This is a genomic window from Bradyrhizobium sp. SZCCHNR1051, assembly GCF_032489615.1.
Lineage (GTDB): Bacteria > Pseudomonadota > Alphaproteobacteria > Rhizobiales > Xanthobacteraceae > Bradyrhizobium.
In genome coordinates, this window is sequence record NZ_JAUEYJ010000005.1 from 1 (window position 1) to 57,120 (window position 57,120).

At 66.0% G+C, this 57,120-nt stretch carries 51 protein-coding genes, 1 tRNA gene and 1 pseudogene (1 of these 53 only partly in view); 20 read left to right on the forward strand and 33 right to left on the reverse strand.

Annotated elements, in window-relative coordinates; translation table 11 throughout:
- Nucleotides 1-392 precede the first annotated feature (392 nt).
- Nucleotides 393-2,126 (forward strand): ABC transporter permease subunit, encoded by a 1,734-nt coding sequence (locus QW868_RS06980; protein WP_316230209.1) that lies wholly within the window; start codon nt 393-395, stop codon nt 2,124-2,126.
- A gap of 15 nt (nt 2,127-2,141) precedes the next feature.
- Entirely contained in the window at nt 2,142-3,443 is a 1,302-nt protein-coding gene (locus QW868_RS06985) for a nitrate/sulfonate/bicarbonate ABC transporter ATP-binding protein (RefSeq protein ID WP_315775643.1), read from the forward strand.
- An 11-nt stretch (nt 3,444-3,454) separates the two neighbouring features.
- On the opposite strand, the gene QW868_RS06990 is transcribed toward QW868_RS06985, so the two are convergent.
- From QW868_RS06990 to QW868_RS07015, 6 genes are all read right to left on the reverse strand, one after another.
- Nucleotides 3,455-3,772, reverse strand: coding sequence for a cupredoxin family copper-binding protein (locus QW868_RS06990; protein WP_315783214.1), 318 nt, complete (start codon nt 3,770-3,772; stop codon nt 3,455-3,457).
- A gap of 9 nt (nt 3,773-3,781) precedes the next feature.
- Complete coding sequence (locus tag QW868_RS06995) at nt 3,782-4,303, reverse strand: DUF4142 domain-containing protein (RefSeq protein WP_316161118.1); 522 nt, start codon at nt 4,301-4,303, stop codon at nt 3,782-3,784.
- Nucleotides 4,304-4,399: 96 nt separating this feature from the next.
- Nucleotides 4,400-5,086 (reverse strand): RNA polymerase sigma factor, encoded by a 687-nt coding sequence (locus QW868_RS07000; protein ID WP_316230210.1) that lies wholly within the window; start codon nt 5,084-5,086, stop codon nt 4,400-4,402.
- 81 nt (nt 5,087-5,167) lie between these two features.
- Complete coding sequence (locus QW868_RS07005) at nt 5,168-6,793, reverse strand: FMN-binding glutamate synthase family protein (protein ID WP_315735062.1); 1,626 nt, start codon at nt 6,791-6,793, stop codon at nt 5,168-5,170.
- Nucleotides 6,794-7,009: 216 nt separating this feature from the next.
- On the reverse strand, nt 7,010-8,575 hold the full coding sequence (locus QW868_RS07010) for an acyl-CoA synthetase (RefSeq protein ID WP_316230211.1): 1,566 nt from the start codon (nt 8,573-8,575) through the stop codon (nt 7,010-7,012).
- A 210-nt stretch (nt 8,576-8,785) separates the two neighbouring features.
- On the reverse strand, nt 8,786-9,559 hold the full coding sequence (locus QW868_RS07015; RefSeq protein ID WP_315735067.1) for a ferredoxin--NADP reductase: 774 nt from the start codon (nt 9,557-9,559) through the stop codon (nt 8,786-8,788).
- Nucleotides 9,560-9,847: 288 nt separating this feature from the next.
- On the opposite strand from QW868_RS07015, the gene QW868_RS07020 reads away from it, so the two are divergent.
- From QW868_RS07020 to QW868_RS07030, 3 genes are all read left to right on the forward strand, one after another.
- Nucleotides 9,848-10,801, forward strand: coding sequence for a RimK-like protein (locus tag QW868_RS07020; protein ID WP_316161124.1), 954 nt, complete (start codon nt 9,848-9,850; stop codon nt 10,799-10,801).
- 112 nt (nt 10,802-10,913) lie between these two features.
- Entirely contained in the window at nt 10,914-12,053 is a 1,140-nt protein-coding gene (locus QW868_RS07025; protein ID WP_316230212.1) for an FAD-dependent monooxygenase, read from the forward strand.
- Nucleotides 12,050-13,663 carry a benzoate-CoA ligase family protein gene (locus QW868_RS07030; RefSeq protein ID WP_316230213.1) on the forward strand — a complete coding sequence of 538 codons (1,614 nt, stop codon included), beginning with the start codon at nt 12,050-12,052 and terminating at the stop codon, nt 13,661-13,663. Before QW868_RS07025 ends, QW868_RS07030 begins: the two co-directional genes overlap by 4 nt.
- A 38-nt stretch (nt 13,664-13,701) precedes the next feature.
- Here QW868_RS07030 and QW868_RS07035 read toward each other — a convergent pair whose 3' ends face one another.
- Nucleotides 13,702-14,211, reverse strand: a complete 510-nt coding sequence (locus QW868_RS07035) for a MarR family transcriptional regulator (protein WP_315735076.1) — start codon at nt 14,209-14,211, stop codon at nt 13,702-13,704.
- The gene (gene maiA / locus QW868_RS07040; RefSeq protein ID WP_315753993.1) at nt 14,201-14,833 is read right to left on the reverse strand and encodes a maleylacetoacetate isomerase; all 633 of its coding nucleotides are present in this window, start codon (nt 14,831-14,833) and stop codon (nt 14,201-14,203) included. Before maiA ends, QW868_RS07035 begins: the two co-directional genes overlap by 11 nt.
- Nucleotides 14,834-14,933: 100 nt before the next feature.
- On the opposite strand from maiA, the gene gtdA reads away from it, so the two are divergent.
- The gene (gene gtdA, locus QW868_RS07045; protein ID WP_315773209.1) at nt 14,934-15,971 is read left to right on the forward strand and encodes a gentisate 1,2-dioxygenase; all 1,038 of its coding nucleotides are present in this window, start codon (nt 14,934-14,936) and stop codon (nt 15,969-15,971) included.
- Between the two features lie 10 nt (nt 15,972-15,981).
- Here gtdA and QW868_RS07050 read toward each other — a convergent pair whose 3' ends face one another.
- The 10 genes from QW868_RS07050 to QW868_RS07095 all read right to left on the reverse strand — a co-directional run bounded on the left by QW868_RS07050 (nt 15,982) and on the right by QW868_RS07095 (nt 27,115).
- Nucleotides 15,982-16,809 carry an ABC transporter permease gene (locus QW868_RS07050; RefSeq protein WP_316230214.1) on the reverse strand — a complete coding sequence of 276 codons (828 nt, stop codon included), beginning with the start codon at nt 16,807-16,809 and terminating at the stop codon, nt 15,982-15,984.
- Entirely contained in the window at nt 16,802-17,575 is a 774-nt protein-coding gene (locus tag QW868_RS07055; protein WP_315797320.1) for an ABC transporter ATP-binding protein, read from the reverse strand. The genes QW868_RS07050 and QW868_RS07055 overlap by 8 nt, the downstream gene beginning before the upstream one ends.
- Nucleotides 17,576-17,617: 42 nt before the next feature.
- A complete protein-coding gene (locus tag QW868_RS07060; RefSeq protein ID WP_315812032.1) occupies nt 17,618-18,619 on the reverse strand; it encodes an ABC transporter substrate-binding protein in 1,002 nt (333 codons plus the stop codon).
- 107 nt (nt 18,620-18,726) lie between these two features.
- A complete protein-coding gene (locus QW868_RS07065; RefSeq protein ID WP_316230215.1) occupies nt 18,727-19,299 on the reverse strand; it encodes a hypothetical protein in 573 nt (190 codons plus the stop codon).
- Between the two features lie 88 nt (nt 19,300-19,387).
- Nucleotides 19,388-19,876 (reverse strand): hypothetical protein, encoded by a 489-nt coding sequence (locus QW868_RS07070; protein WP_316230216.1) that lies wholly within the window; start codon nt 19,874-19,876, stop codon nt 19,388-19,390.
- Between the two features lie 104 nt (nt 19,877-19,980).
- Entirely contained in the window at nt 19,981-20,673 is a 693-nt protein-coding gene (locus QW868_RS07075) for an alpha/beta family hydrolase (RefSeq protein WP_316230217.1), read from the reverse strand.
- Nucleotides 20,674-20,732: 59 nt separating this feature from the next.
- Entirely contained in the window at nt 20,733-22,748 is a 2,016-nt protein-coding gene (locus QW868_RS07080) for a HAMP domain-containing methyl-accepting chemotaxis protein (RefSeq protein WP_316230218.1), read from the reverse strand.
- 35 nt (nt 22,749-22,783) lie between these two features.
- Nucleotides 22,784-23,677 carry a TRAP transporter substrate-binding protein gene (locus tag QW868_RS07085; RefSeq protein ID WP_316230219.1) on the reverse strand — a complete coding sequence of 298 codons (894 nt, stop codon included), beginning with the start codon at nt 23,675-23,677 and terminating at the stop codon, nt 22,784-22,786.
- A gap of 331 nt (nt 23,678-24,008) precedes the next feature.
- Nucleotides 24,009-24,653 (reverse strand): NAD(P)H-binding protein, encoded by a 645-nt coding sequence (locus QW868_RS07090; RefSeq protein ID WP_316230220.1) that lies wholly within the window; start codon nt 24,651-24,653, stop codon nt 24,009-24,011.
- 149 nt (nt 24,654-24,802) lie between these two features.
- Nucleotides 24,803-27,115, reverse strand: coding sequence for a Tex family protein (locus QW868_RS07095; RefSeq protein WP_315773203.1), 2,313 nt, complete (start codon nt 27,113-27,115; stop codon nt 24,803-24,805).
- A gap of 196 nt (nt 27,116-27,311) precedes the next feature.
- Between QW868_RS07095 and QW868_RS07100 the strand changes: the two genes are divergently transcribed.
- Nucleotides 27,312-29,372 carry an ATP-dependent helicase gene (locus QW868_RS07100; protein WP_316230221.1) on the forward strand — a complete coding sequence of 687 codons (2,061 nt, stop codon included), beginning with the start codon at nt 27,312-27,314 and terminating at the stop codon, nt 29,370-29,372.
- Between the two features lie 129 nt (nt 29,373-29,501).
- Here QW868_RS07100 and QW868_RS07105 read toward each other — a convergent pair whose 3' ends face one another.
- Nucleotides 29,502-30,461, reverse strand: a complete 960-nt coding sequence (locus tag QW868_RS07105) for a fatty acid desaturase (RefSeq protein ID WP_316230222.1) — start codon at nt 30,459-30,461, stop codon at nt 29,502-29,504.
- Between the two features lie 14 nt (nt 30,462-30,475).
- A complete protein-coding gene (locus QW868_RS07110; RefSeq protein WP_316230223.1) occupies nt 30,476-31,507 on the reverse strand; it encodes an alpha/beta fold hydrolase in 1,032 nt (343 codons plus the stop codon).
- A gap of 882 nt (nt 31,508-32,389) precedes the next feature.
- On the opposite strand from QW868_RS07110, the gene QW868_RS07115 reads away from it, so the two are divergent.
- Nucleotides 32,390-33,427 carry an LLM class flavin-dependent oxidoreductase gene (locus QW868_RS07115; RefSeq protein ID WP_316230224.1) on the forward strand — a complete coding sequence of 346 codons (1,038 nt, stop codon included), beginning with the start codon at nt 32,390-32,392 and terminating at the stop codon, nt 33,425-33,427.
- A 157-nt stretch (nt 33,428-33,584) separates the two neighbouring features.
- A complete protein-coding gene (locus QW868_RS07120; protein WP_316230225.1) occupies nt 33,585-34,052 on the forward strand; it encodes a hypothetical protein in 468 nt (155 codons plus the stop codon).
- A 38-nt stretch (nt 34,053-34,090) separates the two neighbouring features.
- Here QW868_RS07120 and QW868_RS07125 read toward each other — a convergent pair whose 3' ends face one another.
- The 3 genes from QW868_RS07125 to QW868_RS07135 all read right to left on the reverse strand — a co-directional run bounded on the left by QW868_RS07125 (nt 34,091) and on the right by QW868_RS07135 (nt 37,235).
- The gene (locus tag QW868_RS07125) at nt 34,091-36,196 is read right to left on the reverse strand and encodes a tetratricopeptide repeat protein (protein WP_316230226.1); all 2,106 of its coding nucleotides are present in this window, start codon (nt 36,194-36,196) and stop codon (nt 34,091-34,093) included.
- An 82-nt stretch (nt 36,197-36,278) separates the two neighbouring features.
- Nucleotides 36,279-36,971 (reverse strand): flavin reductase family protein, encoded by a 693-nt coding sequence (locus tag QW868_RS07130; protein WP_316230227.1) that lies wholly within the window; start codon nt 36,969-36,971, stop codon nt 36,279-36,281.
- A gap of 187 nt (nt 36,972-37,158) precedes the next feature.
- Nucleotides 37,159-37,235, reverse strand: a tRNA-Arg gene (locus tag QW868_RS07135).
- Between the two features lie 389 nt (nt 37,236-37,624).
- Here QW868_RS07135 and QW868_RS07140 point away from each other — a divergent pair.
- Genes QW868_RS07140 through QW868_RS07150 form a run of 3 tightly spaced genes read left to right on the forward strand, consistent with a single transcriptional unit; the run spans nt 37,625 to nt 40,130 of the window.
- Nucleotides 37,625-38,548 carry a fused MFS/spermidine synthase gene (locus QW868_RS07140; protein ID WP_316230228.1) on the forward strand — a complete coding sequence of 308 codons (924 nt, stop codon included), beginning with the start codon at nt 37,625-37,627 and terminating at the stop codon, nt 38,546-38,548.
- Nucleotides 38,545-39,162 (forward strand): fused MFS/spermidine synthase, encoded by a 618-nt coding sequence (locus QW868_RS07145; RefSeq protein WP_316230229.1) that lies wholly within the window; start codon nt 38,545-38,547, stop codon nt 39,160-39,162. The genes QW868_RS07140 and QW868_RS07145 overlap by 4 nt, the downstream gene beginning before the upstream one ends.
- A gap of 23 nt (nt 39,163-39,185) precedes the next feature.
- Complete coding sequence (locus QW868_RS07150; protein ID WP_316230230.1) at nt 39,186-40,130, forward strand: M28 family peptidase; 945 nt, start codon at nt 39,186-39,188, stop codon at nt 40,128-40,130.
- Nucleotides 40,131-40,158: 28 nt separating this feature from the next.
- Here the strand turns inward: QW868_RS07150 and QW868_RS07155 are convergent, their stop codons facing one another.
- Complete coding sequence (locus QW868_RS07155; protein ID WP_316230231.1) at nt 40,159-42,285, reverse strand: FAD-dependent oxidoreductase; 2,127 nt, start codon at nt 42,283-42,285, stop codon at nt 40,159-40,161.
- 354 nt (nt 42,286-42,639) lie between these two features.
- On the opposite strand from QW868_RS07155, the gene QW868_RS07160 reads away from it, so the two are divergent.
- The 3 genes from QW868_RS07160 (at nt 42,640) to QW868_RS07170 (ending at nt 44,358) form a co-directional block, all read left to right on the forward strand.
- Entirely contained in the window at nt 42,640-43,356 is a 717-nt protein-coding gene (locus tag QW868_RS07160; RefSeq protein WP_315735127.1) for a hypothetical protein, read from the forward strand.
- Between the two features lie 104 nt (nt 43,357-43,460).
- Nucleotides 43,461-44,057: a YidB family protein gene (locus tag QW868_RS07165; protein WP_316177575.1), complete on the forward strand. Its 597-nt coding sequence runs from the start codon at nt 43,461-43,463 to the stop codon at nt 44,055-44,057.
- A 34-nt stretch (nt 44,058-44,091) separates the two neighbouring features.
- Nucleotides 44,092-44,358, forward strand: coding sequence for a GlsB/YeaQ/YmgE family stress response membrane protein (locus QW868_RS07170; protein ID WP_315735131.1), 267 nt, complete (start codon nt 44,092-44,094; stop codon nt 44,356-44,358).
- A 55-nt stretch (nt 44,359-44,413) separates the two neighbouring features.
- On the opposite strand, the gene QW868_RS07175 is transcribed toward QW868_RS07170, so the two are convergent.
- Nucleotides 44,414-45,193, reverse strand: coding sequence for an SDR family oxidoreductase (locus QW868_RS07175; RefSeq protein WP_316177578.1), 780 nt, complete (start codon nt 45,191-45,193; stop codon nt 44,414-44,416).
- 233 nt (nt 45,194-45,426) lie between these two features.
- Between QW868_RS07175 and QW868_RS07180 the strand changes: the two genes are divergently transcribed.
- From QW868_RS07180 to QW868_RS07190, 3 genes are all read left to right on the forward strand, one after another.
- Nucleotides 45,427-46,491 carry an acyl-CoA dehydrogenase family protein gene (locus tag QW868_RS07180; RefSeq protein WP_316230232.1) on the forward strand — a complete coding sequence of 355 codons (1,065 nt, stop codon included), beginning with the start codon at nt 45,427-45,429 and terminating at the stop codon, nt 46,489-46,491.
- A gap of 19 nt (nt 46,492-46,510) precedes the next feature.
- The gene (locus tag QW868_RS07185; RefSeq protein WP_316230233.1) at nt 46,511-47,668 is read left to right on the forward strand and encodes an acyl-CoA dehydrogenase family protein; all 1,158 of its coding nucleotides are present in this window, start codon (nt 46,511-46,513) and stop codon (nt 47,666-47,668) included.
- A gap of 77 nt (nt 47,669-47,745) precedes the next feature.
- Nucleotides 47,746-48,552: an enoyl-CoA hydratase/isomerase family protein gene (locus tag QW868_RS07190; RefSeq protein ID WP_316230234.1), complete on the forward strand. Its 807-nt coding sequence runs from the start codon at nt 47,746-47,748 to the stop codon at nt 48,550-48,552.
- 47 nt (nt 48,553-48,599) lie between these two features.
- On the opposite strand, the gene QW868_RS07195 is transcribed toward QW868_RS07190, so the two are convergent.
- The 4 genes from QW868_RS07195 to QW868_RS07210 all read right to left on the reverse strand — a co-directional run bounded on the left by QW868_RS07195 (nt 48,600) and on the right by QW868_RS07210 (nt 51,994).
- Entirely contained in the window at nt 48,600-49,373 is a 774-nt protein-coding gene (locus tag QW868_RS07195; protein WP_316230235.1) for a hypothetical protein, read from the reverse strand.
- 131 nt (nt 49,374-49,504) lie between these two features.
- A complete protein-coding gene (locus QW868_RS07200) occupies nt 49,505-50,299 on the reverse strand; it encodes an enoyl-CoA hydratase (protein WP_316230236.1) in 795 nt (264 codons plus the stop codon).
- A gap of 201 nt (nt 50,300-50,500) precedes the next feature.
- Complete coding sequence (locus QW868_RS07205; protein WP_316230324.1) at nt 50,501-51,685, reverse strand: ABC transporter substrate-binding protein; 1,185 nt, start codon at nt 51,683-51,685, stop codon at nt 50,501-50,503.
- A gap of 171 nt (nt 51,686-51,856) precedes the next feature.
- Nucleotides 51,857-51,994: a hypothetical protein gene (locus QW868_RS07210; protein WP_316230237.1), complete on the reverse strand. Its 138-nt coding sequence runs from the start codon at nt 51,992-51,994 to the stop codon at nt 51,857-51,859.
- On the opposite strand from QW868_RS07210, the gene QW868_RS07215 reads away from it, so the two are divergent.
- Both QW868_RS07215 and QW868_RS07220 read left to right on the forward strand, forming a co-directional pair.
- Nucleotides 51,993-52,685 carry a thermonuclease family protein gene (locus tag QW868_RS07215; protein ID WP_316230238.1) on the forward strand — a complete coding sequence of 231 codons (693 nt, stop codon included), beginning with the start codon at nt 51,993-51,995 and terminating at the stop codon, nt 52,683-52,685. The two genes, QW868_RS07210 and QW868_RS07215, sit on opposite strands and share 2 nt — an antisense overlap.
- Before the next feature lie 48 nt (nt 52,686-52,733).
- Nucleotides 52,734-54,200 carry a M48 family metalloprotease gene (locus tag QW868_RS07220; protein WP_315735734.1) on the forward strand — a complete coding sequence of 489 codons (1,467 nt, stop codon included), beginning with the start codon at nt 52,734-52,736 and terminating at the stop codon, nt 54,198-54,200.
- 401 nt (nt 54,201-54,601) lie between these two features.
- Here the strand turns inward: QW868_RS07220 and QW868_RS07225 are convergent, their stop codons facing one another.
- The 4 genes and pseudogenes from QW868_RS07225 to QW868_RS07240 all read right to left on the reverse strand — a co-directional run.
- Complete coding sequence (locus QW868_RS07225) at nt 54,602-55,432, reverse strand: CarD family transcriptional regulator (RefSeq protein ID WP_315715249.1); 831 nt, start codon at nt 55,430-55,432, stop codon at nt 54,602-54,604.
- A 501-nt stretch (nt 55,433-55,933) separates the two neighbouring features.
- On the reverse strand, nt 55,934-56,272 hold the full coding sequence (fdxA, locus tag QW868_RS07230; protein ID WP_315715248.1) for a ferredoxin FdxA: 339 nt from the start codon (nt 56,270-56,272) through the stop codon (nt 55,934-55,936).
- Nucleotides 56,273-56,386: 114 nt separating this feature from the next.
- Nucleotides 56,387-56,653, reverse strand: a pseudogene (locus tag QW868_RS07235) (RNA-binding S4 domain-containing protein); the annotation flags it as partial.
- A 61-nt stretch (nt 56,654-56,714) separates the two neighbouring features.
- On the reverse strand, nt 56,715-57,120 hold the end of the coding sequence (locus QW868_RS07240) for a helicase-related protein (protein ID WP_316230239.1). It continues 3,104 nt past the right edge of the window; only the last 406 of its 3,510 coding nucleotides appear in the window; its start codon lies beyond the right edge, outside the window — the gene reads right to left on this strand; it ends in the stop codon at nt 56,715-56,717.

The following is a 57,120-nucleotide window of genomic DNA, read 5'->3' on the forward strand; positions in this document are numbered from 1 at the left end:
GGATGGTTCGGAAATCCAATCCTAACCCTTCTTGACCACCCGCCGCCCCATAGGATCTGTGGTACCTGCCGCCTGCACTTTTTCCGCAGGCGGGCCACGGGCCTCAGTCGAGGTCCGGCCTTCCCTGCGCCCTCACGCTCAACGAGGGCCGACGGACCAGCACACCCCGGACAGCCGATGTCGCGGGAACGTGAAGGCGCGGCCTGCGTATCCTTTGATAGGCCGGACCAAGGGGCCGGATCCCGGCAGACGCCGCTTGAAATCAAACCATCACAGAGGGCACTTAGGGTGCGGATTTGGCCGGCAGCCCCGCCGGCGCGAACCAGCCCTCAGCGCCATGACAAGGAGACGTCCGGAGCCGTCGGCTGCGGACGACGAGACGAGACACGCGGATGATGCTTCAGGACCTCCGGACAACCGTGCTCCGCGACGCCGTGCGCCCCAACGTCTGGGACGTGGTCGCGCTGATCATCGTGGTCGGCGCCATGGTGCTGATCGTCTATGGCGGCGAGCAGACCACGCAGCCGCTGTCGGCGCTGGACGTGGTCCCGGTCTCGCTCGATCCGGCCAACCTGCCGCTCTACGCGCTGCGCACCACCTTGCGCATGCTGCTCGCGATCGTGTGCTCGCTCGTCTTCACCTTCGTCTATGCGGCGCTCGCCGCCAAGAGCCGGCGCGCCGAGATCGTGCTGATCCCGCTGCTCGACATCCTGCAGTCGGTGCCGATCCTGGGCTTCCTGACGTTCACCGTCGTGTTCTTCATGAACCTGTTCCCCGGCAAGGTGCTGGGCGCCGAGCTCGCCTGCGTGTTCGCGATCTTCACCAGCCAGGCCTGGAACATGACCTTCAGCATGTACCAGTCGATGCGCAACGTGCCGAAGGATCTGGAGGACGCGACGCGCAGCTTCCACCTCTCCGGCTGGCAGCGCTTCTGGCGGCTCGACGTGCCCTTCGCGATGCCCGGCCTGATCTGGAATGCGATGATGTCGATGTCCGGCGGCTGGTTCTTCGTCGTGGCGTCGGAGGCGATCACCGTCGGCAACACCACGGTTACCCTGCCGGGCATCGGCTCCTACGTCGCACTCGCAATCCAGCAGAAGGATCTCACGGCAATTGCCGCCGCGCTGCTGACGATGCTGCTGGTGATCACCGCCTATGACCAGCTGCTATTCCGTCCGATCGTGGCCTGGGCCGACAAGTTCCGCTTCGAGCAGACCGCCTCCGGCAATCCGCCGACCTCCTGGATGCTCGATCTGTTCCGGCGCACCCGCGCGCTGCGCTCGCTGTCGGTCCCGTTCGCAGCGGTCAACCGCACTTTCTCGAACCTGCGCCTCAACTGGCCCCGCGCGTGGAGCGGCCCCGTCCGCCACGCGCCGCCGTCGCAGCTCGTCGACGGCCTCTGGCTCGCCGTCGTCATCCTCGGCTGCGCCTATGCCGGTTGGAAGACCTATCTCTACCTCTCGGCAACGCTGGCGCTCGCCGATATCCTCTCTGCGATCGGCTACGGCCTGATCACGCTGGTGCGGGTGGTGGTGCTGATCGCGCTGGCGTCGCTGATCTGGGTCCCCGTCGGCGTCTGGATCGGGCTGCGGCCGAAGCTCGCCGAACGGATGCAGCCGCTGGCGCAATTCCTCGCCGCATTCCCGGCCAACCTCGCCTTCCCGGTGTTCGTCGTGCTGATCGTGCGCTACGGCCTCGACGCCAATGTCTGGCTGAGCCCGCTGATGATCCTGGGCACGCAGTGGTACATCCTGTTCAACGTCATCGCCGGCGCCAGCGCCTTCCCGACCGACCTGCGCGAGGCCGCCGCGAGCCTGCAGCTGACCGGCTGGCGCTGGTGGTTCAAGGTCGTGCTGCCCGGCGTCTTCCCCTACTACATCACCGGCGCCATCACCGCCTCCGGCGGCTCGTGGAACGCGGCGATTGTCGCCGAGGTCGCGAGTTGGGGCGATACCCATCTCACCGCGAGCGGCCTCGGCGCCTACATCGCCGCGGCCACGGAGCGTGGTGACTTCCCCCGCGTCGTGCTCGGCATTGCCGTGATGTGCATTCTCGTCACTCTGTTCAACCGGCTGCTGTGGCGGCCGCTCTACGCCTTCGGCGAACGCCGGCTGCGGCTCGGCTGACCGGGAGAATTTGTCATGCGCGACCAGGTCAAAGACACATCGCTGATCGAGATCAAGAGCGTGAGCCGGCTGTTTCCGAAGGGCAGCGGCGAGGATCTCGTGGTGCTCGAGAAGGTCGACCTCACGATCCGCGCCGGCGAGATCGTCGGCCTGCTCGGACGCTCCGGCTCCGGCAAATCGACCTTGCTGCGGATCATCGCCGGCCTGGTGTCGCCCTCCTCCGGCGAAGCGCGCTGCCGCGGCGAGATCATCGCCGGCCCCCCGCGCGGCGTCGCCATGGTGTTTCAGTCGTTCGCCCTGTTTCCCTGGCTCACCGTGCTGCAGAACGTCGAGCTCGGCCTGGAGGCGCTCGGCATCGAGGCCGCTGAGCGGCGCAAGCGCGCGCTCGCGGCGATCGATCTGATCGGCCTCGACGGCTTCGAATCCGCTTTTCCCAAGGAGCTGTCGGGCGGCATGCGCCAGCGCGTCGGCTTCGCCCGCGCGCTGGTGGTGCATCCCGACCTCCTGCTGATGGACGAGCCGTTCTCGGCGCTGGACGTGCTGACCGCCGAAACACTCCGTACCGACCTCATCGATCTCTGGACCGACGGCCGGCTGCCGATCAAATCGGTGCTGATGGTGACGCACAACATCGAGGAGGCGGTGCTGATGTGCGACCGCATCCTGGTGTTCTCCTCCAATCCCGGCCGCGTCGCCGCCGAGTTCAAGGTCGACCTGCCGCATCCGCGCAACCGGCTCGATGCGGCGTTCCGCCAATTGGTCGACAGCCTCTACGCGCGCATGACGCAGCGGCCCGAGCCGAAGCTGCCGAGCACCGCGAGCGCCGGCGTCGGCATGGTGCTGAGCCACGTGTCCTCGAACTCGATCTCCGGCCTGGTCGAGACGCTTGCCGGCGAACCCTATAATGGGCATGCCGACCTGCCGGTGCTGGCGGGCCATCTGCAGCTCGAGGTCGACGAGATCTTTCCGTTGGCCGAGGCGCTGCAGCTCTTGCGCTTCGCCCAGCTCAGCGAAGGCGATCTGACCTTGACCGAGGCCGGACGGCGGTTCGCCCATCTCGATACCGACGAACGCAAGAAGCTGTTCGCGCAGCATTTGATGGAGAACGTGCCGCTGATGGGGCTGATCCGCCGCGTGCTCGACGACCGCCCCGCGCACGCAGCACCAGCGGCGCGCTTCCGCATCGAGCTCGAGGACTACATGTCCGAGCACTATGCCGACGAGACGCTGCACACCATCGTGTCATGGGGCCGCTATGCCGAGCTGTTCGCCTATGACGAGCAGTCCGAAACCTTCAGCCTGGAGAACCCGCATTGAGCCTTGCGGCGTCACGGCGCGATCGTGAGGGTCGCTTTCATGTTCGGGTGAAAGCGGCAGTAGTAGTCGAGCGTGCCCGCCTTCTTGAGGACCGAGCTCACCGTCTTGCTCGGCGGCAAAGTGACATCGAAGGCGCCATCCCGCGCCGTAGCCGTATGAGCCAGCGCGTCCTTGTTGATCCATTCGACGGTGTCGCCGACCCTGGCCGAAACCACGGCCGGCGAAAACGCGAGCTTGTCTATCGTAATCCGGATCGTGGCCGCGCGCGCCGGAACGCTCACCGCGGCAAGCACGACCACACTCAGGAAGGCGAGACGTCCCGACAGCATCGGCTGATCCTACTTCAGGTCCGCCGCGACGTGCTCGGCGTGCTGCTCGTGCCCCTGAAACAGCTTGAGGCCGGTCTGCAGCAGCTCCTTCAGCTCGGAATTGCTCGCCGATGGAATGAGCTGCGTTTCCAGCGCGCCATTCACCGTCTTGTGGTAGACGACCTCGTTGGCGATGTAGGCCTTGTCGAACGCGGCGCCCTTGAGTTTGCCGAGTTCGTCGAGCTTCTCGCTCGCCTGCTTCGACAGCGCGCGGCTGGTGTCGTTGTCCTCCGGCGTGACCTTCAGCTTCTTGACGAGCGCGAGGGCCTGTTTGTTGACCGCCTCGTGGTCGCGCACCATGCCTTGGGCGAACTCCTTGACCTCCTTGCTGCTGGACTTGTCCAAGGCCTGCTTCGCCGCCTTGATGTCGATTTCGCCCGCAGTGTAGGCGATATGGGCGATCTGCGGATCGTTGAGCTTGGCGCCCTGCGACAGCGCGACACTGCTCGTGAGGCAGAGCACGACGACCATCGTGCCGATATGCTTGAACATGGCTCTCATCTCCTGTGCCGCCGGACCTCGTGGCCGGCGGATGAATGGCTGCACAGGGATTGGATGAAAAACGGGAGCCGACGTTCCCAAGAATCTTCAGCTCGGACGTGCCAGACGCTCAAGCACGGCATCCGTCAGCCGCTCGCAACGCGCGCCAGCGAAGGGAAACGCGTCCATAAGGACGGGGCCGATCTCTTTTTCGACGTTCTCGCGCAACATGCCGCGGGCGCGATGCAGGCGCGTCTTGACGGTCTCGGGCTTCAACCCCAGCAAGTCCGCGGTCTCGTCGATGCTCATCTCCTCGATCACGCGGGCGATGAACACGAGGCGAAACGGCTCGGACAGTTCATCGATGGCCCGCTCGACGACGGCCTGGATCTGGCGCTGCGCCACAGACTTCTCCGGATCGCTCGACGTGGCGGGAAATTGGATCACCTCGGCCCCAGGATTGTTCCCTCGCTCCGCATCCAGTTGCAATGCCGGTCGCTGTCCGCGCAGCCGCCCCATCGCTTCGTTCATCGCGATGCGAACCAGCCACGTCGACAGGCTGGACTGGCCGCGAAACTCGTCCAGATGGGTGAGTGCGCGGACATAGGTTTCCTGCACGACGTCCTCCGCCTCGCTGTCGTTGCGCAGGATGCCGCGGGCGATCCGGAACAGGCGGCGGTTGTTGGCCTGCAGGATGGCCCGAATGGCCGCCTCGTCGCGGGCTTTTGCCCGTCGGATCAAGTCATCTTCGGCGGTCGTCGCCGCAGAGAGTGTGGTCGCTATGGTCCAAGGCATTGTCGATCATCCCAACTGAGCACGCATGGCTTAGATGGAATTCGAGCCCGGAGGTTCCTAAAAAAGATTGCGCGAGGCGCTTCACTGCACCGCCGCGAACGTATCAGGCCGCGCCAGCGCCCAGGCATCACGGAAGCGGATGTCCTGCGTACCCTCGAGCAGCTCACCCGGCCGCAGCGCCGGATAGAGTTTTGCGAAGGAGGAGACCTCGGTGGTCGACGTCCGCTGTGAGAAGTGGATGGGACGCAGGTCCTGCGGATGTTCCAGGCCGGCGGCAGCGAGCAGCTCGGCCAGCGCATGCAGGGTCGCATGATGATAGTTGTAGACGCGATCGATCTTGTGCGGAACGACCAGCGCGCGGGCGCGCGTCGGATCCTGCGTCGCAACGCCGGTCGGACAGCGGTCGGTGTGACAGCTCAAGGACTGGATGCAGCCGAGCGCGAACATGAACCCGCGCGCCGAGTTGCACCAGTCGGCCCCAATCGACATTGCGCGGGCCATGTCGAAGGCGGTGGCGATCTTGCCGGCGGCGCCGATCTTGATCCGGTCGCGGATGTTCATCCCGACCAGCGCGTTATGCACGAAGTTGACGCCCTCGCGCATCGGCATGCCCAAATGGTCCATGAACTCGAGCGGCGCAGCACCCGTGCCGCCTTCATTGCCGTCGACCACGATGAAGTCGGGATAGATGCCGGTCTCCAGCATCGCCTTGCAGATCGCCAGGAATTCCCAGGGATGGCCGATGCACAGCTTGAAGCCGGCCGGCTTGCCGCCCGACAGCCGCCGCATCTCGCCGATGAACTGCATCATGCCAACAGGCGTCGAGAACGCGCGGTGCGCCGCCGGCGAGATGCAGTCCTCGCCCATCGCGACGCCACGGATCTTGGAGATCTCCTCGGACACCTTCGCCGCCGGCAGCACGCCGCCGTGGCCAGGCTTGGCGCCCTGGCTGATCTTGAGCTCGACCATCTTTATCTGCTCGGTGGCTGCGACCCGCGCGAACGCGTCGGCGTCGAACGTGCCGTCATGGCGGCGGCAGCCGAAATAGCCGGAGCCGATCTCCCAGATGATGTCGCCGCCCATCTCGGCATGGTACGGGCTGAAGCCGCCCTCGCCGGTGTCATGCGCGAAGCCGCCGCGCTTGGCGCCACCGTTGAGCGCGCGCACCGCATTCGGGCTCAGCGCCCCGAAACTCATGGCCGAGATGTTGAACACCGAGGCCGAATAGGGCTTTGCACAATCGGGGCCGCCGATGGAGATGCGGTATTTTTCCTCCGCACGCGGCTTGGGCGATATCGAATGGTGCATCCATTCATAGCCCTCGCGGTAGACATCCTCCTGGGTGCCGAACGGGCGCTTGTCGAGCACCATCTTGGCGCGCTGATAGACCACCGCACGGGTGTCGCGCGAGAACGGCATGCCGTCCTTCTCGCTCTCGAAGAAATACTGCCGCATCTCCGGCCGCATCTCCTCGAGCAGGAAACGCAGATGCGCCGCGATCGGGTAGTTGCGCAACACCGCGTGGCTCTTCTGCATGAGATCGCGGACGCCGAGCAAGGTCAGCGCGCCGAAGATCAAGAGTGGGATGAGGACGAGATCGAAGATTTTGCGGTCGTAGATGCCGAGGATCAGCAGCAGGGCGGTCGCCGTGGCGCAGATCGTCAGCACGATGAAGCGCGGCGAAAACGGGAGCAGCAGCGTATCCATGGGAGGCCTCGAAGCGGCTCGTGGAAGGTCTGGTGTCACCATACTACGCGTATCGCGAAGCAATCGTTACACAAGCGCGCGCAGTCGGCCATCGATGATATCACAACGTCGATAGCCGCCTTCTGTCGACTGCCGCGCTGCGAGATCGAGCCGCAGCGCCGGGCGGGCCTCCGAGGCTCCCGGCGCCGATATGCACTGTTCGAAGACGGCAGCCGCTTACCCCTGCGCGAACAACCCCGAATGCGCCTCGCGCAGCTGCCGCTTCAGCAGCTTGCCGCTGGGGTTCTTGGGCAGTGCATCGACGAACACGATCCGCTTCGGCGTCTTGAAGGTGGCGAGACGGCTCGAGGCCTGCTTCAGCACCGCCTCCTCGGTCAGCTCGCAGCCGGACTTGACCACGACCATCGCCACCACGGCCTCGACCCAGCGCGGATGCGGCAGGCCGACGACGGCGACCTCGGACACTTCGGGGATCAAATAGAGCGCCTCCTCGACCTCGCGGCTGGCGACGTTCTCACCGCCGGTCTTGATCATGTCCTTCTTGCGATCGACGATGGTGATGTAGCCCTCCTCGTCGATGGTCGCGAGATCGCCGGAGTGAAACCAGTCGCCCTGGAAGGCCGCGGCGGTGCGCTCGTCATCGTGGAAGTAGCCGAGCATCAGATGCGGCGAGCGGTGCACGACCTCGCCGACCAGGCCCGGCGCGACGTCGTTCATCTCATCGTCGACAACGCGGGTCTCGACATTGAGCACGGCGCGGCCGCAAGACCCCGGCTTGCGCAACTGATCATCGGGTCCCAACATCGTCGCCAGCGGCGCGATCTCGGTCTGGCCGTACAGATTCCACAGCCGCACCTTGGGCAGCCGCTGCGCCAGCTCGCGCAGCACCTCGACCGGCATGATCGACGCGCCGTAATAGCCCTTGCGCAAAGTCGACACGTCGGTGGTCTCGAACAGCGGCGAGCGCAGGATCGAGATCCACACCGTCGGCGGCGCGAAGAACGAGGTGATGCGATATTTCGCGATCAGCGGCAGCAGATTATCGGGCGTCGGAAACGCCGTGATGATGTTGGTGGCGCCGACATAGATCGAGGGACCGAAGAACACGTCGAGCTGCGCGCAATGATACAGCGGCAGCGCGTGCAGGGTGACGTCAACGGCGGCGATGCCAGCATCGACGATACAGCTCACATACTGCCAAATGACGGCGTCATGGGTGAGCATGGCGCCCTTCGGCAGCGACTCCGTACCAGAGGTGTAGACGATCTGCGCGACGTCGCTTCCGGCGATCTCGACGGCAGGCACCGTCGCCGTCGACGCCGCGAGCTCCGCAAAGTCGATCATGTCGCTTTGCCGCTCGCTCGGACCTTCTGACGGCAGCCAGATCAGCTGCTCGACCGCCGGCACCAGTGCCTTGGCGGCGCGCGCCACGCCGGCGAAGCCGCTGTCGGTCGCGAGCAGCCGCGCCCCGGCGTGCTTGAGGATGTAGGCGACCTCCTCCGGCTTCAGCATGAAGTTGATCGGCACCAGCACGGCGCCGAGCCGCGCCAGCGCGAAGCGCAGGGCGGCAAAGGCATGCGAGTTGCGCGCGAGGATCGCGACGCGCTCGCCCTTGGCGACCCCCTGGGCGGCGAGGCCGGCCGCGAGGCGGTCGACGATGGCGTTGAACTCGGCGTAGGTCCAGCTGATCTCGCCGCAGATCACGGCCGTCTTGGTCGGTGTCCGCGCCGCGCTCCGCCGCAGGAGATCACCGAGCGTCTGTCGCCGTACGATGGAATCCATGCTCATCCCCTCTGTCATCACGGGGATGGCCGCCACGCGGGCAATCCAAGTCCCCTCCCTGTTTCGCGCCGGACGTCTGAAGGCCCGGTCTTGGCGCCGAAAATCGCACGGCCGCTCGGACGCGCGCAAGGAGGATATTGCCAACGAAAAGAGCGCCCCGATTGCGTCGAGGCGCTCTTTCAGAAAAGTCGCAAACGAAGGGTCGGCGGCTCAGCGCTCGACGAAGGCCTTCTCGATCACGAAGTGTCCGGGCTGGTTGCCGCTGCCTTCGAGGAAGCCTCGCGACTCGAACATGGTCTTGAGCTCCTCCAGCATCGCCGGGCTGCCGCACATCATAATGCGGTCCTTGGCGATGTCGAGCTCATGCTGGCCGATATCGTTGAAGAGCTGCTGCGACGAGATCAGGTCGGTGATGCGGCCGCGGTTACGGAACGGCTCGCGGGTGACGGTCGGATAATACTGCAGCTTGCCGTCGAGCAGCGGCCCGAACAGCTCATCCTCGCGCAGCTTCGCGACGACGCTCTCGCCATAGGCGAGCTCGGCGACCTGGCGGCAGCCATGGACCAGCACGATGCTCTCGAACCGCTCGTAGACGTCGGGGTCCTTGATCAGGCTGGCGAACGGGGCAAGGCCGGTGCCGGTCGACAGCAGCAGCAGCCGGCTGCCGGGCAGCAAATTGTCGGGGATCAGCGTGCCGGTCGCCTTGCGGCCGACCAGGATGGTGTCGCCTTCCTTGATCTGCTGCAGCCGGGAGGTCAGCGGGCCGTCCTGCACCTTGATGCTGAAGAACTCCAGTTCCTCCTCGTGATTGGCGCTGGCCATGCTGTAGGCACGCAGCAGCGGGCGGCCCTCGACCTCGAGGCCGATCATCGCGAACTGACCATTTTGGAAGCGGAAGCCCGCATCGCGGGTGGCTCGGAAGGAGAACAGGGTGTCCGTCCAGTGGTGAACGGAAAGAACTTTCTCTTTATAGAACGCGCTCATGTCGTTTGTTTTTTCACGTGGGCTGAAGTTGGAAGAAACAAGTCGTGACGGAGGCAGGACCGCAAAAACCCTATAGATCCAGCGATTTCGGCGCCTGATGTACGTGAAAACAGCGAATAATCAACCCCGCATGGACGCACCATTGATCACGATCAAATGCATGCCGGCTGATGCCCGGATTCGCCTCGATCGGCCGTTCGTTCGTACACAAACGATAAGGGTAATTTACTTGCCGAGATTCCAATTTTCCAGCACTTTAATTCCGCATCCTGGCCCAATCCTTGAGCAATGATTAACCATCCGCAGACCCAGCTCGCCGCCATCACCCGCTACTGCGTCGAACGAGGCATCGCGCTCGACGTGCGGGAGGACGGCTGGCTGCTGGTGCTCGAGGATGCCAACCGGCGTCACCTGATCTTCGGCTATGATCTCGGCCTGAACAGTGCGGTGGCGCACAGACTGGCCTGTGACAAAGCGGCGACCTCGGCGCTGCTGAGAGCCGACGGGATTGCCGCGGTTCCACACGCGTTCTTTCTTGCTCCGGCCCTTAGCGGCCAGCCCGGGCAGACGGCCGAGGCCGCGCTGGCGCTGCTGGAAACGTATCCGCGCGGGCTGGTGGTCAAGCCCAACGAGGGTACCTCTGGACGGATGGTGGTCCGCGTCACGGGAAAGGATGAACTGCTGCGCGCAGCGAACCGCATCTTCGGGACCGGCGCGAACGTTGCGATCGCACCGCTCATGGACATCGTCGACGAAGTCCGTGTCGTGCAGCTCGATGACGCGTCCATGATCGTCTACCGCAAGCAGCGCCCCACCGTGACCGGCGACGGCGTGCAGCCGCTGCTCGATCTCGCGCTGGCGGCGACTCCGGCCACGGGGCACGCACAGCTCCTGCGGCGCCTCGATGGGGAATTCGACGCGTCGGCCTTGCGCGCGATCGTGCCGCGCGGCGAGCAGCGCCTGCTGAGCTGGCGGCACAATCTCGAGTTCGGAGCTCACCCCGAGCTGCTCGAACCAGGCGCGCAGCGGGACCTCTGTGCCGCGCTCGCGACCGCGGCGGCACGCGTCATCGGCATCCGCTACGCATCGGTCGACCTCGTGCTGGCCGATGGGCGCTGGCAGGTGCTCGAAATCAATTCGGGCGTGAAGATGGAGGCGCTCGGCCGGCACGTGCCGGAGCTGGTCGAAAGCACCTATATCGCCGCACTCGACGCGATCTTTGGCAGAAGCCCGTCGGGGTGACCTGCGGCCGCCGGCTCGATCTTCAGCAATAAGATTTCCCTGGCCTCGATCGAAATGAGGGATTAGTCTCCGATCCAAACTAAACAGTATACTGTCAATGTGGAGGACGCCCTTGCGCATCGCCGTGCTCGGCGGCGGCCCTGGCGGGCTGTATTTCGCCTATCTCTGGAAGAAGCGGCACCCCGCCGCCGTGGTCGATCTGTTCGAGCAGAACCCGGCCGGGGCGACCTGGGGCTTTGGCGTCGTGTTCTCCGACCAGGCGCTCGAATTCCTGCGTGCCGACGATCCCGACACCGTGGATGCGATCGCGCCGTGCATGGAGAGCTGGCGCAACATCACGCTCAATCTGCGTGGCGAGAACGTCGAGATCGACGGCGTCGGCTTCTCTGCGATCGGCCGGCTCGAACTCTTGAAGCTGCTGCAGGCGCGCACCGAAAGCGTCGGCGTCGTGGCCCGTTACGGCACGATCATCCAGTCGCTGGATCAGCTCGCAGGCTACGACCTCATCGTCGCTGCCGACGGACTGAACTCGCTGGTTCGCCGCAGCTTCGAAGGCGATTTCGGCTTCTCCGTCTCCTACTCCAGCAACAAGTTCGCCTGGTACGGCACGTCGAAGACCTTTGCCACGCTGTCGCAGACCTTCGTCGCGACCGACCGCGGCAGCTTCAACGCGCACCATTATCGCTATGCGCCGGACATGAGCACGTTCCTTGTGGAATGCGATCGCGCCACGTGGCACGCCTATGGCTTCGCCGAGATGTCGGTCGATGAATCCCGGCGCGTCTGCGAGCAGGTGTTCGCCGCCACGCTCGATGGCCACGCGCTGGTCTCCAACCGATCGGTATGGCGCAATTTTCCCTGGGTCTGGAATGAGCACTGGTGGCACCGGAACATGGTGTTGATCGGCGACGCGCTGCATACCGCCCACTTCTCGATCGGCTCCGGGACGCGGCTGGCGATCGAGGATGCGATCGCGCTCGCCAAGGCGCTCGATGCGGAGACCAGCCTCTCGGACGGCCTCGCCCGCTATCAGGCCGAGCGGCAGCCGATCGTGAAGAAGCTGGTGGCTGCGGCCCGGACCAGCGCCGAGTGGTACGAGTCCTTCCCGGCGCACATGACGCTCGGCCTGATGGATTTTGCCTACAGCTATATCACCCGGTCCGGCCGCATCGACGACACGCGGCTGCGAGCCATGGCCCCGCAGTTCATGGCCCGCTACGAGGCATCTCGGAACACGGGAGCACGCGTATGACGCGAGAGATCGCCGACCACGTTCCGCGCGACAGCGCCGGCGCGCGTGAGATCGGCTTCGCGATTCCCGCCCGCTACAATGCCGGCCGCGTGCTGTTCGACAATCTCGCAAAGGGCAACGCGGACAAGCCCGCGCTGATCGGCCCGGCTGGTCCGCGCAGCTATGCCGAGCTGTGCGCCGACGCCTGCCGCTGGGGCAACGGCTTCACCGCGCTCGGGCTCAGCCGCGGCGACCGTGTCCTGCTGTTCCTAGACGATACACCGGCCTATCCGGCCGCGTTCTTCGGCGCAGTGCGCGCCGGCTTCGTGCCGCTGCTGATCAACATATTGACGCCGCCGGATCTGCTGCAATTCTATCTCGCTGATTCCGGCGCCAAGGTCGCGGTCGCCGATGCTGAGTTTGCGGCACGATTCGACGCGCAGGCTTGTGCCGATACCGCACTGCAGACGCTGGTTGTCGTCAATGGCGCGGTGCCGACCACCGCCGTCGCAGCGACGGTCGCGGTCGATGCGTGGCTGCCAGGCTTCACCGATCAGCTGCCAGAGGCCGACACGCACCGCGATGAGATGGCGTTCTGGATGTATTCGTCCGGCTCGACCGGACGTCCCAAGGGCATCGTCCATCTGCAGCACGACATGGCCTATAGCGAGCAGGCGTTCGCCCGCAACGTGCTGCGGCTCAAGCCGGACGACGTCTGCTTCTCGGTGCCCAAGATCTTCTTCGCCTACGGCTTCGGAAATGCGATCACCTTTCCATTCTCGGCCGGAGCGACGACGCTGCTGCTGCCGGGCCAGCCGAAGCCCGCCGCCATCTTCGATGCGATCAGCCGCTTCCGTCCGACCGTGTTCTTCGGCCTGCCGACGCTCTACACCGCACTCACCAAGGCTGAGGGTGCGAAGGAGGCGGACTTCTCGTCACTGCGGCTCGCGGTCTCCGCGGCAGAGGTGCTCTCGGCCGAGGTCTTCAACGGCTGGAAAAGCCTGACCGGCCTGGAGATCGTCGAAGGTCTCGGCTCGACCGAGGTTCTTCACGTCTATCTCTCGAACCGCGAGGACCGCAAGAAGCTCGGCGCCGCCGGACTGCGCGTTCCCGGCTACGAGATCGCGCTGCGCGACGGCGAAGGACGCGAGGTCGCCACCGGCGAAGAGGGCATTCTCTGGGTGCGCGGCGACTCCAACACGCCGCTCTACTGGAACCGTCCGGACAAGACCGCGGAGACGATCCGCGACGACGGCTGGATCTACACCGGCGACCGTTTCGTGCGCGATGCCGACGGCTTCCATTTCTTCCGCGGCCGCGCCGACGACCTGGTCAAGATCTCGGGCCAATGGGTCTATCCGCTCGAGGTCGAGCTCTGCCTCGCCGAGCATCCCGATATCAGGGAATGCGCCGTGTTCGCGCATGAGCTATCGGATCGGCGGATGAGCCTGAAGGCCGTGGTGGTGACCAATGGCCGATCGCACGACGCGTCGGCAATGACGAAGGCGCTGCAGGACTACGTAAAGGCGAAGCTGCTGCCTTACAAATATCCGCGTGAGATCGTCTTCATCGACGAATTACCGAAAACGGGCACCGGCAAGATCGACCGTCAGGCGGTGATGCGGCTGTGAGCCTATGCCTTCCGCCCGACAACCGCGGACTTCCGCGATCAGCCGGTCTTGCCGAGATGCTCAAGCGCATCCTCGGCACGCAGCGGCACCCGCGAGACCTCGTTGTTGAGATCGACGAGCTGCGCCAGCAAGGCCATCAGCATCTTGCGATCCGCGGCCTTCAGCGGCGCCAGCATGCGGGCCTGGGCGCGATCGACCGCGGGCATGATCGCTCGGAGCAGCGCGCCACCCGTCCTGGTCAGATAGAGCAGCTTGACGCGCTTGTCCTCGGCCGACGGCCTGCGCTCGATATGACCCTTGCTCTCCAGCCGCTCGATCACGCTGCCGAGCGTCGAACGGTCGAAGGCGATCACCGCCGACAACCTGGTGGCATCGATGCCCGGGTGCGTCTGGATCGCGACCAGCGCTGCATATTGCACCGGCGTCAGGTCGAACTCCCGGCACTCCTCGACGAAGATCGACACCGCAATCTGCTGCATCCGCCGGAACAGATAGCCCGGCTTGGTGTAGACTGCGTCCATCGTGATGTCGGGCGGCCTACTCGGCATCGGCCTGACGCTCCGGAGCAGCATCGGCGAAAGCCGGCAACGCCTTCGCCGCGGCTTCGGCCTGCAGCAGGCGCGGGAACGCTGCGACATCGACGCCGAAGCGGCGTGCATTGCCAAGCTGCGGCACCAGGCAGAGATCGGCCAAGGTTGGCGTCGCGCCGAAGCAGAATGGGCCAGGCTCATGCCTGATCAGCGCTTCGCACGCAGCGAGCCCCTCGCGGTTGGCCCAGCCGGCCCAAGCCGTGACCTTGTCCTCGGGCAGGCCGAGCTCACGCAGCCGCGCCAGCACCTTCAGGTTCTGCACCGGATGGGTGTCGCAGGCGAGCACCTGCGCGAAGGCACGGACCTGGGCGCGGCGCAACGGATCCTTCGGCAGCAGCGGCGGCTCGGGATGGGTCTCATCGAGCCATTCGATGATCGCAAGCGACTGGATCAATGCGGCGCCGCTGTCGTCCTCGAGGGTCGGAACGAAGCCCTGCGGGTTGAGCGCGAGATAGTCGGGCGCGCGCTGCTCGCCCTTGCGGAGATGATGCGGCAGATGCTCGGCCGTGAGACCCTTGAGATTGAGCGCGATCCTCACGCGATAGGATGCGCTGCTGCGGAAATAGCCGTGCAGCTTCATCATGGCAGTCCTCCCGAATCGATAGCTCTGGTCGCAATTGACGGTAGCGGGATTGACAGTATACTGTCAATCAATAACGACATCTGATCGGGAGGCGCGCATGGCCGCAGTTTCGACCCCGGAACGCGAGGCGTTCTACAAGAAGATCGACGGCGAAAACATGACGGCGCTGTGGACCGTGATGAGCGATCTCATCACTCCCGAGCCGAAGAGCGCCTGCCGTCCGCATCTTTGGCAGTTCGCGGCGATACGCGACTACATGGTCGAGGCCGGGCGTCTGATCACGGCGAAGGAGGCCGAGCGGCGGGTCCTGATCCTGGAGAATCCGGGCCTGCGTGGGCAGTCCAAGATCACCACCTCGCTCTATGCCGGCATTCAGATGGTGATCCCCGGCGACGTCGCACCCGCCCATCGGCACAGCCAGTCCGCATTGCGCTTCGTGCTGGAAGGCAAGGGAGCCTTCACGACCGTCGAGGGCGAGCGCACCCTGATGAAGCCGGGCGACTTCATCATCACGCCGTCGATGACCTGGCACGATCACGGCAACGAGACCTCCGAGCCGATGTTCTGGCTCGATGGCCTCGATATTCCCCTGGTGCAGTTCCTCGACGCCTCCTTCGCGCAAGGTGCGCAGGAGGATCAGCAGAAGGTCGCACGCCCCTCAGGCGACAGCTTCGCCCGCTATGGCCACAACCTGCTGCCGGTCGACGCCAAGCGCAGATCGCGGACCTCGCCGATCTTCAACTATCCCTATTCCTACACGCGCGAGGCGCTGGAGAGCGCCAAGCGAAGCGAGGAATGGGATGCGTGCCACGGGCTGAAGCTGAAGTTCTCCAATCCGGAGACCGGCGACTTCGCCATGCCGACGATCGGCACCTTCATCCAGCTGCTGCCGAAGGGCTTCAAGACTGCGCGCTATCGCTCGACCGACGCGACCGTGTTCACCGCGATCGAAGGCAAGGGCCGCAGCCGCATCGGCGACCAGACCTTCGAATGGGGACCGCGCGATCTGTTCGTCGTTCCGAGCTGGCAATGGGTCAGCCATGAGCCGGACGAGGATGCCGTGCTGTTCTCGTTCTCGGATCGCCCGGTGCAGGAGAAGCTCGACCTGTTCCGGGAGGATCGCGGCAACACCTGACACCGCCGGATCAGCGCCAGCGCAGGAGCCGCGCTTCCATCATGCTGATCAGCCGGCCGACGGCGAGGCCGAACAGCGACAGGATCAGGATCCCCGCCATCAGCTGATCGGTCTGCATCAGATTGCCGGCCTGCAACACGAAGGTGCCGATGCCGGTCTCGGCGCCGATCATCTCCGCCGAGACCACCAGCATCAGCGCTACCGACGCGGTGATGCGGAAACCGGCGAGGATCGAGGGCAGCGCCCCGGGCCAGATCACGCGGCGGACGATGGTCGGGAACGGCACGTCGAAGCTCTGCGCCATGCGGATCAGGTTGCGCGGCACCGCATCGACGCCGCTATAGACCGAGATCGTGGTCGAGAAGAACACGCCGAGCGCGATGGTCGCGATCTTCGGCTGCTCGCCGATGCCGAGCCAAAGAATCAGCAGCGGCAGCACGGCGATCTTCGGAATCGGAAACAGCGCCGAGACGAAAGTGATGCCGATGCTGCGCGCAATGCGCCACAGGCCGATCGAGAAGCCGACGACGATGCCGGTGGCGGTGCCGAGCGCCCAGCCGGATACGATGCGCACGAACGAGGCCGAGACATGCTGCCAAAGCGCGCCACTTTCGGCCAATCGATACAGGGCACGCAGGATCATCAGCGGCGTCGGCAGGAACAAGGGATTGACCAGGGCGAAGCTGCCGATCAGTTGCCACAGACCGAGAGCCGCCGCGAGCGCAAGCCAGCCGGCCCAGCGGCTTGCGGCCGGCGTGAAGCCGCCGCCCCGGAACGGCACCTTCCGGGCCTGCGTGCCGACGACCTCAGGCGCTTCGGCCGGGGAGCGTTCAAGCATTCTGAACCTCGCGCTCGGCATCGATTGCCTCGGTCCGGATCAGCCCCCAGAGCTCGTTCTGCAGGTCCAGCAGTTGCGCGCGTACTCCGGCATTGCCGCGGCTGCGCCGCGTCGCCGGGACGCTGACGACCTTCCGGATGCGGCCAGGACGACGCGACAGCACGACGATGCGGTCGGCGAGCCGCACCGCCTCCTCGAGATTATGCGTGACATAGACCGCGCCCATGGTGCCGTCGGCGAGCAGATCGACGAAGTCCTCCATCAGCAGCTCGCGGGTCTGCGAGTCCAGCGCCGACAACGGCTCATCCATCAGCAGGATCGCCGGGCGGACCGCCAGCGCCCGGGCAATGCCGACCCGCTGGCGCATGCCGCCCGACAACTGCTTGGGATAGACGGTCCGGAAGTCTGCCAGCCCGGTCCGCTGCAACGCATCGTCGACGGCGACGGCGCGCTGCTGCGCCGACAGGGACGTATGGAGGAGCGGAAAGGCAACATTGTCGGCGACGCTTGCCCACGGCAGCAGCGCGAAGTCCTGGAACACGAACGTCAGGGGATTGAGGCTGCCGGGCGGCGGGGCTCCGCGCAGCAGCGCCTGACCTTTGCTCGGCTGCAACAACCCTCCGAGGATCGCCAGCAGCGTGCTCTTGCCGCAGCCGGACGGCCCAACGACGGCGACCACCTCGCCGGCTCCGACCGTGAATGATACGCCATCGAGCACTTCGAGCGCGTCGAAACGATGGCTGATGGTCTCGGCGATCAGGTCCATGTCAGGCGATCCCGCTGCAGTTCCGCGCTGCGCCCGCCTTCATCAATCCGGCTTCACAAGGTCTTTGGCGATGATCGCGGCCGCATCATAGCCCTGGTCCGCGAACCCCTGCGCCTGCAGCCATTTGATCTGGCTGTCGATGTTCTTCACATCGAGCTTGCCGTCAGGATCGATATAGGCGCAATTGCCGACCACCTGCTCGACCGGTAGGTTCGTATACTTGCCGATGATTTCCAGCAATGGCCTGGTCTTGCCGTCGATCGCGGCAGCGCCGTCCTTGACCGAGGCGAGCACGACATCATGATACTCGCGCTCGGCGCGCTGAAGCGACGTCAGCAGCTTGCCGACCAGCACGGTGTTGGCCAAGGTTTTCGGCCCCGCGAACACGCCGCTGACCTGCCACGGCGTCTCGTCGCCGACCCAGCCGAGATGCTTGACGGCGCCCTCCTCCATCAGCTTGCGTGCGACGGAAACCGGCATCAGCGCTGCGTCGACGGTCTCACCCTTGATTGCCGCCGACATGTTGGACATCGATTGCAGCGGCACGATCTTCACGTCGGCGAGCTTGAAGCCGTATTTGTCGGCCAGCAGCCCCACCGAATAGTGAAAGCTCGACCCGACCTGGGTCATCGCCACGCGCTTGCCGGCAATATCCTTCGGCGCCTTGAGACCTGCCTCGTAAGCCTTGTTGCTGGCGAAGTAGCCGATCAGCGGAAACCCGGGGCGGTCACGGCTCATGCCGGCGATGATCTTCAACGCGCCCTTGCCTGCGAGGTTATACAGTCCTGCGGTGAAGGCGGTCACCCCGACATCGACGTCGCCGGTGGCCGTCGCCACGGCGATCGGTTGCGCTGCATCGAAAAACTTCAGCTCGACGTCCAGGCCAGCTTCGCGGAAGTAGCCCTTGTCCAACGCGATGAACACCGGCGCGGACGAGGACAGCCGGAGAACGCCGATCCGGAGCTTGGCGTCGTCGGCCAGCGCGGTGCTGATCGATACGAGGCTCCAGAGCAGCCCCAGGACGACGCCAACGCATCGGAACATCACACTCTCCAAGATCTGGCGACCTGCACACCCGGCCCAACGACGACGCCGACTTGTTGCAATATTTCGAGCCTGATGTCGCGCCAAATTTTCAGGAGATCGCAGCCTTAGAGGTCGGGTGTCTTGACCCCAGCCGCCTTGGTGCCGGCGGCCTTGCTCTCAGCGAAGAACTCGCCTTCGAACCGACCGGCTTCGCTGTCGGCCCGGCAGGTCAAGCTCGAGAGAGCGCAGGCCGTATCTTTCATGCGGCACATCCCCTTGGCCGCGAGCTTGCGAATGTCGCCATCCAGCTTGAAGATCATCATGTCGACGGCATAGGCGTGCGCGTTTGCGGGCTGCCGCGGTTCTAAATCGCCGGGGCTCGAGAAGGTGATCATCCCTCCCTCGAGGGTCACGAAGTAGAACCCGGTTCGCCGATCAGCGTAACGCGTATTGAGCAAAACGCCCTTGCAGTCGGCGGTCCGATCCTTTGCGGCGATCGTGAGCTTCTTGCAGGCGCCGTGAAAGGTATCGATCCCTTTCAAGCCATCCTCCGCGCCGGCCGACATGGCCGGCAGGCTCACCGCGCCAGGACCAGCAGCCAAACGGATGAAACTGTCTTTCTCATCGCAATCCTCGGGCAATTGGGATGTTTCTGAGCAGGTCGGATTTGCCATCGCGGGACGATGGCCAATCGACAAGGACGAATCTCACAATGGCGAGTCACAACGGGCGCCCCCGCGATAGCTCCTCTCCGCTCATCCCTGTCTGGGCATAGAAGTGACGGCCTCAGAAGGTCTGCATCACTGGCTTCTCGCCATTGGACAGAAATAGCCCTTCAAAGCGGCCGATCTCGCTGTCGGCCGTGCATTCGATCAGGTCGGGTCCCTTGAAGGGATTGCCGTGACGGCATTGCCCCTTCGCCGTCACCTTGTTGATCGTCTTCCGACTTTGGCCAATGATCATCATATCGACCGGCGTGACGAACTTGTCCGGTCCGGGTTGCTCCTGCAGATCGCCGCGGTTCGAGAACGTGACCACGCTGCCGTCGAGCAAGGTGAAGTAGAAGCCGGTGCGCTGATCGTCATAGTCGGTATTGAGCAGCGCGCCCTTGCATTCGGAGCTGCGATCCTCTCCCGCGACGATGAGCTTCTGGCAAGTCCCCTTCACGACCACCATGCCGGTGAGCCTGGCATCGGCGCGCGACGGAGCTGCAGAGAGCATCAGCATCAGCACGCCGAGCGCGCACACCGACACCGCCAACACTGCCGACCTCATCGAACTCCCCTCCCTTTTATTATAACTATGCCTCAACCTCTGGTGACGGAGAAGTTCTATTTTTGTTCTCATGCCATTTTTCTCCGAAAGAGGCGCTCGGCGCGTCAGCCGGCACGCGCTTCCAGGGTCTCCAGCCACGCCGCGAACGCCTCCGTCAGGTCCTCCATGACGGCCCGATCATTCCGGCCGGAGCGCGCAGGCACGTGGAAGGCGTGGTCGGCCTGATCGATCCAATGCACGGTCGCGCGCGGTCCCAGCCGCTTCACGACGGGCGCGAGCAGCTCCATCTCCGCCAGCTTGTCGCGCGTCCCCTGCAGGAACAGCATCGGAACCTCGATCGCATCGAGATGATCGGCGCGCACAATGGAGGGCTTGCCGGCGGGGTGAAGCGGAAAGCCGAGAAAGGCGAGCCCGGTCACGCCTGGCAGCGGCGCTGCACTCTGCGCCTGCGACGTCATGCGCGCTCCGAACGACTTGCCGCCCGCGACGAGCGGCAGCCCCGGACAGAGCCGCGCGGCCTCCGCCACGGCAGCCCGCACCGTGGCCTGGGCGAGTGCGGGCGGATCCGGGCGCTTGCTGCCTTTCTCCATGTAGGGAAACTGAAAGCGCAGCGTCGCGATGCCGCGCGCGGCAAGGCTTGCGGCCGCCTGGTTCATGAAGACGTGGGTCATGCCGGCGCCCGCGCCATGGGCGAACACAAAGCAGGCGCGCGCCTCCGCCGGAGACATGAACAGCGCGGACACGACGCCCGCGCCGTCGATGGGAAGTGTGAGGGAACGCGGCTGGTGCTCGGTCATGCCGCAGAGTGTGAGCCTGCGTCCCTTGCGTCAACTCCAGTCGCCACCGACTTTGCAGCTCAGGCCGCGGTCCGGATCGTCTGCAGGAAGTCGGCGACATTGCTCTTCAGCGAAGCGGCCTGCTGCTGCAGCGCGGCGGCAGCCGCCAGCGCAGCTTCAGCGCCGGCATCGGTCTGCCCGGCCACGTTACGCACGTCGCCGATCTCCTGCGTGACCGCCGCCGTGCCGCTGGCCGCCTGCTCGACGTTGCGGGCGATCTCGCTGGTCGCGGCCCCCTGCTGCTCCACCGCGGCGGCGATCGCATTGGAGATCTCGGCAATCTCCCGCACGGTCGTGCCGAACTGGGCAATCGCGCCGACCGTCTCCTGCGTCGCGCTCTGGATGGTCGCGATCTGGCTCGAGATCTGCTCCGTCGCCTGCGCGGTCTGCGAGGCGAGGTTCTTCACCTCGCTCGCGACGATCGCAAAGCCGCGGCCGGCCTCGCCGGCGCGCGCCGCCTCGATGGTGGCGTTGAGCGCCAGCAGGTTGGTCTGGCTCGCGATCGCCTGGATCAGCTGCACGATGGTGCCGATCCTCTCCGCCGCGCTGGACAGCCCGTCGATCAGCTCGGATGTCCGCTGCGTCTCGTGCGTGGCCCGGGTCGACACCGTGACCGAGCGCTGGACCTGGGAGGAGATCTCCCTGATCGAGGCCGCGAGCTCCTGGGTCGCCGAGGCCACGGTCTGCACATTGACGGAGGCCTGCTCGGCCCGGCTGGCGACCGCTTCCGCAAGGCCACGGCCGCGTTCGGCGACGCGCGCCAGCTCGCTGGCGCTCTCGCCCATCTCGGTCGCACGCCCGCCGACGCCGGTGATGACGCCCTGCATGCCTTGCTCGAATCGACCAGCCAGATCGGACATCATGCGGGCGCGCTCGGCCTCCGCAGCTTCACGCTGTGCCGCGGCCTCCTGCTCCATGCGGCGTACAGCAAGCGCATTGTCACGGAAAATCTCCACGGCGCGCGCCATCCGGCCGATCTCGTCGCGCTGCTCGCCGCCGGGAATCGGCTGATCCAATTCGCCGGCCGCCAGCGACTGCATGCGGTCGGTCATGCCGCGGATCGGGTTCGACACGCTGGCGCCGATCAGCCAGGCCAGCACCGCTCCGAATATCACGGCTGCGGCTGCCGTCACGATGATGGTCTGCTTGGTATCTTCGACCGCGACGCCGGTCCTCGCGGCCTGCTCTGCGCGCGCCGCACCGAGCTGCTGGTTGATCCGGCTGACCTGGGTATCGATCGAGGCGCTCGCCTTGGCGAGCTCCGCCTGCTTGGCGCGCAGGTCAGTGGCCACCTTGATCACCTCCTCGAGCGCAGCCGCATCCGCCGTGAGAGCCTCTTTCAGCGCAGCAACCAGCGCCTTCAGCTTGGCATCATCGACACCCGCGATCTCGGCCTCCGTATCGGCAATCGCGAGCTTCGCATAGACGAAGGTGAGCCTGGCGTCGTCGGCATCGCCATTCGACAACGTGTTGGTATAGCGCATCACCGCGATACGGACCGCGTCGACGACGCTGGCCAGACGCAACGGATTCATCAACGGCTCGCTGCCCGCGCGATTGGCGAGGGCAACCTGGATGCCGCCCATGTTGATTCCGGCGACGGCGCCCAAGGCGTCGGTCTTGGTCGTCGCCGCGCGCAGGCGGTCCACGGCCTCGGCCGCGGCAGCGAACGATGAGCGATAGGCCGCCAGCGCGCTTCGCACCGGGCCCACGCCGTCAGCCAGCACCTTCAGCCTGCCGGACTGCTTCTCGACCTGATCGGCGAGACCGCCGACGGCGTCGATGGCCTTGCTGGCCGCATCCTTGTCACCGACGTTCCAGGTCCGAATGAATCTCTCAACCGCGCCGTTGGCACCGAGCAGCGCGGCACGCACCTGCGACATGCCGGCGTCCCCGGCCGCGCTGGTGACGAGTTCGTCCACGGTGCCGCCGATGCGCCCGACCTGGATCATGGCGAAGCCGCCGAGCAACACCAGGAAGCTCAGGATCAAGGCAAAGCCGCCGAAAATGCGCGGGCGGACACCGATCCAAGACATCAGAGAAGACAATTTCATCGATTTGCCCGGCTGTTTCACGGAGTGGACCTGATAGTGGCGAGCAGCTCCTTGCCGAAGCGCTTCTCGAAATCGGGATCGAGCGGCCTGACCGCATCGACGAAGGTCTTGCGATCGAATGTCTCGATCACCTCCATGCCGCCCTTGCGCAGCTCATCGAGCTTCTGCGCATCGAGCTGGGCCTGCCAAGTGACCTCCGCAGCCGCCTTGGCGGCGGCAACCAGCGCGTCACGATCCGCCGCATCGAGATGATCGAACATCGCGCGGTTGGCGACGAAGGCGATCGGCGCGAAGAAATGCCCGGTGAGCGTCAGATATTTCTGCACCTCGTCGAAGCGATTGGCCGCGATGGTGGCAACCGGATTTTCCTGACCGTCCAGCCGACCGTCCTTGAGCGCTGCATAGACCAGCGGAAAATCCATCGGCATCACGTCGGCACCGAGCGCCTTGAAGGTCATCTGGTAGACGGGATTGGGGATCACGCGGATCTTGAGGCCCTTGACGTCATCGACGGTACGGACCGGACGCTTCGAGTTGGTGAGATTGCGAAAGCCCTGCTTGCCCAGCGCCAGCAGCACCAGTCCCTTGTCGGCGAACTTGGCGCCGATCGCGGTGGCGACCGGCCCTTGCGCAACCGCCTTGGCATGCGCGGTGTCACGGAACAGGAACGGGATGTCGAAGACGCCAAGCTCGGGAACCACCGCGCTGGCGATGCCGCCAGACACCACGGCCACGTCCACCGCGCCGCTCCGGGTTGCAGCCAGCACCGCCGCCTCGCTGCCGAATGCGTTGCCCGCACGCTCATCAATGATGAGCCGCTTGCCGGCCAGCGCCTGCAGCTTCACGCGAAATTCGTCCGACCCGATCTGCTGCGGGTTCTGAATCTGCGAGTTGAAGACCAGCGACACCATTCGCGGAGACGCCGTTGCCGCTTGGGTTCCGAGCAGGGTTCCCACCAATGCCAAGAAACAAACTTCAAGCAGCTGTCTGCGCATGAAACACCGGGTTCGTTTTTCCTCGATGCACAACTACCAGCGAGATATGGTTAAGATGTTAAGATGCGATTCCCGTCTTGCCCGCTTCAGCCATTCACTCCCTGATAGTCACATGCGATACGGCCGTAAAACTACGGGGATCGCCGAGTTCACCTGTCGATCCAAAGCCTGAGGCGCGGCGCGATACTTGATTTCGATTTATCGAAAATGGTGAGACCAAACCGCTACGCAAGAGCGGCAGGCTCGATCATCGGCGCATGGCCCCTGACAGCATCACTCGCGTGCCGGCAACCGTAGGAACAGCCATCAGCAGTGCATTGGCGACGTCCGCCGCCGCGATGGGCTTGTAGTTCGCCGGAATCAGGAAGCCGATGATGCTGTTCAGCCTGTTGCCCCATTCCTCGCCCGGCCGGCTCGGCTGTCCCAGCTCCGCCCGCGGGCCGACCAGCAGCGAAGGCCGCGCGATCACCAAGCCCTCGAAGGGCAGCGCGGTCAGATCGTCCTCGAGCTCGCCTTTCACCCGGCTATAGAAGACGGGCGAGCTGCTGTCGGCGCCCATCGCGCTGACCAGACCAACGCGTCTCATGCCGCTCGCGAGCGCGGCCTTGGCGACGGCGAGGTTGGCGTCGTGATCGATGGCGCGGAAGGCGGCCTGGCTCCCGGCCGCCTTGATCGTGGTCCCGAGTGCCAGATAGAGCTCGTCGGCCGGCGGCAGGGACGGCAGCGCGGTGAAATCCACGACATGCGCCGTCAGCTTGGGCGAATGGTCAGGCGGCGCGCGGCGGCCGACGACATGCACGCGATCCACGGTCGGGTCGGCAAGCAGGCCGCGAAGAAGCTCCCGTCCCACCAGCCCGGTCGCGCCGGCAATGATCACGGTCCGGTTCGTCATGCTCGGTCTCCGCTCGCGGCCCGCCGACCAAGGTAAGCATCACCGCACAGATAGGGAAGACGGCAACGACACGCCGCCGAAGGCCATGACGCCGCAGACATGACGCCGCAGAGGGGACATGCCCTCCGCGGCGCACATCGCCATCCGCCTCAGGCGCCCTTGCGCCGCTCCGCCGCCTTGGCCATCGCCGCCGCAAGCGCGCCGCCGCCCGACGACTTCTCCTCACGCGTGGTCATGCGGGCCGCCGGCGGCCGTGCGCTGGTCCGCTTCTCGCCCTTCGCCGGCAGCGGATCGGACAGCCGAAGCGTCAGCGAGATGCGGTTGCGCGGCACGTCGACGTCGAGCACCTTCACCTTCACGACCTGCCCCGGCTTCACCACCTCGCGCGGATCATTGATGCGCTTCTCGGACATCGCCGAGATGTGGATCAGGCCGTCCTGGTGCACGCCGATATCGGCGAAGGCGCCGAACGCCGCGACGTTGGTGATAGTCGCCTCCAGGATCATGCCGGGCTTGAGATGGGTGATCTTCTCGACGCCCTCCTGGAAGGTGGCCGTCTTGAACTCCGGACGCGGATCGCGGCCGGGCTTCTCCAGCTCCTTGATGATGTCGGTGACCGTCGGCACGCCGAAGCGCTCGTCGGCGAACTTCGTCGGGCTCAACGCCTTCAGCACCTTGGTCTCACCAATCAGCGCCTTGATGTCGCTCTTGGTCGCCTCGAGGATCTTCTTCACGATCGGATAGGATTCCGGATGCACGCCGGAGGCGTCGAGCGGATTGTCGCCGTCGCGGATGCGCAGGAAGCCGGCGCATTGCTCGAACGCCTTCGGTCCGAGCCGCGGCACTTCCTTCAGCTTGTCGCGGCTCGGGAACGGGCCGTTGCTGTCACGGTGCGCGACGATGTTCTGTGCGAGGCTCTCCCCGATGCCCGACACGCGTGCGAGCAGCGGCGCCGAGGCGGTGTTGAGGTCGACGCCGACGGCGTTCACGCAGTCCTCGACGGTGGCATCGAGCGCGCGTGCCAGCTCATACTGATTGAGGTCGTGTTGATACTGGCCGACGCCGATCGAGGCCGGCGGTACCTTGACGAGCTCGCCGAGCGGATCCTGCAGGCGGCGCGCGATCGAAACGGCGCCGCGGATCGACACGTCGAGATTGGGGAATTCCTTCGCGGCGAACTCCGAGGCCGAATAGACCGACGCGCCGGCTTCCGACACGATCGCCTTGGTCAGCTTGAGATCCGGCTTCAGCTTCATCAAATCGTTGACCAGCTTCTCCGTTTCACGCGACGCCGTGCCGTTGCCGATCGCGACCAGCTCGATGCGATGCTTGATGCAGAGCTGCGCGAGCGTCAGCATGCTCTCGTTCCACTGCCGCTGCGGCTCGTGCGGATAGATCGTGGCGTGGTCGACGAACTTGCCGGTGCGGTCGATCACCGCGACCTTGACGCCGGTGCGGAAGCCGGGATCGAGCCCGAGCGTGGCGCGGCCGCCAGCGGGAGCAGCGAGCAGCAGATCACGCAGGTTCGCCGCGAACACGCGCACCGCCTCCTTCTCCGCCTCCTGCCACAGCCGCATGCGGATATCGAGCGCCAGCGAGGTCTTGATGCGGGTGCGCCAGGCCCAGCGCACGGAGTCGGACAGGAACTGATCGGCCGGGCGGCCTTGCCGCGAGATGCCGAAGGTCACCGCGATGCGGTTCTCATACAGCGACGGGTCCTTCGAATCCTCCGGCTCGCCATCGCCGAAATCGAGCTGCAGCACCTCTTCCTTCTCGCCGCGCAGCATCGCCAGGATGCGGTGCGACGGCAGCTTGGTGAACGGCTCGGAGAAGTCGAAGTAATCGGCGAATTTCGCCCCCTCGGTCTTCTTGCCGTGCCGCACCGTCGCCTTCACGGCGCCGCGGGTCCACATCTCCTCACGCAACGAGCCGACGAGATCGGCGTGCTCGGCGAAGCGCTCGACCAGGATCGCGCGTGCGCCTTCCAGCGCCGCCTTGACGTCCTTGACCGGATTGTCGCCGTCCTTCTTGATGAACGCCTTGGCCTCGACTTCCGGAGCCTTCATCGGATCGCCGATGAGCATGTCGGCGAGCGGCTCGAGTCCGGCCTCCTTGGCGATCTGCGCCTTGGTGCGGCGCTTCTCCTTGAACGGCAGATAGATGTCCTCGAGCCGGGCCTTGGTGTCGGCGGTCGCCAGCGCCAGCTCGATCTCCGGCGTCATCTTGCCCTGTGCCTTGATGCTCTCGATGATCGCGGTGCGCCGTGCATCCATCTCGCGCAGATATCGCAGTCGTTCCTCCAGCGTGCGCAGCTGCGTGTCGTCCAGCATGCCGGTCGCCTCCTTGCGATAGCGCGCGATGAACGGCACGGTCGCGCCGCCATCGAGCAGGTCGATCGCGGCCTGGACCTGGGCATCCCTGACGGCGAGCTCAGCGGCGATGATGGAGGCAAAATTCGACACGGTGTTCTTCCGAGATTCGTGACGGGGCTGATTGGATAGGAGTGCACGCGCGCCAGCGCAAGCGGCTGGCGGACGCTCTGTGGGCAACCGTGACAAAAAAGACCGGTTGCGAATCATGTAAAACGCTGCCGCGACCGGGCCATCGCGTTGCACATGAGGCGCAAATCACTGATTCTTGCAGGCTGAGGGACGATTCGTGCAGGCCACGGCTGCGACATATCTCGACGATCTCAATCCGGAGCAGCGCCGCGCCGTCGAGCATGGCGGTGCGCTGGCAGCACCGGGCCCGCCGCTGCTGATCATTGCCGGCGCGGGATCGGGCAAGACCAACACGCTCGCGCATCGCGTCGCACATCTGCTCGTCAATGGTGCCGATCCGCGCCGTATCCTGTTGATGACGTTCTCGCGCCGCGCGGCGAGCGAGATGAGCCGCAGGGTCGAGCGTATCGCCCGCAAGGTGCTGGGCGGCAAGGCCGAGCCGATCACGGCCGCGCTCACCTGGGCCGGCACGTTTCATGGCCTCGGCGCGCGGATGCTGCGCGACTACGCTGAGCGTGTCGGCCTCGACCCTGTGTTCACGATCCATGATCGCGAGGATTCCGCCGACCTGATGAATCTGGTGCGGCACGAGCGCGGCTTGTCCAACACGCAGCGGCGCTTTCCGACCAAAGGCACCTGCCTTGCGATCTACTCGCGCTGCGTCAACGCCGACATGCCGCTGGAGGAAGCGCTGGTGCGGCACTTTCCATGGTGCGCGGAATGGGTCGGCGAGCTGAAGGGCCTGTTCGCGGCCTACGTCGAAGCCAAGCAGGCCAACGCCGTGCTCGACTACGACGATTTGCTGCTCTACTGGGCGCAGATGATGGCGGACGAAACCATCGCGCGCGAGATCGGCGATCGCTTCGACCACGTGCTGGTCGACGAATATCAGGACACCAACCGGCTGCAGTCGCAGATCCTGCTCGGCTTGAAGCCCGACGGCGCGGGACTGACGGTGGTCGGCGACGACGCGCAGTCGATCTACGCCTTCCGCGCCGCCACCGTGCGCAACATCCTGGATTTTCCCGATCAGTTCAGCCCGCGCGCCGACATCATCACGCTCGACCGCAACTACCGTTCGACGCAGCCGATCCTCACCGCCGCCAATGGCGTGATCGGGCTGGCGCGCGAGCGCTTCACCAAGAATTTGTGGACCGACCGCACGAGCTCGCGCAAACCGCAGCTCGTGACGATCAGCGACGAGACCGACCAGGCGCGCTACATCGTCGAGCAGGTGCTGGCGAAGCGCGAGGAAGGCATCGTGCTCAAGCAGCAGGCCGTCCTGTTCCGAACGTCGTCGCACAGCGGGCCGTTGGAATTCGAGCTCACGCGCCGCAACATCCCGTTCGTGAAGTTCGGCGGGTTGAAGTTCCTCGATGCCGCCCATGTCAAGGACGTGCTGGCCTGCTTGCGCTTCGTCGCGAATCCGCGCGACCGCATCGCCGGCTTCCGCGTGCTGCATCTGATCCCCGGCATCGGACCCGCGTCGGCGCAGCGCCTGCTCGATGCCATCGGCGAGAGCGCCGATCCGATCGCACGGTTGTGCGAGCAGCCCGCGCCGGCGCGCGCCGGCGATGACTGGACCGCGTTCGTGCGCACGCTGGAGCAGCTGCGCGTCTCGGATTGGCCTGGGGATATCGAGCGCGTCAGGCACTGGTATCAGCCGCATCTCGAGCGCGTTCATGAAGATGCGGAGGTGCGAACCGCCGACCTGCTGCAGCTCGAGCAGATCGCGAGCGGCTATCCATCGCGCGAGCGTTTCCTCACCGAGCTGACGCTCGACCCGCCCGACGCCACCTCCGACCAGTCCGGCGTGCCTTTGCTCGACGAGGACTATCTGATCCTCTCCACCATCCATTCCGCCAAGGGCATGGAGTGGAATTCCGTGCACATCCTCAACGTCGTCGACGGCTGCATGCCCTCCGATCTCGGCGCCGGCACGAGCGCCGAGCTGGAAGAGGAGCGCCGGCTGCTCTACGTCGCCATGACCCGCGCCAAGGACGACCTGCATCTGCTGGTGCCGCAGCGCTTCTTCGTCCATGGCCAGCCGGTGCGCGGCGATCGTCATGTCTATGCCTCACGCACGCGGTTCATTCCGGAAGCGCTGGTGCCGCTGTTCGAACGCACCAGCTGGCCGCGGGCGCAGCCCGGCGCGGCGTATGCGAGCCAGGGTCCGCGCATCGACCTCGGTGCCCGCATGCGCGAGCGCTGGCGGTGAGCGGATCCTTCGCCCTCCCTGCTACGAACTGGGCCCTTGCTGCTTGCGCAGTTTGCGTCGTTTGGCCGGATCTCTCGCCGCGCAAGCGGGGCGAGGTAAGCACCGCGCTCGCCGCAGGATCTAATTTCATCACGTCTCGGCTTTCCTCTCCTTCCACTGCGCCCGAAACCACGCCCAGGTCTGCCGCGTCACCGCAATGTAGCCCTCGCCGCGATACTTGATCTCGCCATCGACGATCGCATGCAGCTTCGGCAGCGCGTGGAACGGCACCGCGGGATAGGCGTGGTGCTCGACGTGATAGGGCATGTTCCAGGCGAGCCAGTGCACGGCGCGCATGGTGAAGGTGGTGCGGGTGTTCTGGAAGGCGCTCCTGGTATGGTCGCAGCCGGTGTGCTCGGCGTAGAGATAGGGTCGCAACACCAATTGCCCCAGCAGCAGCGGCAGCACCCAGACCCACAGCAACAGCGCGCTGTGCAGCGCGAGCGAGCCGAGCAGCAGCAGCGCGTAGCCGGCGGCATAGGCGCGCGCCTCGCGTACGATGGTGGCGCGGCGGCCGGCAGGCACCCATGGCACCGTCACCTCGCCGGTGATCGCATGTTGCAGCAGCAGTCGCAGCCGGCCGGCCATCTGGACCAGGCCGGAATAGGCAATCGCGAGCTGCGTCTCCGAACGCGGCTTGGGGCCGACGATCAGCTCCGGATCGCGCAGGGGATCCTGGGTGTGGCGGTGATGCTCCCAATGGAACAGGCAGTAATATTCATAAGGCAGTCCGATCAGGAAGCCGGAGAGATAGCCGACCGCGAGGTTGAGCCTGCGGCTGTCGAAGGCGGTCTTGTGCGCGGTCTCGTGCACCGCCATGAACAGGAACGCGATGAGCACGCCCTGCACCGGCAGCAAGGGCAGCGCCCACAGCACACCATGCGTCGATGCGATCGCTCCGATCAGCGCACCCACGCCGATGATCGCGCCGTAATGGCTGAGCGTGCGTAGCGCGCCCTGCAGGTTGGAGCGCGTGCAGAGCTGCTGCAGCACCGGCGGTGTCAGCAGCTTCGGACGGGGCGCGAATTCGTCGGTGGGCACGTCGGTCATGTCGAACTCGGGTGTCAGCTCTGGAGAAGGGCGGAGACGTTGGCGTTGATGAAATCGCGGTCCGCCGGGATGCGGATCGGATTGCCCGCGCGGTGGCCGTGGATCGAGGGGATCGGCCGCAGCGCCGCGGAGCGGGCGTTCACGAGCTTGGGAAGTTCTCGCTCGTTGTCGCGCCAATCGAAGTAGCGGTCGGTCTGGCCCGGCATCAGCAACATGCGGGCGGTGATCGCGCCGAGCGCTCGGTCGAGATCGCCGCCGAACGCCGCGCAATTGCTGATGTCGCCGCCCTGCCAGATCGCGATCTGAGTCAGCAGGTTGTTCGCGTCGCGATGCGCGAAGGCTAAGTCCCAGGTGGCGGCGAGATAGTCCTCCTGCGAGCCAAAGCCCTGCTCGCGCCAGACCTCGTCGCGGTAGAACTCGTAGGACATCGCCCAGCCCGCATAGATGCGCCCCATCGCGCGCAGGCCGGCCATCGGCTTCTCGGCAAAGCGGCCGTTGCGAAACGCGGGATCGGCCATCAGCGCCGCCTTCACCGCATCGAGAAACAGGTGATTGTAGGGCGAGCAGCGCGCGCTGCCGCACACCACCGCCGCACGCTCCACCATGTCCGGATGACAGGCGGCCCAGTGATAGGCCTGCATGCCGCCCATCGACCAGCCATAGACCAGCGCGATCCGGCCGATCCCGAACTGCTCCTCCACGAGCCGCCGCTGCACCGCGACCGCATCGTGATAGCTGATGGACGGGAACGGCGCGTCGCCGAACAGCTCGCGCGTATTCGAGGGCGACGACGACAGGCCATTGCCGAACAGGTTGGGAATGATGATGAAGTAGCTGCTCGGATCGAGCGCGCCGCCGGGTGCGATCAGCCACTCGGTGTCGACGTGCTGGGCGCCGAACGAGGTCGGATAGAGGATGACGTTGTCCTTGGCCGCGTTCAGCGTGCCATAGGTCTTGTAGGCAAGCCGCAGCGACGGGAACGTCACGCCCGACTGCAACACGACGTCGCCCGCCTCGAAGATCTGATAGTCGCCGCCTGTCGTCATGCGCGTGTGTCCGGGTGAGAGGTGCCTTGAGCCTACGTGATGCGTCACCGGCTCACACGCCCATTTTTTGGCATGGCATGACCGCGCAAGAGGCGCGGGCAGCAATCGCATCAGCCGAGGCCATGGGTTCGCATTCCCGCGGCCTCTCAAGCCCGAGCTTTGTCCGGATCGCGTGCCCTCTGAAACGTGAGGGCGCAGGGAAGACCGGGAGCTCGCCGCCCCCATGGCCCGCCTGCGAAAAAAATGCAGGCGGCAGGAACCACAGGTTCGGCTGGGACATCCCGGCCTTCCCTGCACGATGGTCTTAACAGCTGCTTCGCGCTCTCCCTGGGGACCGGCTGTATTGCCCCCATCGTCGGCGTGATGCGCTTCCGCACCATCATCCGGCTTGACCTCAGCATCGGGAGGCCAGGACCACGCGGCTTGACTGTCCGCAACGGATCGTTCGTCGGCGCGACACCGCGCTGCGACCGGCTACGGCCACCGCATCCCTGCCTCGCGTCTCGTGACGACCGCGCGTACGCCCCTCATCGATGAGGCAGGATGGACGCAGTAGAGCACACTTTCGGTAAAAACGAAAGAAAAATATTCGGGCGCCGAAGGTGTCTCAATCCAGACCAGTTGAGCCCCGGTCATTCCGGGGCAAGGCCGCAGGCCTTGAACCCGGAATCTCGACATTGCTTTCCTCAGTTCGAGATTCCGGGTTCAATCGCCAACACGCAGGCGCCTTGCGCCTGCGTGCCGACGATTGCCCCGGAATGACGGTGGACACGAAGAGCTTATCGAAACCTTGTGTTTCGCGTCAGCCGCTTGCAATCCGGCTACGCCCCTTCCAGCTGACGAGCAGAGGCCGTATGACGGCCCGACGCAACGGAATGAGACATGAGCACAGCAATCGAATTCGGCCTGGACACGTTCGGCGACGTCACCCGCAACGCGGAGGGCGCGATGGCCGCCCATGCCCAGGTGATCCGCGACGTCGTCGAGGAGGCGGTGCTGGCCGACCAGCTCGGGCTCGATTTCATCGGGCTCGGCGAGCACCATCGCGGCGATTTCGCGATCTCGGCGCCGGAGGTGGCGTTGGCGGCGATCGCGGCGCGCACCACGAAGATCAAGCTCGGCTCGGCGGTGACGGTGCTGAGCTCGGATGACCCGATCCGCGTGTTCCAGCGCTTCTCGACGCTCGACGCGGTGTCGAACGGCCGCGCCGAGGTCATCCTCGGCCGCGGCTCGTTCACCGAGTCCTTCCCGCTGTTCGGCTTCGATCTCAAGGACTACGAGGCGCTGTTCGAGGAGAAGCTCGATCTGTTCGTCAGCCTGCTACCGCAGCAGCCGCTGACCTGGCAGGGCCAGTTGCGCCCGCCGCTGAGGGATCAACTGGTCTATCCGCCCGTCGAACATGGGCGGCTGAAGGCCTGGATCGGCGTCGGCGGCAGTCCCGAGTCCGTAGTGCGCGCCGCGCATTACGAGCTGCCGCTGATGCTCGCGATTATCGGCGGCGACCCGAAACGGTTCGCGCCCTATGTCGAGCTGTACCTTCGCGCGCTCAAGCAGTTCGGCCGCGAGACGAAGCCGATCGGCGTGCATTCGCCGGGCTATGTCGCCGACACCGACGAAGTGGCGCGCGAGGAGCTGTGGCCGGACTACAAGACCATGCGCGACCGCATCGGCCGCGAGCGCGGCTGGCCGCCGATGGGCCGCGACGAGTTCGTCCAGGAGGCCGATCGCGGCTCGCTCTATGTCGGCTCGCCGGAGACCGTGGCGCAGAAGATCGCCGCGACGATCAAGGCGCTCGGCCTGTCGCGGTTTCAGCTGAAATACTCAGCCGGTCCGCTGCCGCATGCGAAACTGATGCGGAGCATCGAGCTGTATGGGCGGGTGGTGGTGCCGAGGGTGCGGGAGTTGCTGGGGGAGCAGTAGGCTGCCTACGCGGTCCTTCACCATGTCCGCAACCGCGCCTGGCTCTTGCATCACGGGACCTGGATCAAAGGCGCGACCAAAACGGCTCGTTCAGGACAATCCAAGCGAGCCGATTAATAGAGCCTTCGTGACACGCATCGTAAGCTCGACGTCGCGCGTGCCTGCTCCGATCAAGGGGGAGCAATCCGATCGGCTGCCCGGAGACGGACGACAAGCTTGCAAGCCTGGGGACGAACTGATGTTGCTGAAGATCATCGCGGTGGTTTACGGACTCTGGTTCGTTCAGGCCGCCTTGGAGTCCGGCTTCTACGATACGCCGTCTCACATGGTGAGCTCGACGCTCGCGCTCGGCGGATTGATCGCGCTGTTCGATCACGCCTTCAGTATGGGCTGGCTCTCCGCCAACATCTGGCGGATCGTTGCGCTTGTCTACGTCGCCGACGGCCTGGTCCACGTCGTCCCCAGCGCCAAGGCTCTGATCGAGGCGCAACGTTTCGAGGTGCTGGCGGGCGCTGCGGCGATCAGCTTCGTTTTCCAACTCCCGATGCTCTTCAGCTTGTGGCGATTGTCGTTTCCGTCCACGCGCTCGGATCAGACCGGTCTCGCACGCATGGCCATGCGATAAGCGTCAGGCCCTGTAAGCCTTCGACGTCGCTCACCGCCTCATAGCTGCCCGGGCAACAACGGCCCGCGCTCAGCTGCCGCCAGCCGCGCAAGCTCCCCGGCCGTCCGCGCCAGCACACCGTCCCAAGCCATCGGCTTGTCCTGGCGGAACAGCCGCATGGTCGGATACCACGGGGTGTCGGCGCGGTCGCGCAGCCAGCGCCAGTCGAGCGCATAGGGCAAGAGCACCCAGACCGGGCGGCCGAGCGCGCCGGCGAGATGCGCCACCGACGTGTCGACGGAGATGACGAGGTCGAGCGCGGCAACGGCGGCCGCGGTCTCGGCGAAGTCGCTCAGCAGCGGCGCGAGATCGATGACGTCGGTGCCAAGCTCGGCGAGCGCGGGCGCATCGTCCGGCCGCGGCTCCTTCTGCAAGGAATAGAGCTGCACGCCCGGCATCACCAGCCGCGGCAGCACCGCCTGCGCGGTGAGCGAGCGCTGACGGTCGCCCTTGTGCCTGGGATTGCCGGCCCAGACCACGCCGACCTTCAACGACGGCGCGCGCCCGAGCACGTTGCGCCACGCGGCCACCTTGATCGGATCGGCCGCAAGATAAGGCACCTCGGCCGGGATCGTCTCCAGCGTGGTGCCGAAGATGCGCGGCAGATCCATCAGCGGCGCCTGCAGGTCGAATGGCGGCAGCGGCGCGCCGCGCGGCACCACCGTCACGCCCTCCAGACAGCGCAGCAGCGGCGCGATCGCCGGTTGCACCTGCAGCACGATATTGCCGCCCATCGTCTTGACGCGATCCACATAGCGCACGAATTGCAGCGCATCACCGATGCCGTATTCGGCGAACAGCAGCAACGTGCGTCCCTCAAGCGGCTCACCCTGCCATTCCGGCGCGCCGAAACGCGGCATGCCCGCGGAGAGATCCGGACAGTCGCGGCCCCAGCGATGCTCGGCAAAGCCGTTCACGAGGTCGCCGCACATCAGCAGGAAATGCGCGTGATTGTAGCGCGCGAGCGCGTTGTCGGGCGCGAGCGAAATCGCGTGATGCGAGGCCGCCAGCGCGGCGTCGATGTCGCCGGCATTACGCAGCGCCACCGCGAGATTGGCGTAGCCCTTGGCATAGGCCGGATCGGCGGCGACGGCGCGGCGATGCGCCGCGACGGCATCATCGATCTCGCCGCGCAGCTCATGGATGATGCCGAGGTTGGTATGCGCCGGGGCGTGATCGGGCTGCAGCGCCAGCGCGTGCTCGCAGGCGGCGATGGCGGCGTCGAGCTGGCCTGTCCCGCACAGGCAGGCGGCGAGATTGCTGAGCACGACCACATCGGTGGGATCGAGCGCCGCGGCGCGGCGATAGGCCTCGACGGCCTCGGCCGGGCGGCCGGCCTCGTGCAGCGCGTGCCCCAGCAATCGCGCGGCCTTGGCATCGCCCGGCGCAAGATCGCCGGCGCGGCGGTAATGGATCGCGGCGTCAGCGTAGGCGCGCTGCTTGTAGAGCACGTCGCCGAGGGCGAGGTGGAGGCCAGCATCGGCCGGCTGCGCCGCCAGCGCATGCAGATAAGCGGGCACGGCCTCGTCATATCTGGCCTGGTCGGCGAGCACATGGGCCAGCGCCCGCCATGTGCCAGGAAAGGACGGATCGCGCTCGAGCAGCGCGCGATAGGCCGCTTCCGCCTCGGCAAGCCGCCCCTGCCGGTTGAAGGCGAGCGCGAGATTCCAGCGCGCGCGCAACAGCGCCGGATCGAGCGCCAGCGCGTGGCGATAGGCGGCTTCGGCCTCGGTAAAGCGCGCGAGCTCCAGCAGCGCGCTGCCGAGCTTGCTGTGGATGGCGGCATCGTGCGGCCTCAACGCTGCGGCGCGCGCAAAGGCGTCGGCAGCGCCGTCGCGCTCACCTTTCACCGCCAGCGCGTCGCCGAGCGTCACATAGGCCGGCGCATGGTTGGGATCGCGTGCGAACACGCACGCCAGCAGCTCCGCGCCGTCTGCCATGCGGCCATCGGCGAAGGCGAGGATCGCGGACAGATGCAGCGCCGGCAGATGATCCGGCACCGCCTGGAGGATGTCGCTGCACAGGGCCTTGGCCGAACCGGCACGCCCGGCATTGTAGTGATCAGCCGCCTCGATCAGCAGCCGCTCGACGGCAACAGCCCCCATGATGTCCTCAACCTCTCGCACTCGGATGCAGAGTTGAACGTGTGGCAGCGCGATTCCAGGCGAGGCTCGGGGCCGAGCCGGCTCAGCCTGCCGCCACCTCCATCCGCATGGCCGCCTTGCGGGCGCGCTCGACGTCGGGCGTGCGATAGGCCGCCTCCGGAATGGTGCCCAGCCGCGACTCGTGAAGGCGCGCGCCCAGGCCATAGAACTGCTGGAAGCTCATGATCAGCGGCCGCCATTTGTCCGGGTCGATGCGGTCACGCGTGCCGTCCATCAGGATGGCCTCGTCGACATGGACCCGCTGCACCCGCACCTCGAAGCACTGGATATGCCCCCTCAGGATCGCGTCGTCGTCGGCGATGCCATGCACCGACTCGATGCGCGCTTCGAGCTGGACCGCGCATTCGGCGACGCGCGGAGCCGCAACGGTCTCCGACGCCGTTGCGGTCAGCCCGGCGGCGGCGAACTTGTCGGACACGTGGCGATAGCCTTTGCGCTGCTTCATCGCCGGCACCGGGTCCGATCCCGTGGTCTGCGCCAGGCGATCGACGGCGGCGACGAGATCGACCGACGGCAGGTTCAGCACGCACTCGCCGGTGCGGCGCATGTTCTGCGGCGTCTTCGATCCGGCGGCGAGGCCCAGCATGCAGCGCCAGCCGAGCCAGAATGCCGACGACATCGGCGCGAGATTGAAGCCGCCATCCTCATTGACGGTGCTGATGAGGACGACCGGCGTCCCAAAATAAAGGATGCCCGGCTCGATGGTCGTATGCATGGAAAGCGCTCCAGGGTGATGCATCTCGGCGGCGATTGCGCGCCGCACGGACGGGGCTCAGGCCGCCGTCTCACCCGGAGAAGTTCCTCGATGGCAGCGAAGCGCTCCACCCGATTCCCGAACGGGCCGGATCACGCGTGCGCCGGGCTTGATCTGGAGAGGTCTGCGCGCGCAAGGCTGCGGCAGTTGGCGATCCCGGCATGACTCGAACATGCGACCTACGGTTTAGGAAACCGCCGCTCTATCCAGCTGAGCTACGGGACCGGAGCCTGCACCGAAGTGCACCTGCTTCGCCGCCTCCATAGCAGACCCGGCCACCGACCGGAAGCCTCTCCGGTCGTCGCCTGAACCGGACGGCCGGCCGTGGCACAACGACGCTCGGGTCCGTTGATGGGAAGACGGTGGGAACGCGGCCGCGTGATCCCGGTTGAGGCGGGGCGCCTACCGATCACAGGCCCGTAGGGAGGGGTGGTTTGACTATCCGGAAGGCAGCCGATGGTCTAAGAGAACGGCGCCGATCCGGACCCCGGCCTTGGGATCGCCGTATTGGTCGTGCCTGAGCGCGTCACGCGGCCGGGCCAGCCGTCCGGCGCGACGAGATCCGCTTCATCCAGCGCGCCTGCCCATTTCAGCCGAGGGAAACAGACAAGTCGATGCTCATCCGGTCGGTCATTTCAGGCGCGCTCGCAGCTCTCCTCTCCGTCGCCGCCGCAAGCGCGCAGGATACCCGCCATCTGCTGGAGTCCAAGGAGTCGCTCTACAACAACATCTATGTCTATGAGCAGGCGCCCTACCGCAGCATGACGTTCGGTCACAACCGGCGCATCTATACCGAGAGCGTCTACAACACCCGCGACGAGCTCGATCTGCCGGTCGACTATACCCGCTTCATGACCGCGAGCGTGATGTATGCCAAGGACGTCCGCTCGATCCTGGAGATCGGCTTCGGCGGCGGTCGCACCGCCTGGTACCTGCACCGCTCCCTGCCCAAGGTGCAGGTGACCTCGGTCGAGCTCGATCCGACCGTGCTGGAGCTCGCCAAGAAATATTTCGGCATCAAGGAGGAGCCGAACTTCCACGTCGCCAACCGCGACGGACGGCTGTTCGTGCAGGAATCCAAGGAGCGCTACGACATCATCCTGATCGACGCCTATCGTGGGCCGTTCGTGCCGTTCCATCTGCTGACCAAGGAGTTCTACCATCTGGTCAAGGACCATCTCGCCGAGGGCGGCGTGGTGGCGCAGAATGTCGAGCCATCGACTATGCTGTTCGACGCCGCGGTCAAGACCATTCACAGCGTGTTCCCGCAGGTCGACTTCTACGAGGCCGGCGGCAACATCGTCATGGTCGGCTATCTCGGCGACGAGCGGAAGCCCGAGGATCTCGCCGCCATCGCGCAGGAGCGCGACAAGGAGTTCGGCTTCCGCTACAATCTCGCCGAGATGCTGGCGCAGCGCAAGCGCATCGACATCGACGGCGGCCAGGTGATCGATGCAAACGCCAAGGTGCTGACGGACGACTTCGCGCCGGTCGAGGCGCTGAAGAGCATCGAGCGCCACAACAGGAAGCTGCCGTGAGCGCGCCGGTGTCACGCTCGGGCCTGCTGGCGATCTATCTCTGCTCGTTCCTGGTCGGCTGCGTGCTGATGGGCTTCGAGATGCTCGGCAGCCGCTATCTCAACCCGTATTTCGGCAGCGGCATCGGCGCCTGGGCCAGCCTGATCTCGACGGTGCTGTGCGCGCTCGCGATCGGCTATTTCGCCGGCAGCGCCATCGTCGACCGCCAGCCGACGACGCGCACCATCGGCACCATGATCCTGATCGCCGCCGCCTACATGGCGCTCGTGCCGGCGACGGCCGACATCGTCATGGCCGACATCCTCGACACGGTCGGCGACAGTCCGGCGGCCACGCTGATGGCCTCGACCGCGCTGCTGCTGGTGCCGCTGACCCTGCTCGGCACCTTCTCCCCGATCGCCGTGAGCCTGTTGACGCGCTCGGCCGACGAGGCCGGCCGCGTCGCCGGACTGGTCTACGGCGTCTCGACCATCGGCAACGTCGTCGGCACGCTGGTCACGACCTTCGCGCTGATCCCGACCATCGGCTCGCGCGCGATCACCTATTATTTCGCGGTGGCGCTGGCTGTCTGCGCCGGCATCCTGTTCATTCCGTTCGGCAAGAAGACGTCCTGATTTTCATTTTGAAGAGCTTCTCGATGACTGAGTTCTGGCCTCGCCTGACCGCTACGGTGGCAATGGCGGCATTGCTGTTTGCATCCCCCGCGGCACGCGCCGCAGAGGCGCAGATCGAGCTCTGGGACGGGCAGCGCGCGATGGCCCATATCGCGGACCTGCTGAAATTCACGCCGCGCTCGATGGGCGAGCCGGGCCATCAGAAAACGATCGACTACATCAAGGCGGCGATGGCCAAGAGCGCGGCGGACGCGGTGCTGACGCAGAGCTTCACCGCCAAGGGCGATGACGGCAAGACCATCCCGCTGACCAACATCATCGCCCGCTTCCAGGCGCAGAACCCGCGCCGCATCATCGTCGCGACGCATTACGACAGCATCGTCAAGGCCTATCGCGACCCGAAATCGCCGGACGCACCGATGCCGGGGGCCAACAACTCCGCCTCGGCGGTCGCGCTGCTGCTGGAGACCGCACGCGTGCTGTCGCTGTCGCCGAAGCCCGACGTCGGCATCGACATGATCTTCTTCGACGGCGAGGAGGGGCCGAAATCGCTCGGCGCCGGCGATCCGACCTGGCGTCCGCTGGGCTCGCCGCATTTCGCGGCCAATCTGAAGACCTATTATCCGGCGCACAAGCCGGAGAAGGCGGTCGATTTCGACATGGTCTGCGACAAGGATCTCAAGCTGCAGCCGGAGCCCTCGTCGCTCGGCTCGGCGCTGCCGGAGGTCAAGAAGTTCTGGAGCATCGGCAGCCGTATCGCGCCACAGGCGTTCTCGCCGGAGCCCACGGCGTATCCGATCAGCGACGACCACACGGCGCTGCAGCAGGCCGGGATTCCGAGCTTCCTCGTCATCGACTTCGACTACGAGCCGTATTTCAACACCACGCAGGATACGATCGAGCAGTGCTCGGCGCAGAGCCTGGAGACCGTCGGCCGCACCCTGCTGCGCTACCTCTATACGCCTTGATGCGCCCGAGCTGCGGCAGGCGCCGCGCTCACGCCGCCCGCGCCCGTGCCTTCAGCGGATCCGACGCGACCTCTGATGCGCGCGCCAACAGGCCTGGCAGCAGGGCCTCCGCGGCCTCGGCGCCCGAGATCACCACGGCCTCCACCCCCGCTCCGGCATTGCCGCCGCCGGCGATGACGAGGTTGCGCAGCGGAGCCTTGGCGCCCTTCAGCCGTCCCGACCCGGCCACGCCATAGATCGCGCCGGCGCTGGCGAGGTCGTAGCGCGCATAGGTCACGGGGCTGGCGTCGGTGCGGTAGACGATATGCTGCGCCAGGCCGGGAATGATGGTCTCGGCGGCCGCGACCATGGCATCGCCGAGCTGCTGCTTGCGCGCCTCGTAGTCCGGCGAGCGCCGCCACGCCTTCCAGTCGTCGCCGCCCTCGCCCGGAAACCAGCCCTTGGCCTGCTCGTGAGGAACGAGGGTGATGATCGTCATCGTCGCATGTCCGTCAGGCGCCGCCGACGGATCCAGCTTGGACATCACCGCGAGGCCGATCCCCATCGGCGAGTCGAGATGCGTGGTGGGCGCGATGTCGGGCACCATGTCGAGGCCGAGATGCACCGAGAAGCACGACGTCGCCGGCGCGAGGGTGCGGGCACGCTCACGAAAGACGGCGGGCAGATCGTCGGGCCTCAGAAGCTCGGTCAAGGTGCGGCCGAGATCGGCATTCGAGACCACCGCCTGCGCGCGGACCGTGCGGCCATTGCCGAGCACGACACCGACGGCGCGGCCCTCCTCGACCAGGATGCGCGTGACCTTGGATTTCAGATGCACCTCGCCGCCCCGGGCGGTGACCGCCTCGGCGAGCACGTCCGCGAGGTGGCCGGAGCCGCCGACCGGATAGAAGCCGCCCTTGAAATAGTAGCCGAAGATCGGGACCATCTGGGCGCAGCTCAGCTTCTCGCTGCCGTCGCCGAGATAGCCCGACAGCGCATTGAGATAGGCGATCAGCTCGGGATCGGAGACATGGGCGGCGACCAGCTCGTCAAACGGGCGGTTCATCCAGCGGTACGCCTGCGGATGCTTGCGCGGGAAGGCCAGCATCTCCTCCAATGTGGCCGGCATGCCGGGAATGCCGCTGCGGCCCTGCCCCGTCGCATACATGCTCTCGAAGATGGCATGGATGGTGTCGAACAGCCGGGTCAGCCCGTCCGCGCTGGCCGGAAACATCTCGCAGAGCAGTCGGACATAGGCGCGCCAGTCCTCGGGCACGTCGATGCGGCGGCCGGCGAGACGGTAGGAGTGAATGACCCGCTTCCACTGGATGCGGTCGGCGACGCCGAGCCGGCGCAGCACGCTGTCGACCGGCCCGCCGGGCCAGACGCCGGAGAAATCGTGCGGCCCGGCATCGAAGCGATACAGCACCGGCTTGTTGTCGTGGTGGGCCTTGCGCAGATAAGTGTGGCAGAAGCCGCCGGGCACGACGTGGTGGTCGAACACCTTCACCTTCAGCCCGGATTCCGCGAGCAGGGCTGCCGCCGTCAGCCCGCCGATGCCCGCGCCGATCACCGCGACGTCGCACTCGGTGTCGGCCGCTTGGGTGAAGCTCGGCGCCGGCCATTGGCACTCCTCGCGCGCGGCCCGCATGCGCAGCAAGGCCTGGCGAATCGCGAAGCGCGGGCCGAAGATTGAGATCAGCGCGCCGCCGACGACGATCATCGTCGTGATCCAGGAGGCGACGCCGGCCCAGCGGCACAGGCCGAGCACGAGGAACAGGACGCCCCAGAGCCCGGTCATCATCATGTTGATCAGGTGGAACTGGGGCGTCGCGGCGCTGTCGGCATAGGCCGACCGGGAATAGTCCGCGGTCCAGGGACGACCGACGGCGAGCGAAGCAAAGCTGATGAGGCCGAGCCCTGCGAAGGACAGCCACAGCGCATTGCCGGCCGTCCAATTCGGCGCGACGTCGTTGGCGATCGCCAGCACGACGAACAGCGCGAGGCTTCCGAGTTCCAGCGGCGCGAGCTGGCCCCGGGAGGCTCGCCAGACGTTGGCGGCCAGCGCCAGGCTCAGCGCGGACCACACCGCCCATGCCGGCTGGTGCCAGGCTAGTAGCGCCCAGAACACGACGAACGGCAGCAGCGCCAGCTTGACCGTGAGGAACACTTTCATGGCAGCCTCCTCCGCGCCGGACGCGCGCAGTTCATCTTTCCATTGTCAAGATATTCATAGGAGCGCTCGCCCGGTTCCGTCAACACCAATCTTTCCAACGTCAAGATTAGTTTTGTCAACTACGGCGGGATGAAAATGGTGGAAAGATGCTGCGTATCGTTCCGGCGCCACAGCAAGGTGCGATTCACGAGCGGCACCGCCGTCAATGCCGACCCGACTGTGGCAACCAGATCACGGAACCACGGCAAATAAAGAAGAAAGTCGCAAATTACGCAGCATTGGAGTCACACCTCGCCGCAAAATGGCGACAATCTCCCGTCATCTGAGGCGGGGAGCCGCTGAGGATTGCCGTTCGTGTACCCACCCCGCCTGCCAGTACTGATCTTTGCAGCGATCACCTGCCTGCCCGCCGTGCAACCTCCACGCGCGCACGCAGAGTGGTGGAGCCGCTCCCCGACGGATTTCGAGGAATGCGCCGACGCCGCCGAGAAGTCGGCCTCCAAGGAGGAGAAGACGGCGGCGCTGGCGCAGTGCAACGCTAAATTTGCCGGGAGACGGAAGCCGGGCGGCGGCTATGTCTACTACGACTTCATGCAGGATCGCAGCTTCGACATTGCCGGTCCCAATCCCACGGCCGAAGAGCAGAAGTTCATCGACCAGCAGTATACGCAATACCTCGAGCGCCAGCGCCACGCCAACATGAGCTCGGCGATGATGTCGCGGCCGCAAACGCAGGACCTCCAGCCCTCGCTCCGGGACATGACGGCGCGGGCCGCGATCGAGCCGCCGAAGCCGGCCATGCCGGCCCCGCCGCCGCAACGGCCGAGCAAGCCGCCGGCTTCGTCCGCGCAAGGCGGATTGCCACCGCCGACGTCGAACGTGGAGGCACGCGCCCGCATCAAGGCGGCGCAATGTGCCAAGGACGGCTGGCGCCGCGATTCGTTCTCGTGCAACTTTCCGGTCCTGTCCGAGAAGCTCGACGAACTGAAGCGGATGTTCACCGGCCCGAGCCAGACCGCGGCCGCGCCGCCCGGAGCCAAGGCGCCGAAACGGGCCGAAGCCAGGAACTGAGCCGCGCGCGACACGTTCCCCCTGTGCGACCATTCTGCACGCGACTTGTAACGCCGCGTGCAAGCCCATAGGTTTTGTCGGCGTGGGGCGCAGGAGGCAGGGTCATGGGTCTACTCGATATCCTCAACGGCATGCAGAACGGCCCGAACGGGCCGAGTCATCCGACCACGCAGAAGAGCGGCGGCATGTCGCCGATGACGATGGCGATCCTCGCTTTGCTGGCGTGGAAAGCGGTGAAGCATTTCTCGCAGAATGGGCAGCAGCCGAACGCGGCGCCTGCGCCGGTCCCGCCGCCCCAGCCGACCGGGAATCAAGGCGGACCGCTCGGCGGTGCGCTTGGTGGCGGATTGAGTGGCGGCCTCGGCAACATCATCGCCGGCGGCCTGGGCGGACTGCTGGCGGGCGGCGCGGCCGGCAGCGTGCTGTCGGGCGGGCTCGGCGATCTCCTGCGCCAGTTCCAGGACAAGGGCCATGGCGACACCGCGAACTCCTGGGTCTCCCCCGGCGAGAACAAGCCGATCTCGCCCGGCGATCTCGCCAATGCGCTCGGCGCCGATCAGATCGATCAGCTCACCGCGCAGAGCGGGCTGTCGCGCGAGGAGCTGTTGAACGGGCTGAGCCAGTACCTGCCGAAAGTGATCGATCAGCTCACGCCGGACGGGCGGCTGCCGACCGAGCACGAGTTGGCGGGCCGGATCTGACGCTCCGCGATCGCTGACGGGAAGGACGACACTCATGCTGCACATTCTGATCGTCGGGCTGGTCGCCGGCTTCCTGGCGCGGCTTCTATCGCCGGGTCCCAACAATCCCTCCGGCTTCATCCTGACCATCGTGCTCGGAATCCTCGGCGCGTTCCTCGCCACCGCCATCGGGCAGGCCATCGGCCGCTACGGCCCCGACCAGGGCGCGGGCTACGTGACCGCGACCCTCGGCGCGGTCGTGGTGCTATTCATCTGGAACAGGCTGGTCGCCAGCGGCACGATCCGCGATTTCAATCGGTAACCGCCTCACGCCACGTCATTGCGAGCGACCACAACGGCCGCTCGCCATGACCATTTCACCCCAACAGATGCATCCCCGCATCCATGCGCACGACCTCGCCGGTCATGTGGCCTGATGCCGGACTCGCCAGGAACGCCACGAGCTGCGCGATATCCTCGGCGGATGAAGCCGCGCGCAGCGGCACCCGCGCCACCACGGCATCGCGCACCTGCTTGGCGCCGGCCTCGCCGCGGCCCTTGGTGAACCAGGGCGTATCGATGTAACCGGGGCAGACGGTGTTGACGCGGATCGCAGGCGCCAGGGCGCGGGCCAGCGATAGCGTCATCGTGTTCAGCGCGCCCTTGCTGGCGGCGTAGGCAACCGACGAGCCGACGCCGCTGATGCCGGCCACCGACGAGACGTTGACGACCGCGGACGCACGCACCGTCGCCTTGGCCGCCGCTTCCAGCAGCGGCCGCGCGGCGCGCACCATCTGGAAGGGGCCGATGGTGTTGACCGCAAAGATGCGCTGGAAATCCTCGGCCGAAAGGCCGTCGAGCTGATCGTGCGGTACGTGCTTGGTGGTGCCGGCATTGTTGACGAGCGCATCCAGCCGGCCCCAGGCCGCAGCGGCGGCGACGATCTTGCGGCAATCCTCGTCGCGCGACACGTCGCCTTGGACGACGACGATCTCGGCACCTTCCTTGCGGCAGAGATCGGCAGTCTGCTCGGCCTCACTCTTGCTGTTCGAATAGTTCACGACGATGCGCATGCCGGCCTTCGCCAGCAGCAACGCGGTCGCGGCTCCGAGACCGGACGCCGAACCCGTCACGATCGCGCAAAGACCTTCAGCCATTCCGCACCTCCCTGTTTGCTTTGCTTCTTCTTAGCCAACATCGCTGCATCTGCAAAATCGGCACAATCTCCGCAGCGCGGAAATCGCTCGCCTCCATGCGGCGAGCGGACGGGGCCCTGCAGCGGGCTACGCTTGTCAGGACCGTCGCTTGCGCTCATCATACCGGCAAAACATCGCCGGCGCGCGCAGGACATGGCGCGCCGAGACCGACGACAACGAGGGCGAGGAGCGCTGTGGCGGAAGCCGAGAACATCGTCGTTGCGACCGCGGAAAAGATCTTCGCCGATCTCGCCGACCCGCAGACGATCAATCACGACAAGGACGGCCGCTGGACGGCGCCGCTGTGGCGGGCGCTGAGCGAGGCCGGCCTGCCGCTCGCCTGGGTGGGCGAGGAGTTCGGCGGCGCCGGCACTGACCTCGCCGACGGCTTTGAGATCATCAATGCCGCCGGCCGTTTTGCGATTGCGGTGCCGCTGGCCGAGACGCTGCTCGCGGGCTGGCTGCTGCAACAAGGCGGCATTGCCTCCCCCGACGGCGCCATGACGATCGCGCCGGCTCATCCGAGAGACCGGATCACGCTCCACACCGACGGCACCTTGTCCGGCCGTGCCCGCGGCGTGCCGTTCGCCAGGACGGCGCAGCATGTTGCCGTGCTCGCCCAGGGCGGAGACGGCGTGTCGATCGCGCTGGTCGAGACCGCGCGGCTGCGCATCGACGCGGGCCTCAACCTCGCCAACGATCCCAGCGACACGGTGACCTTCGACAAGATCATGCCGCTGGCATGCCGGCCGGCGCCGGCCGGCTTCGACGCCACGACCTTGATGCTGATGGGCGGCGTCGCCCGCGGACTGCAGATCGCCGGCGCGCTGGATCGGCTGCTCGCGATCAGCGTCAACTATGCCGGCGAGCGCGTCGCCTTCGAGAAGCCGATCGGCAAATTCCAGGCGGTTCAGCACAATCTGGCACGGCTGGCCGGCGAGAGCGCCGCCGCGAGCGCGGCCGCGACATCGGCCGCGGATGCGATCGCGCGGGCCACCGCATTCGACGAGGCGGTGTTTCTCGAAGCCGCCGCAGCCAAGATCCGCTGCGCCGAGGCCGCCGAGAAGGGTGCGGCGATCGCGCATCAGGTCCACGGCGCCATCGGCTTCACCACCGAGCACATCCTGCACCGTTTCTCGCTGCGCGCGCTCGCCTGGCGCGACGATTTCGGATCCGAGAGTCACTGGGCCGTGGAGCTCGGCAATCGCGTCGCCGCGCGCGGTGCCGATGAGCTGTGGCCGCTGGTCGCCTCGCGCTGACGACGAAGAGGATTGTCGCATGACCGCACTTCGTTTCGATCCGATCCGCCTGCCGAGGGAATGCGAGGAGCTCCGCAAGGAGGTGCGCGCCTTCCTCGCTGATGAGATCGCGGCCGGCACCTTCAACCCGTACCAGCCCAAGCGCGAGGATGCCGACGCACGTGAGTTTGCGGCCCGCGTCGGCGCGCGCGGCTGGATCGGCATGACCTGGCCGAAACGATATGGCGGCCACGAGCGCTCGTTCCTGGAGCGCTATGTCGTGACCGAGGAGATGCGCGTCGCCAACGCGCCCGTCAGGCGCTTCTTCGTCGCCGACCGGCAGAGCGGCCCGATCCTGCTGCGCTACGCACCCGAGCATATCAAGATGGACATCCTGCCGCGCATCTGCCGCGGCGAGCTGTGCTTCGCGATCGGCATGAGCGAGCCGAACTCGGGATCCGACCTGTTCGCCGCCAAGACGCGCGCGACGAAGACCGAGGGCGGCTGGCTAATCAACGGCTCGAAGATCTGGACGACGTCGGCGCACATGGCCGATTACATGATCGCGATCTTCCGCACCTCGCCGTCGACCAAGGAGAACAGGCGTCATGGCTTGACGCAGTTCCTGGTGAACATGAAGTCGCCCGGCATCAAGGTGAATCCGATTGGCCAGATCACCGGGCAGAAGGAGTTCAACGAGGTCGTCTTCACCGACGCCTTCGTGCCCGACGATCATCAGCTCGGTGAGATCGACGGCGCCTGGAAGCACGCCACCTCCGAGCTCGCCTATGAGCGCTCGGGGCCGGAGCGTTTCCTCGAAACCTATTACGTGCTGACCGAGCTGGTGCGCGCGATCGGTCCCGATCCCGACACTCGCAGCGCCGAGGGCATTGGCCGGCTGGTGGCTCAGCTGCACACGATGCGGCGGATGTCGGTGTCGGTGGCCGGCATGCTGCAGGCCGGCAAGGAGCCGGTGGTCGAGGCCTCGATCGTCAAGGACATCGGCACGGTATGGGAGCAGCAGCTACCGCACCGCGTCCGCGACCTCGCCGCCTTCGTTGAGGAGAACGCAGGAAATCGCGAGACCTTGGAGAACCAGCTGACATTTGCGATGCAGACCGCGCCGAAGCTGACGATCCAGGGCGGCACCACCGAGGTGCTGCGCGGCATCATCGCCCGCGGGCTGGGACTGAGGTGAGGCAGACAGCATTCCGGCGGTCGCGAACTGATAGCGCTGGCAATGACGCTCGGAAAGCAGAATCGGAGACCACAACCATGACCCACTTTCCTGACATCGGGGTCGAGATCCACGGCCATGTCGGCCTGATCGAGATTCGCCGGCCGCCGCTCAACTTCTTCGACATTTCGCTGATCAACCAGATCGCCGACGCGCTCGAAGGCTTCGACCGCGACATCGAGATCCGCACCTCGGTGCTGGCGGCCCAGGGGAAGGCGTTCTGCGCCGGCGCCAACTTCACCGATCCGGCGCGCCAGGCGCAGGAAGCGGCCGGCGCCAAAGGCGATCCGGCCGACAGCCTCGGGGCGATCAACCATCTCTACATGCAGGCCGTGCGGATTTTCCGCTGCAAGAAACCGGTCGTCGCCGCCGTGCACGGCGCCGCCATCGGTGGCGGGCTCGGCCTCGCCGTCTCGGCCGACTTCCGCGTCACCTGTCCGGAAGCGCGCTTCTCCGCCAATTTCACCAAGCTCGGCTTCCATCCCGGCTTCGGGCTGACGGTGACGCTGCCCGAGCTGATCGGCAAGAACAACGCCGAGCTGATGTTCTACACCAGCCGCCGTGTCACCGGCGAAGAGGCGCTGAAGATGGGGCTCGCCAATGAATGCGTGCCGCAGGACCAGGTGCGGACAGCCGCGATGAAGCTCGCCGCCGAGATCGCCGAATGCTCGCCGCTCGGCCTGCTGTCGACCCGCGCGACGATGCGCGCCAGCCTCGCCGACCGTGTGATGGCAGCAACCGAGCACGAGCTCGCCGAACAGACCCGGCTGCGCGCGACCGAGGATTTCAAGGAAGGCGTCAAGGCAACGGAGGAGCGGCGCTTCGCGAACTTCAAGGGGCGGTGACGAGCCTCGAGCTTCCAACGTCGTCATGGCCGGGCCATGACGAGCAACTAACTGGCGACCGCCCCCTGCAACGCGAAGACAACGCCGCCAATCGTGAAACAACCGCCGGAAACCGCATAGCCACGGGCGCGCGCGGCGTCGGTCACACGTGCAGCATCGGCGACGCGGAACGTCAGGCCGCTCATGAGTTCGCGCTCGCCGGGTTCGACACGGATCCCGGCGTTCGGCAATTTCAACCGCTGAACACCATCGCTGCCGGCAGACGGCACCATATCGAGAATCCGCCCCCAATGCGCGGCAAGTGAAGCCGGCGCGGGGCTCTGCAGCACCATCTCGGTCAGCGCCGACGTCACGTCGCTGCGGATCGCGCGCGTCCAATCCGGCCCGGCGGGCGGATAGGCGCCAAGCACATCGCCACTGCCCTCGGTGTGATTGAGCTCGATGAAGGCGGCGCGGCAGTCGCGCGGATGCAGTTGCACGCCGTGATAGGGCGGATGATCGATCACGTTGGCGGTCCGCACACCCATCTCGTTGGCACGGGCGGCGCGGCCATCGGGATCATCGCAGGAAAAGATCGCCATGTAGCCGCCGCGGCCGCCGGTCTTGTCGAGGAAGCGTCCCGCCGCGGTGTCCTCGCGGGTCGGCGCAATCACCTCGAGCAGGATCGGCCCGACCGGCAGCAGCGCATTCTCCAGTCCGTATTTGGCGACATGCGGATCGCGGTAGCAGACCTCCAGCCCCATGATCGCGGCGATGTCCGAGACCACCGGCTCGAGCCGGGGCGCGACCAGGCAGATCTGACGGAGGTGGAGGTAAGCCATCGCAGCCCTCTTTGAGGAATCACGTGTTCACACAGGCCCGCGGCGTCATTGCGAGTGACGCGACGCAATCCAGAGCTCAGGCCATGACCCTGGATTGCGTCGCGTCGCTCGCAATGACGGAGAACGCGGAGCTACCGACCCTGAAACACCGGCGCGCGCTTCTCGACGAAGGCTTTCGCCGCCTCCTTGTGATCCTCTGTTTCGCTGCAGCGTGAGTGGTGCATCGCCTCGGCGTCGAAGCAGGCCTCCAGCGTCATCGTCTCGGCATTGTTGATGTTGCGCTTGATGTAGCCGAGCGTCACGCTCGGCCCCTGCGCCAGCGACAGCGCCAGCGCGCGCGTGGCGGCTTCGACCTCGGCGTCGGGCACGACCTTGGTGACCATGCCCAGGGTGAGCGCCTCCTGCGCCGTCAGGACCGGCGAGGTCAGATACAGCTCCCGCGCCTTGGCGCTGCCGAGCAGTTGCGTGAGGAAATAGGTGCCGCCGAAATCGCCCGACAGCCCGACCTTGGCGAAGGCCGTCGTGATCTTGGCCGACTCGCCGGCCACCCGCAGATCGCAGGCCAGCGCGATCGACAGGCCGGCGCCGGCGGCCGCACCGTCGATCTGCGCCACGACCGGCTTCTGCATCTGGTGCAGCAGCCGCGACACCTCCATGCGCTCGCGCAAGGTCGTCACCTTGGTCTCGAACGAGGGCGCGGTCTTGGCTTCGGCCATCGCCTTGACGTCGCCGCCGACGCAGAACGTGCCGCCGGCGCCCCTGAGCAGCACCGCACGGACCTCCGGATCATTGGCCGCACGATGCGCCGCCTCGACCAGGCCCTTGGTCATGTCGCCGTTGAGCGCGTTGCGTCGCTCCGGACGGTTCATCGTGATCGTGAGCAGGCCGGAGTCGAGATGCTGCAGGACTGTCGTGTTGGTGGTCATGGCCGGCGCTCCTTGTTGTTTCCCGGTGTCATGTCTCCCGTCATTCCGGGGCGACGCGTCGGCGTCGAACCCGGAATCCCGAGCTGATGGACTCACATCGAGGTTCCGGGTTCAACGCTGCGCGTTGCCCTGGAACGACGGATGTCGCGGCAGAGTTTGCGCCCTGCTCAGGCGCGCCCCGGAATGCCGTGGCCCCGGCCGTCACTTCTTCACAAGCGGGCAGCGCGACGCCTCGAGCGGCTGGAATGCCTCGTTTCCCGACACCGTCGCGAGCAGCTTGTAGTCGTCGGACTTCCCCTTCGATTCCGACGGCTTCTTGACCTCGAACAGGTACATGTCATGCACCATGCGTCCATCCTCGCGGATGCGGCCGCCCTTGGCGAACATGTCGTTGATCGGTGTCGCCCGCATCACCTTCATGACGGCGTCCGCATCGGTCGTCCCGGCCGTCTTCACGGCTTTCAGATAGTGCGTGACGGAGGAATAGACCCCCGCCTGGGCCGAGGTCGGCACGCGCCTGGTGCGCTCCATGAAGCGTTTGGTGAAGGCGCGGGTGTCGTCATTGAGATCCCAATAGAACGCTTCCGCGACCAGAAGCCCCTGCGCCGTCTCGAGCCCGACGCTGTCGATGTCGGAGACGAAGGCGAGCAGCGGCGACAGCTTCTGGCCGCCTTTGCTGAGGCCGAACTCCGCCGCCTGCTTGATCGCGTTGATGGTGTCGCCGCCCGCATTGGCGAGGCCGATCACCTTGGCCTTGGAGGCCTGCGCCTGCAGCAGGAAGGAGGAGAAGTCCGACGTATTGAGCGGATGACGCACGCTGCCGAGCACCTTGCCGCCCGACTTCACCACCACGGCGGTGGTGTCCTTCTCCAGATCCTGGCCGAAGGCGTAATCCGCGGTCAGGAAGAACCAGCTGTCGAGGCCGGACTTCACCGCCGCCAATCCCGTGACATTGGCCTGCGCGAAGGTGTCGAACACGTAGTGCACGGTGTACGGGCCGCAGGCCTCGTTGGACAGCCTGACAGAGCCGGGACCGTTGAAGATGATGATCTTGTTGCGCGCCTTGGCGATCTCGCCGGCGGCCAGCGCGGTGGCGGAGGCCGCGACATCCCAGATCATCTCGACGCCCTGGTTGTCGAGCATGTCGCGGGCGATGTTGGCGGCGAGATCGGCCTTGTTGAGATGGTCGGCCGCAAGCACCTCGATCTTGCGGCCCAGCACCTCGCCGCCGAAATCCTCGACGGCCATCTTCGCCGCGGTCTCGCTGCCGGGACCGGTGATGTCGGCGTAGAGGCTCGACATGTCGAGAATGCCGCCGATCTTCAGCGGCGGCTTGCTCTGCGCATGCGCCACGCCCGCAGAGAACGTCAGCGCCGACGCCAGCATGAACAGCGACGCCGCCGCGCCGCGGATGGTTCTGGTCATCGATATCCTCCCTGCCGGGCACGTCGCTACATGGCGACGGCCTCGTTGATAGTTCGCATCATGGCGCACGCTTTCGCATGCGGCAAGCGCTCAGCACGCTCAGCAAAAGCGTCGCCGGTCGCCGCTTTCCGCTCAGTGGAATGGAAATTTCGTGCGATGATGCAGCATGGCGAGAGTGCGCAGGATGCGGAGCAGATGGAGGCCGATTGCGCTCGGTGCGAGCGTCGCGATCATCGCGATGATGTCGGCGAGCCACGCCTCGCCGTGCATGTTCGCCGAGCTCGGCGAAGGGCACGTCAGCGAGATCATCGATGCGCGCAGCTTCCGTCTCGACGACGGCCGAGAGGTCAGGCTCGCCGGCATCGAGGCGCCGCCGGAGGAGCAGCGCGCGGCAGCGATCGATGCGCTGCGCGTGCTGCTACGCGGCCGCGACGTCGTGCTGCGCGGCGAGGACGACACTCCGGACCGCTACGGCCGGCAGCGCGCCTTCGCCTTCGTGGCCGGTGCGAACCAGCCGGTGCAAAGCGAGCTGCTCCGGCAGGGCGCCGTGCTGCGCGGGATCGACCTGCCGGACCGGGATTGCACCCTCAGCCTGGGTGCGGCGGAAGCCGAGGCACGCAGCGCCGGACGCGGCCTCTGGAAGATTGGGACCGTCATAAAAAACACGGAAAGTCCAGACGATATTTTGTCTCGCGTAGGGCAATTTACGGTTGTCGAAGGGAAGGTGTTGTCCGTACGACAGACGGGGACAACAACTTATCTGAACTTCGCTCGTAGCTGGACACGGGGCTTCGCGGTGACTATTCCAAAGCGTATGATGGCGGTATTGGAAGGTGCCGGCATCGACGTCAAATCACTTGCGAATCGACAGGTTCGCGTGCGCGGTTGGATCGAAGCGCATGCGGGTCCGAGACTGGAACTGACGCAGATCGCCCAGATCGAGATTTTAAGCGGGAATTGACCGCTGAGGTACGTGAGTAGCGACGTGAGCCTGTCTGTTCGAAAGCGCATGACGGTGATGAACTGCGGTTCGTGGATCGCACCGGCGTTGCTGTGCCTGGGACTGGCGTTGTCCGGTTGCAGCGACATGGGCAAGTTGCAGCAGGCGACGGCGCCGATGCCGACGCCGCGGCCGAAGCCGGCGATGGTGCAGACGACGCCGGCCAGCGATCGCGAGCACGAGCGCATTCTTGCAACTTATGGCGGCGCCTATGAGGATCCCCAGCTCGAGGGCCTGATCGGCAAGATCGTCGACCGGCTGGTGGCCGTGTCCGATCGGCCCGACCAGGGCTACAAGGTCACGATCCTGAACTCCGGTGCGGTCAACGCCTTCGCGCTGCCGACCGGCCAGCTCTACGTGACGCGCGGCCTGATTGCGCTCGCCAACGACACCTCCGAATTGTCGTCGGTGCTGAGCCACGAGATGGCGCACGTGCTGGCGCGCCATGCTGCGATTCGCGAGGACCAGGCGCGGCAGGCCGCAGTGGTGACCCGCGTCGTCTCCGACATGGGCAATGATCCGGACCTGACGGCGCTGGCGCTCGCCAAGACCAAGCTGACGATGGCGAGCTTCTCTCGCACCCAGGAGTTCGAGGCCGACGGCATCGGCGTCGGCATCTCCGCCAAGGCGAAGTTCGATCCCTACGGCGCGGCGCGCTTCCTGAGCTCGATGGAGCGCAACGCCGAGCTGAAGGCCGGCAAGGTGGCGATCGACCCGCGCGCGCAGGACTTCCTGTCGTCGCATCCGGCGACGCCGGAGCGGGTGCAGAACGCTGCCGCCATCGCCAAGCAATACGTCTCCCCCGAGGCCAGGGAGCATGACCGCGAGACCTACTTGGCTGCGGTCGACAACATCGTCTACGGCGAGGACCCGAGCGAGGGCTTCGTGCGCGGACGGCGCTTCCTGCATCCGAAGCTCGGCTTCACCTTCCAGGCGCCGGAGAACTTCACGCTCGACAACACCGCGCAGGCGGTGATCGGCGTGCGCGAAGGCGGCGCCCAGGCGATGCGCTTCGACGTGGTGCGCGTACCGGCGCAGCAGACCCTCGGCGACTATCTGAATTCCGGCTGGATGGAGAACGTCGACAAGTCGGCGACCGAGGAGCTGACGATCAACGGCTTCCCGGCGGCCTCGACCTCGGCGAGCGGCGATCCCTGGCAGTTCAAGGTCTACGCGCTGCGCGTCGGCAGCGACGTCTACCGCTTCATCTTCGCCTCGCGTCAGAAGACCACCGAGAGCGAGCGCAATGCGCGGGAGACGGTGAACTCGTTCCGCCGGCTCAGCCTGGAGGAGATCCAGTCGGCGCGGCCGCTGCGCATCAAGGTGATCACCGTGCAGCCGGGCGACACGGTCGAGTCGCTCGCGCACCGCATGACCGGCGTCGACCGCCCGGTCGAGCGATTCCGCGTTCTCAACGGCCTCGACGCCCGCGCCCAGGTCAAGGTCCGCGACCGCGTCAAGATCGTGGTGGAGTGACGGGCTGAGGGACGGATTCCCCGCTTGCCCCGGCGGGTTGATGCCATGCCAGGACGGCCACACCACAACTGTCGTCCCGGGCAAGACCGGCAACGCGACAGCGTTGCCGGGCGCCGACCCGGGATCCATAACCACAAGTGCAAATGGCTTGAGCGCTGGAGCTCCAGCGCGCGTCCTTGCAGGCGCCCGGGATTATGTGTCCCGGCGTTCGCCGGGACGACAGCGGAGCAAGTGCGACCAGCGCCCCACCTTCGCACGCAGTCCATCGCCAACTCGCGAACGGCGAGCACGTCTACACCATGGCCATGAAGCGGTGCCGTCGACGTGCATCCCAAACAAAAAGCCCGACCTTTCGGCCGGGCTTTCGTAAGCAACTAATTGGAAAACGCGCTAACGGTCGATCAGGCGGCCTCGTCGGCCACGGCGGTGTCGTCGCCGTCGATATCATCGCCCTCGGCGTCGGCATCACCTTCGGCGACCGCATCGGCTTCGGTCTTGGCACCGCGGCGCGGGCTCTTGGCGAGCTGCGTCTCGATCTCCTTGACGGCCTCGGTCTCGGTCGAGTGCTGCACGACGGCGATCTCGCGCGACAGACGGTCGAGCGCCGCTTCGTAGAGCTGGCGTTCGCTGTAGGACTGCTCCGGCTGCGACTCCGAACGGTAGAGATCGCGCACGACCTCGGCGATCGCGACGATGTCGCCCGAATTGATCTTCGCTTCGTATTCCTGGGCGCGACGCGACCACATGGTGCGCTTGACGCGGGCACGGCCCTTCAGGGTCTCCAGCGCCTTCTTCACCAGCGCCGGGTCGGACAGCTTGCGCATGCCGACATTGGCGACCTTGGCGGTCGGCACGCGCAGCGTCATCTTGTCCTTGATGAAGTTGATGACGAACAGCTCGAGCTTGGCGCCCGCGATCTCCTGCTCCTCGATGGCCAGGATCTGGCCGACGCCGTGAGCCGGATAGACGACGAATTCGTTGGTCTTGAAACCCTGGCGCTGGGTCGGCAGCTTCTTTTCCTCGACGCGCGGCGCGGCCGCGGCAGGAGCAGCCGGCTTGGCGGCGACAGCGGGCTTGGCAACAGGGGCAGCAGCGGCAGGAACGGCGGTCTTGGTGGCAGCCTTGGGCGCAGCGGCGGCCTTGGCAGGCGCAGCCTTGGCAACAGAGTCCTTTGCAAGAGTGGTCTTCGCGGCGGATGCTTTCGCGGCAGTCTTGGCAGTCTTTTCAGGCATTGCGCTTCTTTTGTTCTTAGTGGACTTGGCAGCCGAGGCCTTCGCGGCAGCCCGAATCTCCTTTACAGGAGCCCGGGCACGGCCCTTGGAAACGCTGCGGCTGGCCGCGGCGGCTTTTTTTGTACTCTTGGAAGCACTCTTTTTACGCGTTTTCTGTGACACAGCCTGCGCGCGGAACTGCCACGCCCCTGTTTGATGTTGCGGGAACCTAAAAGGGCGGCCAAAAAGGTTACGCATGGCCGGGTTCGGCTCTGAGAATGTGCTATATATAGCACATTTGCCGCAAAAATCAATGATTTAGAGGCCGCAGGGGCGGTATTGTGACGGATCCACGAAGTTAGGGTTAAGTGAAGCGTGCCGGAATAGAACAACTCGTGCAGCGCGTCCCGCTCGCCGCAAGAGGTGTTCTAGGCCATTGTTTCCGCGTAACGATTTCGATCGGCGCGACGGCGCCCCGCAGGCCGGGGCGCGCTGGTGAACGCGCAGGTAGCGAGACGACCGTCAGTCTCCGGCGCCGGGCTTCGACGAAAAATATTTCTGGAACTTTCCATCCTCGCCGTCGTGCTCCTTGGCGTCGGCCGGCGGATCCTTCTTCTGGGTGATGTTGGGCCAGGACTTGGCATATTCGGCGTTCACGCCCAGCCACTTCTCCAGCCCCGGCTCGGTATCCGGCTTGATCGCGTCGGCCGGACATTCCGGCTCGCACACGCCGCAATCGATGCATTCGTCCGGATGAATGACCAGCATGTTGTCACCCTCGTAGAAGCAGTCTACCGGGCAGACCTCAACGCAATCGGTGTATTTGCACTTGATACAGTTTTCGGTGACGACGTAAGTCATCCAAGGCTCCGGAACGGATCGACAATTCGGCTGGCTTGGACTAGCGCAGGACGTGTTGTGCCGCAAGTGAAGCGGGGCGAAGAACTGAACCGGATATTGCTCTGGCGCAATCCATCAGGATCGTCCGCCATCCAGATCATCGTACAGTCCGCGCACGGAGGCGGCATCGCCGCGGCGCTCGGCAAAGCCGGTCACCTTGAGCACGCGCACGCTGCGGTCGAGCGCGATGGTCAGCACGTCACCGGTCTTCACCCCGTGGCCGGGCGACGTCTCGCGCACGCCATTGATCCGGACATGGCCCGACGACACCAGCGCCGCGGCACTGGTGCGCGCCTTCACCAGCCGCGCATGCCACAGCCATTTGTCGAGGCGCTGGCGCTCTGACGGGGTGTCGGACGTCGGCGTTGTCCTTCCAACCTATCTTGCCAACCGATCTTGCCGCTCAATCCTTGCGGTTGTTCGCCGCGAGCTGCTCCTTGAGCGCGGCAAGCTTGGCGAACGGCGAGTTGGGATCGACCGGACGGTCGCGATCCCGGCCTCCGCCGCCACTCGAGGCGTAGGGCCGCAGCGCCGGACCGCTGTCGCGCTTGTCGCGACCGCCCTTGCCGAAGTCGCGGCCGCCGCGTCCCTCACCACCGAACTTGCCGCCCTTGTTGCGATCGCGGTTCTGGTCGCGCCCCTTGGCGTCATGGTCGCGGCGCGGCCCGCGCTCCTCGCGCGCCGGCGCCGATGCGCCCTCGGCTGGAGCCGCACCAGCCTCCGGCGGGCCCTTGCGGAAGTCCTTGCCGAACTCCTTCATCCGGTCGCGTCGGCCCTGGCCGCGGTGATGGCGCTCGCGCGCCTCGCCG

Bases quoted from the DNA above. Each gene is read 5' to 3' on its own strand.
- QW868_RS06980 (WP_316230209.1), top strand. From the start codon at position 393: ATGATGCTTCAGGACCTCCGGACAACCGTGCTCCGCGACGCCGTGCGC.
- QW868_RS06985 (WP_315775643.1), top strand. From the start codon at position 2,142: ATGCGCGACCAGGTCAAAGACACATCGCTGATCGAGATCAAGAGCGTG.
- QW868_RS06990 (WP_315783214.1), bottom strand. From the start codon at position 3,772: ATGCTGTCGGGACGTCTCGCCTTCCTGAGTGTGGTCGTGCTTGCCGCG.
- QW868_RS06995 (WP_316161118.1), bottom strand. From the start codon at position 4,303: ATGTTCAAGCATATCGGCACGATGGTCGTCGTGCTCTGCCTCACGAGC.
- QW868_RS07000 (WP_316230210.1), bottom strand. From the start codon at position 5,086: ATGCCTTGGACCATAGCGACCACACTCTCTGCGGCGACGACCGCCGAA.
- QW868_RS07005 (WP_315735062.1), bottom strand. From the start codon at position 6,793: ATGGATACGCTGCTGCTCCCGTTTTCGCCGCGCTTCATCGTGCTGACG.
- QW868_RS07010 (WP_316230211.1), bottom strand. From the start codon at position 8,575: ATGGATTCCATCGTACGGCGACAGACGCTCGGTGATCTCCTGCGGCGG.
- QW868_RS07015 (WP_315735067.1), bottom strand. From the start codon at position 9,559: ATGAGCGCGTTCTATAAAGAGAAAGTTCTTTCCGTTCACCACTGGACG.
- QW868_RS07020 (WP_316161124.1), top strand. From the start codon at position 9,848: ATGATTAACCATCCGCAGACCCAGCTCGCCGCCATCACCCGCTACTGC.
- QW868_RS07030 (WP_316230213.1), top strand. From the start codon at position 12,050: ATGACGCGAGAGATCGCCGACCACGTTCCGCGCGACAGCGCCGGCGCG.
- QW868_RS07035 (WP_315735076.1), bottom strand. From the start codon at position 14,211: ATGCCGAGTAGGCCGCCCGACATCACGATGGACGCAGTCTACACCAAG.
- maiA (WP_315753993.1), bottom strand. From the start codon at position 14,833: ATGAAGCTGCACGGCTATTTCCGCAGCAGCGCATCCTATCGCGTGAGG.
- gtdA (WP_315773209.1), top strand. From the start codon at position 14,934: ATGGCCGCAGTTTCGACCCCGGAACGCGAGGCGTTCTACAAGAAGATC.
- QW868_RS07050 (WP_316230214.1), bottom strand. From the start codon at position 16,809: ATGCTTGAACGCTCCCCGGCCGAAGCGCCTGAGGTCGTCGGCACGCAG.
- QW868_RS07055 (WP_315797320.1), bottom strand. From the start codon at position 17,575: ATGGACCTGATCGCCGAGACCATCAGCCATCGTTTCGACGCGCTCGAA.
- QW868_RS07060 (WP_315812032.1), bottom strand. From the start codon at position 18,619: ATGTTCCGATGCGTTGGCGTCGTCCTGGGGCTGCTCTGGAGCCTCGTA.
- QW868_RS07070 (WP_316230216.1), bottom strand. From the start codon at position 19,876: ATGAGGTCGGCAGTGTTGGCGGTGTCGGTGTGCGCGCTCGGCGTGCTG.
- QW868_RS07075 (WP_316230217.1), bottom strand. From the start codon at position 20,673: ATGACCGAGCACCAGCCGCGTTCCCTCACACTTCCCATCGACGGCGCG.
- QW868_RS07080 (WP_316230218.1), bottom strand. From the start codon at position 22,748: ATGTCTTGGATCGGTGTCCGCCCGCGCATTTTCGGCGGCTTTGCCTTG.
- QW868_RS07085 (WP_316230219.1), bottom strand. From the start codon at position 23,677: ATGGTGTCGCTGGTCTTCAACTCGCAGATTCAGAACCCGCAGCAGATC.
- QW868_RS07090 (WP_316230220.1), bottom strand. From the start codon at position 24,653: ATGACGAACCGGACCGTGATCATTGCCGGCGCGACCGGGCTGGTGGGA.
- QW868_RS07105 (WP_316230222.1), bottom strand. From the start codon at position 30,461: ATGACCGACGTGCCCACCGACGAATTCGCGCCCCGTCCGAAGCTGCTG.
- QW868_RS07110 (WP_316230223.1), bottom strand. From the start codon at position 31,507: ATGACGACAGGCGGCGACTATCAGATCTTCGAGGCGGGCGACGTCGTG.
- QW868_RS07115 (WP_316230224.1), top strand. From the start codon at position 32,390: ATGAGCACAGCAATCGAATTCGGCCTGGACACGTTCGGCGACGTCACC.
- QW868_RS07125 (WP_316230226.1), bottom strand. From the start codon at position 36,196: ATGGGGGCTGTTGCCGTCGAGCGGCTGCTGATCGAGGCGGCTGATCAC.
- QW868_RS07130 (WP_316230227.1), bottom strand. From the start codon at position 36,971: ATGCATACGACCATCGAGCCGGGCATCCTTTATTTTGGGACGCCGGTC.
- QW868_RS07140 (WP_316230228.1), top strand. From the start codon at position 37,625: ATGCTCATCCGGTCGGTCATTTCAGGCGCGCTCGCAGCTCTCCTCTCC.
- QW868_RS07150 (WP_316230230.1), top strand. From the start codon at position 39,186: ATGACTGAGTTCTGGCCTCGCCTGACCGCTACGGTGGCAATGGCGGCA.
- QW868_RS07155 (WP_316230231.1), bottom strand. From the start codon at position 42,285: ATGAAAGTGTTCCTCACGGTCAAGCTGGCGCTGCTGCCGTTCGTCGTG.
- QW868_RS07165 (WP_316177575.1), top strand. From the start codon at position 43,461: ATGGGTCTACTCGATATCCTCAACGGCATGCAGAACGGCCCGAACGGG.
- QW868_RS07170 (WP_315735131.1), top strand. From the start codon at position 44,092: ATGCTGCACATTCTGATCGTCGGGCTGGTCGCCGGCTTCCTGGCGCGG.
- QW868_RS07175 (WP_316177578.1), bottom strand. From the start codon at position 45,193: ATGGCTGAAGGTCTTTGCGCGATCGTGACGGGTTCGGCGTCCGGTCTC.
- QW868_RS07185 (WP_316230233.1), top strand. From the start codon at position 46,511: ATGACCGCACTTCGTTTCGATCCGATCCGCCTGCCGAGGGAATGCGAG.
- QW868_RS07190 (WP_316230234.1), top strand. From the start codon at position 47,746: ATGACCCACTTTCCTGACATCGGGGTCGAGATCCACGGCCATGTCGGC.
- QW868_RS07195 (WP_316230235.1), bottom strand. From the start codon at position 49,373: ATGGCTTACCTCCACCTCCGTCAGATCTGCCTGGTCGCGCCCCGGCTC.
- QW868_RS07200 (WP_316230236.1), bottom strand. From the start codon at position 50,299: ATGACCACCAACACGACAGTCCTGCAGCATCTCGACTCCGGCCTGCTC.
- QW868_RS07205 (WP_316230324.1), bottom strand. From the start codon at position 51,685: ATGCTGGCGTCGGCGCTGACGTTCTCTGCGGGCGTGGCGCATGCGCAG.
- QW868_RS07215 (WP_316230238.1), top strand. From the start codon at position 51,993: ATGTTCGCCGAGCTCGGCGAAGGGCACGTCAGCGAGATCATCGATGCG.
- QW868_RS07210 (WP_316230237.1), bottom strand. From the start codon at position 51,994: ATGCACGGCGAGGCGTGGCTCGCCGACATCATCGCGATGATCGCGACG.
- QW868_RS07220 (WP_315735734.1), top strand. From the start codon at position 52,734: ATGACGGTGATGAACTGCGGTTCGTGGATCGCACCGGCGTTGCTGTGC.
- QW868_RS07225 (WP_315715249.1), bottom strand. From the start codon at position 55,432: ATGCCTGAAAAGACTGCCAAGACTGCCGCGAAAGCATCCGCCGCGAAG.
- fdxA (WP_315715248.1), bottom strand. From the start codon at position 56,272: ATGACTTACGTCGTCACCGAAAACTGTATCAAGTGCAAATACACCGAT.